At 35.3% G+C, this 57,671-nt stretch carries 57 protein-coding genes and 1 pseudogene; 20 read left to right on the top strand and 38 right to left on the bottom strand.

Going from position 1 to position 57,671, the window contains the following annotated elements; all coding sequences use genetic code 11:
• Nucleotides 1–197 precede the first annotated feature (197 nt).
• Entirely contained in the window at nt 198–848 is a 651-nt protein-coding gene (locus tag AC3WRL_RS10940; protein ID WP_251040441.1) for a DNA-3-methyladenine glycosylase, read from the top strand.
• A gap of 10 nt (nt 849–858) precedes the next feature.
• On the opposite strand, the gene mug is transcribed toward AC3WRL_RS10940, so the two are convergent.
• From mug to AC3WRL_RS10925, 3 genes are all read right to left on the bottom strand, one after another.
• A complete protein-coding gene (gene mug, locus AC3WRL_RS10935) occupies nt 859–1,359 on the bottom strand; it encodes a G/U mismatch-specific DNA glycosylase (protein WP_492330275.1) in 501 nt (166 codons plus the stop codon).
• Nucleotides 1,360–1,499: 140 nt separating this feature from the next.
• Complete coding sequence (locus AC3WRL_RS10930) at nt 1,500–2,336, bottom strand: SDR family NAD(P)-dependent oxidoreductase (RefSeq protein ID WP_492330274.1); 837 nt, start codon at nt 2,334–2,336, stop codon at nt 1,500–1,502.
• A 75-nt stretch (nt 2,337–2,411) separates the two neighbouring features.
• A complete protein-coding gene (locus AC3WRL_RS10925) occupies nt 2,412–3,317 on the bottom strand; it encodes a helix-turn-helix domain-containing protein (RefSeq protein ID WP_492330273.1) in 906 nt (301 codons plus the stop codon).
• 273 nt (nt 3,318–3,590) lie between these two features.
• Between AC3WRL_RS10925 and AC3WRL_RS10920 the strand changes: the two genes are divergently transcribed.
• On the top strand, nt 3,591–6,482 hold the full coding sequence (locus AC3WRL_RS10920) for an AsmA family protein (protein WP_492330272.1): 2,892 nt from the start codon (nt 3,591–3,593) through the stop codon (nt 6,480–6,482).
• A gap of 49 nt (nt 6,483–6,531) precedes the next feature.
• Here the strand turns inward: AC3WRL_RS10920 and xth are convergent, their stop codons facing one another.
• The 15 genes from xth to AC3WRL_RS10845 form a co-directional block, all read right to left on the bottom strand.
• On the bottom strand, nt 6,532–7,311 hold the full coding sequence (gene xth, locus AC3WRL_RS10915; RefSeq protein WP_492330271.1) for an exodeoxyribonuclease III: 780 nt from the start codon (nt 7,309–7,311) through the stop codon (nt 6,532–6,534).
• A gap of 39 nt (nt 7,312–7,350) precedes the next feature.
• Entirely contained in the window at nt 7,351–7,818 is a 468-nt protein-coding gene (locus AC3WRL_RS10910; protein ID WP_492330270.1) for a heme-binding domain-containing protein, read from the bottom strand.
• Between the two features lies 1 nt (nt 7,819).
• On the bottom strand, nt 7,820–8,443 hold the full coding sequence (locus AC3WRL_RS10905) for a DUF3347 domain-containing protein (protein ID WP_492330269.1): 624 nt from the start codon (nt 8,441–8,443) through the stop codon (nt 7,820–7,822).
• A gap of 810 nt (nt 8,444–9,253) precedes the next feature.
• Complete coding sequence (locus tag AC3WRL_RS10900; RefSeq protein WP_214824761.1) at nt 9,254–9,682, bottom strand: hypothetical protein; 429 nt, start codon at nt 9,680–9,682, stop codon at nt 9,254–9,256.
• Nucleotides 9,683–9,900: 218 nt separating this feature from the next.
• Nucleotides 9,901–11,337, bottom strand: a complete 1,437-nt coding sequence (locus AC3WRL_RS10895; RefSeq protein ID WP_214824763.1) for a SusD/RagB family nutrient-binding outer membrane lipoprotein — start codon at nt 11,335–11,337, stop codon at nt 9,901–9,903.
• An 11-nt stretch (nt 11,338–11,348) separates the two neighbouring features.
• Nucleotides 11,349–14,372: a SusC/RagA family TonB-linked outer membrane protein gene (locus AC3WRL_RS10890; RefSeq protein ID WP_214824765.1), complete on the bottom strand. Its 3,024-nt coding sequence runs from the start codon at nt 14,370–14,372 to the stop codon at nt 11,349–11,351.
• A 152-nt stretch (nt 14,373–14,524) separates the two neighbouring features.
• Nucleotides 14,525–15,226, bottom strand: a complete 702-nt coding sequence (locus AC3WRL_RS10885; protein WP_214824767.1) for a LytR/AlgR family response regulator transcription factor — start codon at nt 15,224–15,226, stop codon at nt 14,525–14,527.
• Complete coding sequence (locus AC3WRL_RS10880) at nt 15,207–16,280, bottom strand: sensor histidine kinase (RefSeq protein ID WP_261512270.1); 1,074 nt, start codon at nt 16,278–16,280, stop codon at nt 15,207–15,209. Before AC3WRL_RS10880 ends, AC3WRL_RS10885 begins: the two co-directional genes overlap by 20 nt.
• Nucleotides 16,281–16,367: 87 nt before the next feature.
• Nucleotides 16,368–16,757, bottom strand: coding sequence for a DoxX family protein (locus AC3WRL_RS10875; RefSeq protein ID WP_214824774.1), 390 nt, complete (start codon nt 16,755–16,757; stop codon nt 16,368–16,370).
• A gap of 79 nt (nt 16,758–16,836) precedes the next feature.
• A complete protein-coding gene (arsB, locus tag AC3WRL_RS10870) occupies nt 16,837–17,871 on the bottom strand; it encodes an ACR3 family arsenite efflux transporter (protein WP_214824778.1) in 1,035 nt (344 codons plus the stop codon).
• Between the two features lie 9 nt (nt 17,872–17,880).
• Nucleotides 17,881–18,498: a low molecular weight phosphatase family protein gene (locus tag AC3WRL_RS10865; RefSeq protein WP_214824781.1), complete on the bottom strand. Its 618-nt coding sequence runs from the start codon at nt 18,496–18,498 to the stop codon at nt 17,881–17,883.
• 29 nt (nt 18,499–18,527) lie between these two features.
• Complete coding sequence (locus tag AC3WRL_RS10860; protein ID WP_214824784.1) at nt 18,528–18,998, bottom strand: DUF6428 family protein; 471 nt, start codon at nt 18,996–18,998, stop codon at nt 18,528–18,530.
• 60 nt (nt 18,999–19,058) lie between these two features.
• Nucleotides 19,059–19,385, bottom strand: a complete 327-nt coding sequence (locus AC3WRL_RS10855; RefSeq protein WP_214824787.1) for an ArsR/SmtB family transcription factor — start codon at nt 19,383–19,385, stop codon at nt 19,059–19,061.
• 138 nt (nt 19,386–19,523) lie between these two features.
• On the bottom strand, nt 19,524–20,660 hold the full coding sequence (locus AC3WRL_RS10850; RefSeq protein WP_492330268.1) for an FAD-dependent oxidoreductase: 1,137 nt from the start codon (nt 20,658–20,660) through the stop codon (nt 19,524–19,526).
• 52 nt (nt 20,661–20,712) lie between these two features.
• On the bottom strand, nt 20,713–21,546 hold the full coding sequence (locus AC3WRL_RS10845) for a helix-turn-helix domain-containing protein (RefSeq protein WP_492330267.1): 834 nt from the start codon (nt 21,544–21,546) through the stop codon (nt 20,713–20,715).
• 135 nt (nt 21,547–21,681) lie between these two features.
• On the opposite strand from AC3WRL_RS10845, the gene AC3WRL_RS10840 reads away from it, so the two are divergent.
• Nucleotides 21,682–21,951, top strand: a complete 270-nt coding sequence (locus AC3WRL_RS10840; protein ID WP_214824796.1) for a hypothetical protein — start codon at nt 21,682–21,684, stop codon at nt 21,949–21,951.
• 102 nt (nt 21,952–22,053) lie between these two features.
• Here the strand turns inward: AC3WRL_RS10840 and AC3WRL_RS10835 are convergent, their stop codons facing one another.
• Complete coding sequence (locus tag AC3WRL_RS10835; protein ID WP_492330266.1) at nt 22,054–23,253, bottom strand: MFS transporter; 1,200 nt, start codon at nt 23,251–23,253, stop codon at nt 22,054–22,056.
• 87 nt (nt 23,254–23,340) lie between these two features.
• On the opposite strand from AC3WRL_RS10835, the gene AC3WRL_RS10830 reads away from it, so the two are divergent.
• From AC3WRL_RS10830 to AC3WRL_RS10815, 4 genes are all read left to right on the top strand, one after another.
• Complete coding sequence (locus AC3WRL_RS10830) at nt 23,341–24,189, top strand: helix-turn-helix domain-containing protein (protein WP_214824803.1); 849 nt, start codon at nt 23,341–23,343, stop codon at nt 24,187–24,189.
• 112 nt (nt 24,190–24,301) lie between these two features.
• Complete coding sequence (locus AC3WRL_RS10825) at nt 24,302–24,589, top strand: 7(1) septoil knot domain-containing protein (RefSeq protein WP_214824805.1); 288 nt, start codon at nt 24,302–24,304, stop codon at nt 24,587–24,589.
• Between the two features lie 195 nt (nt 24,590–24,784).
• Nucleotides 24,785–25,207, top strand: coding sequence for a cupin domain-containing protein (locus AC3WRL_RS10820; protein WP_214824807.1), 423 nt, complete (start codon nt 24,785–24,787; stop codon nt 25,205–25,207).
• A gap of 32 nt (nt 25,208–25,239) precedes the next feature.
• On the top strand, nt 25,240–25,914 hold the full coding sequence (locus tag AC3WRL_RS10815; RefSeq protein WP_214824808.1) for a succinate dehydrogenase cytochrome b subunit: 675 nt from the start codon (nt 25,240–25,242) through the stop codon (nt 25,912–25,914).
• Between the two features lie 25 nt (nt 25,915–25,939).
• Here AC3WRL_RS10815 and AC3WRL_RS10810 read toward each other — a convergent pair whose 3' ends face one another.
• From AC3WRL_RS10810 to AC3WRL_RS10800, 3 genes are read right to left on the bottom strand one after another with little or no spacing between them, the layout of a single operon-like run.
• Nucleotides 25,940–26,479 carry a hypothetical protein gene (locus tag AC3WRL_RS10810; protein ID WP_214824809.1) on the bottom strand — a complete coding sequence of 180 codons (540 nt, stop codon included), beginning with the start codon at nt 26,477–26,479 and terminating at the stop codon, nt 25,940–25,942.
• A gap of 1 nt (nt 26,480) precedes the next feature.
• Complete coding sequence (locus AC3WRL_RS10805; RefSeq protein WP_214824810.1) at nt 26,481–27,230, bottom strand: DeoR/GlpR family DNA-binding transcription regulator; 750 nt, start codon at nt 27,228–27,230, stop codon at nt 26,481–26,483.
• Complete coding sequence (locus AC3WRL_RS10800) at nt 27,224–28,408, bottom strand: MFS transporter (RefSeq protein WP_214824811.1); 1,185 nt, start codon at nt 28,406–28,408, stop codon at nt 27,224–27,226. Before AC3WRL_RS10800 ends, AC3WRL_RS10805 begins: the two co-directional genes overlap by 7 nt.
• A gap of 93 nt (nt 28,409–28,501) precedes the next feature.
• Between AC3WRL_RS10800 and AC3WRL_RS10795 the strand changes: the two genes are divergently transcribed.
• Together AC3WRL_RS10795 and AC3WRL_RS10790 are read left to right on the top strand one after the other, a co-directional pair.
• Nucleotides 28,502–28,894: a VOC family protein gene (locus AC3WRL_RS10795; protein ID WP_214824812.1), complete on the top strand. Its 393-nt coding sequence runs from the start codon at nt 28,502–28,504 to the stop codon at nt 28,892–28,894.
• Between the two features lie 271 nt (nt 28,895–29,165).
• The gene (locus AC3WRL_RS10790; RefSeq protein ID WP_214824814.1) at nt 29,166–30,308 is read left to right on the top strand and encodes a serine hydrolase domain-containing protein; all 1,143 of its coding nucleotides are present in this window, start codon (nt 29,166–29,168) and stop codon (nt 30,306–30,308) included.
• A gap of 41 nt (nt 30,309–30,349) precedes the next feature.
• On the opposite strand, the gene AC3WRL_RS10785 is transcribed toward AC3WRL_RS10790, so the two are convergent.
• The gene (locus tag AC3WRL_RS10785) at nt 30,350–31,009 is read right to left on the bottom strand and encodes a phosphatase PAP2 family protein (protein WP_214824816.1); all 660 of its coding nucleotides are present in this window, start codon (nt 31,007–31,009) and stop codon (nt 30,350–30,352) included.
• Between the two features lie 328 nt (nt 31,010–31,337).
• Between AC3WRL_RS10785 and AC3WRL_RS10780 the strand changes: the two genes are divergently transcribed.
• Nucleotides 31,338–32,159: a hypothetical protein gene (locus tag AC3WRL_RS10780; protein ID WP_492330265.1), complete on the top strand. Its 822-nt coding sequence runs from the start codon at nt 31,338–31,340 to the stop codon at nt 32,157–32,159.
• Between the two features lie 10 nt (nt 32,160–32,169).
• Here AC3WRL_RS10780 and AC3WRL_RS10775 read toward each other — a convergent pair whose 3' ends face one another.
• Both AC3WRL_RS10775 and dinB read right to left on the bottom strand, forming a co-directional pair.
• Complete coding sequence (locus tag AC3WRL_RS10775) at nt 32,170–35,223, bottom strand: DNA polymerase III subunit alpha (RefSeq protein WP_492330264.1); 3,054 nt, start codon at nt 35,221–35,223, stop codon at nt 32,170–32,172.
• A gap of 4 nt (nt 35,224–35,227) precedes the next feature.
• Nucleotides 35,228–36,391, bottom strand: coding sequence for a DNA polymerase IV (dinB, locus tag AC3WRL_RS10770; protein ID WP_261512251.1), 1,164 nt, complete (start codon nt 36,389–36,391; stop codon nt 35,228–35,230).
• 61 nt (nt 36,392–36,452) lie between these two features.
• On the opposite strand from dinB, the gene AC3WRL_RS10765 reads away from it, so the two are divergent.
• From AC3WRL_RS10765 to AC3WRL_RS10745, 5 genes are all read left to right on the top strand, one after another.
• Nucleotides 36,453–37,223 carry an XRE family transcriptional regulator gene (locus AC3WRL_RS10765; protein WP_214824829.1) on the top strand — a complete coding sequence of 257 codons (771 nt, stop codon included), beginning with the start codon at nt 36,453–36,455 and terminating at the stop codon, nt 37,221–37,223.
• A 225-nt stretch (nt 37,224–37,448) separates the two neighbouring features.
• A complete protein-coding gene (locus AC3WRL_RS10760) occupies nt 37,449–37,676 on the top strand; it encodes a glutathione synthase (protein ID WP_214824830.1) in 228 nt (75 codons plus the stop codon).
• A 14-nt stretch (nt 37,677–37,690) separates the two neighbouring features.
• Nucleotides 37,691–37,933 (top strand): hypothetical protein, encoded by a 243-nt coding sequence (locus tag AC3WRL_RS10755; RefSeq protein WP_214824831.1) that lies wholly within the window; start codon nt 37,691–37,693, stop codon nt 37,931–37,933.
• A gap of 147 nt (nt 37,934–38,080) precedes the next feature.
• The gene (locus tag AC3WRL_RS10750; protein ID WP_034684968.1) at nt 38,081–38,251 is read left to right on the top strand and encodes a lmo0937 family membrane protein; all 171 of its coding nucleotides are present in this window, start codon (nt 38,081–38,083) and stop codon (nt 38,249–38,251) included.
• 60 nt (nt 38,252–38,311) lie between these two features.
• Nucleotides 38,312–38,923: an alpha-ketoglutarate-dependent dioxygenase AlkB family protein gene (locus tag AC3WRL_RS10745; RefSeq protein WP_214824832.1), complete on the top strand. Its 612-nt coding sequence runs from the start codon at nt 38,312–38,314 to the stop codon at nt 38,921–38,923.
• Nucleotides 38,924–38,928: 5 nt separating this feature from the next.
• Here the strand turns inward: AC3WRL_RS10745 and AC3WRL_RS10740 are convergent, their stop codons facing one another.
• The 7 genes from AC3WRL_RS10740 to AC3WRL_RS10710 form a co-directional block, all read right to left on the bottom strand.
• Entirely contained in the window at nt 38,929–39,393 is a 465-nt protein-coding gene (locus AC3WRL_RS10740) for an NUDIX hydrolase (RefSeq protein ID WP_492330263.1), read from the bottom strand.
• Between the two features lie 24 nt (nt 39,394–39,417).
• Nucleotides 39,418–42,189 carry an aconitate hydratase AcnA gene (gene acnA, locus AC3WRL_RS10735; protein ID WP_492330262.1) on the bottom strand — a complete coding sequence of 924 codons (2,772 nt, stop codon included), beginning with the start codon at nt 42,187–42,189 and terminating at the stop codon, nt 39,418–39,420.
• 209 nt (nt 42,190–42,398) lie between these two features.
• A complete protein-coding gene (locus AC3WRL_RS10730) occupies nt 42,399–43,394 on the bottom strand; it encodes an aldo/keto reductase (RefSeq protein ID WP_492330261.1) in 996 nt (331 codons plus the stop codon).
• Between the two features lie 113 nt (nt 43,395–43,507).
• Nucleotides 43,508–43,912, bottom strand: a complete 405-nt coding sequence (locus AC3WRL_RS10725; protein WP_214824841.1) for a low affinity iron permease family protein — start codon at nt 43,910–43,912, stop codon at nt 43,508–43,510.
• A gap of 96 nt (nt 43,913–44,008) precedes the next feature.
• Nucleotides 44,009–44,392, bottom strand: coding sequence for a CinA family protein (locus AC3WRL_RS10720; protein WP_492330260.1), 384 nt, complete (start codon nt 44,390–44,392; stop codon nt 44,009–44,011).
• The gene (locus tag AC3WRL_RS10715) at nt 44,367–44,516 is read right to left on the bottom strand and encodes a hypothetical protein (RefSeq protein ID WP_492330259.1); all 150 of its coding nucleotides are present in this window, start codon (nt 44,514–44,516) and stop codon (nt 44,367–44,369) included. The genes AC3WRL_RS10720 and AC3WRL_RS10715 overlap by 26 nt, the downstream gene beginning before the upstream one ends.
• A 12-nt stretch (nt 44,517–44,528) precedes the next feature.
• Nucleotides 44,529–46,673, bottom strand: a complete 2,145-nt coding sequence (locus AC3WRL_RS10710; RefSeq protein WP_492330258.1) for a catalase — start codon at nt 46,671–46,673, stop codon at nt 44,529–44,531.
• A 337-nt stretch (nt 46,674–47,010) separates the two neighbouring features.
• Here AC3WRL_RS10710 and AC3WRL_RS10705 point away from each other — a divergent pair, with 337 nt between their 5' ends.
• On the top strand, nt 47,011–47,598 hold the full coding sequence (locus AC3WRL_RS10705) for a YciE/YciF ferroxidase family protein (protein ID WP_214824850.1): 588 nt from the start codon (nt 47,011–47,013) through the stop codon (nt 47,596–47,598).
• A 139-nt stretch (nt 47,599–47,737) separates the two neighbouring features.
• Here the strand turns inward: AC3WRL_RS10705 and AC3WRL_RS10700 are convergent, their stop codons facing one another.
• The 4 genes from AC3WRL_RS10700 to AC3WRL_RS10685 all read right to left on the bottom strand — a co-directional run bounded on the left by AC3WRL_RS10700 (nt 47,738) and on the right by AC3WRL_RS10685 (nt 51,354).
• The gene (locus tag AC3WRL_RS10700; protein ID WP_492330257.1) at nt 47,738–48,643 is read right to left on the bottom strand and encodes a helix-turn-helix domain-containing protein; all 906 of its coding nucleotides are present in this window, start codon (nt 48,641–48,643) and stop codon (nt 47,738–47,740) included.
• Between the two features lie 16 nt (nt 48,644–48,659).
• On the bottom strand, nt 48,660–49,658 hold the full coding sequence (locus tag AC3WRL_RS10695; protein WP_251040443.1) for an aldo/keto reductase: 999 nt from the start codon (nt 49,656–49,658) through the stop codon (nt 48,660–48,662).
• Nucleotides 49,659–49,805: 147 nt separating this feature from the next.
• On the bottom strand, nt 49,806–50,750 hold the full coding sequence (locus tag AC3WRL_RS10690; protein WP_492330256.1) for an aldo/keto reductase: 945 nt from the start codon (nt 50,748–50,750) through the stop codon (nt 49,806–49,808).
• Between the two features lie 232 nt (nt 50,751–50,982).
• Complete coding sequence (locus tag AC3WRL_RS10685; protein ID WP_492330255.1) at nt 50,983–51,354, bottom strand: winged helix-turn-helix transcriptional regulator; 372 nt, start codon at nt 51,352–51,354, stop codon at nt 50,983–50,985.
• A 190-nt stretch (nt 51,355–51,544) separates the two neighbouring features.
• Between AC3WRL_RS10685 and AC3WRL_RS10680 the strand changes: the two genes are divergently transcribed.
• Nucleotides 51,545–52,147, top strand: a complete 603-nt coding sequence (locus AC3WRL_RS10680; RefSeq protein WP_492330254.1) for an FMN-dependent NADH-azoreductase — start codon at nt 51,545–51,547, stop codon at nt 52,145–52,147.
• Between the two features lie 129 nt (nt 52,148–52,276).
• On the opposite strand, the gene AC3WRL_RS10675 is transcribed toward AC3WRL_RS10680, so the two are convergent.
• Complete coding sequence (locus AC3WRL_RS10675; RefSeq protein ID WP_492330253.1) at nt 52,277–54,085, bottom strand: hypothetical protein; 1,809 nt, start codon at nt 54,083–54,085, stop codon at nt 52,277–52,279.
• A 229-nt stretch (nt 54,086–54,314) separates the two neighbouring features.
• Here AC3WRL_RS10675 and AC3WRL_RS10670 point away from each other — a divergent pair, with 229 nt between their 5' ends.
• From AC3WRL_RS10670 to AC3WRL_RS10660, 3 genes are all read left to right on the top strand, one after another.
• Nucleotides 54,315–54,779 (top strand): SRPBCC family protein, encoded by a 465-nt coding sequence (locus AC3WRL_RS10670; protein ID WP_214824861.1) that lies wholly within the window; start codon nt 54,315–54,317, stop codon nt 54,777–54,779.
• Nucleotides 54,780–54,976: 197 nt separating this feature from the next.
• Nucleotides 54,977–55,825, top strand: a complete 849-nt coding sequence (locus AC3WRL_RS10665) for a helix-turn-helix domain-containing protein (RefSeq protein WP_214824864.1) — start codon at nt 54,977–54,979, stop codon at nt 55,823–55,825.
• Nucleotides 55,826–55,903: 78 nt separating this feature from the next.
• Nucleotides 55,904–57,124 carry an MFS transporter gene (locus tag AC3WRL_RS10660; protein WP_492330252.1) on the top strand — a complete coding sequence of 407 codons (1,221 nt, stop codon included), beginning with the start codon at nt 55,904–55,906 and terminating at the stop codon, nt 57,122–57,124.
• 89 nt (nt 57,125–57,213) lie between these two features.
• On the opposite strand, the pseudogene AC3WRL_RS10655 reads toward AC3WRL_RS10660, so the two are convergent.
• Nucleotides 57,214–57,671: pseudogene (locus AC3WRL_RS10655) on the bottom strand (DUF3078 domain-containing protein); the annotation flags it as partial.

The raw sequence follows: 57,671 nt of genomic DNA, 5'->3' as shown, positions 1-57,671 counted from the left end.
TGTTCGGTGGCCGAAGATCTGTCCCAGATTCAAGAAAGGTGCTGACCCACAAGATCCATTTTGTTTACAAGACTTAGTGCTCTATTTAATTGATCTGTCTCAGGATTTATTTAACTATAATGATATAGTCATATTTGATTTAAATAACTTTTAGGGAGTCTAAATTTGTACTTTTGTATGATATCAATACCATTGAGATGAAAGATAAAGGTCCGGGTAAAAATTTTGAATGTGACATAGAAATGAAATTACAATACTCTTATTATCAAAATCAAGATGTTATTTTTCTGGCTAAAGATCTTTTGGGAAAAATACTTTTTACCCAAATCAATGATGAGATAACGGCAGGTATCATTGTAGAAACTGAAGCGTATTTTGGAGTACTGGATAAAGCTTCCCATGCATATGGCGGACGACGCACCAACAGAACCGAAATCCTCTATCACGAAGGAGGTATTTCCTATGTTTATCTATGCTATGGCATTCATCATCTTTTTAATATTGTAACCTCTGTTAAGGATGAACCGCATGCTGTATTGATAAGAGCTGTTGAACCGTTGGTAGGAAAAGACATCATGGAACTGAGACGAAATATGCCTTTTACTAAAGCTGCTATTACATCAGGTCCTGGTTCTGCGGCTAAAGCTCTGGGAATTGATCGTTCCTTTAATAAAAAAGATCTATCCGGAGAGGAGATATGGATTGAAGATCACGGGATCCGATATACATCTGATCAAATTATAGAAGGACCACGTATTGGAGTTGCTTATGCTCAGGAAGATGCACTTCTGCCCTGGCGCTTTTTTGTTAAAGGCAATCCATATGTAAGTAAACCCAATAAGGGATAATCAGGAGAATTTAATGTGAAATTACCTGATAGAATTCACCGTAGGACCTAACAAGGTCATCAAGACTAAACCCTCTGTTCAAGCCGCTGGGATTAGGGAGTATCCAGACTTGTGCACCACAGAGGTATTCAGGTTGTTGTCCCCACATAATTTCCTTTTTTCCTGAGAAAGCTTTATAGGCTGCTTTACCCAGAAAAGCAATATATTTTGGTTGAAACTTGTTTATTTTTGTTTTAAAAGTTTCAAGGGATTGGTCGAATTCTTCTTTTGAAAGTTCATCTGCGCGGGAAGTTGCCCTTGCAACTGCGGTCGTCAGTCCATATCCAAAATCTATAATACTGGTATCATGTATAGCTTCGATCTCATAGGGTGTAAAACCAGATTTATGAAGAACTTTCCAGAAGCGATTGCTTCTTCCGGAAAAATGATGTCCATCGTCTGCGGATTTTAAACCGGGATTGATTCCACAAAAAATAACGGTGAGGTTGTTGGTGATAATATCTGTTAGCATTTTAGAAGTAGATAGTAAACTGTTTTATACAGATGATCTTCATTGTATTATAATGAGCAATTTAGAAATTTTAATTTATTTCCCATTCGTTTTGCATAAAATATCCTCTATAAGCTATATAGAGGATATGGATTATTTTCTTATCCAGAAAAATCTGTAGAAAATGAACTGTCTTTCCAACGATCCATTTCTGAATTGAGCAGTTCTATCTTACTTTTGGCTCTCATAAAAGAATCGCTTCCTAGAAATAAATTCACTGCAGGCATAGTACTGTTGGTTAATTCTAAGAATACATCTGCTATCTTATCAGGATCTCCCAGTTGAGTTCCACTCATATTGTTCATTTTATGATGATACTCACGAAGGTAATTATAATCCTCTATCTGATTTTTATTGTAGGCTATTGAATCTTCATTGGCAAAATTTGTTCGGAACCAACCCGGTAGAACATTGGTAACATGTATTCCAAGAGGTTTAAGATCATTTGCTAATGCTTCAGAAAGACCACTAACTGCAAATTTTGCGGCACAATACATCGACCATCCTAATCCTGGAGCAAAACCGGCAATTGATGAAATATTAATAATATGTCCGGATTTTTGTTTTCTCAAATACGGTAAAGCCCGCTGAATGACCTTAACAACTGCAAAGAAATTAACTTCGAAATTATCTTTTATTTCATCTCCTGTAAGCTCTTCAAGTGCCCCACCGAGTCCATAGCCGGCATTATTTACAACAACATCTAATCGCCCAAACGTATCATAACTTTTTTTTAATGACTCTGCTATAGAGCTTTCATTTTTAAGATCAACCTCTAGTGGAAGAAATCTGTCTCCATATTCTGAAAATTGCTCAAAAGCATTAACAGACCTTGAAGTTACCGCTACCCGATGTCCTTTTATTAATAATTGCTTAGCTAATGAAAATCCCATTCCCTTAGATGCTCCCGTTATATACCAAACCTTTGTATTACTCATTGTTTTATTTTTATACAAAGGTAGATGTAGAAATAGGCTCTTATTTTGTTGTATAAAAACCATTTTTTGTCAGATTCAAACCTGGCGGAAAATTGATGGGCTGATATTGGTTTGTTTTTTAAAGAATTTATTAAAATGAGCCTGATCTTCGAATCCTAGAACGTAACTGATCTCTGCAATATTCCAATTCGTATGTTTTAAAAGAGCTTTTGCTTCTGCAGTAAGTTTTTCAAAAATATGCTCAGTCGTTGTAAGGCCTGTTGCATTTTTAACGGCCCTGTTGAGGGAATTGACATGAATGGAAAGTTGATCTGCTATAACCTTTGGAGATCTCAATTCAAACCTTTGTGTTTTCGATTCTATCGGAAACTGCCTTTCCAGTAATTCATTAAATACAGTGGTGATACGAGAACTTGCATCAGGATGATGGAAAACCTCCTCACTTGGATGCAGCTGCATGGCTAAATAGATCAGTTCACTGACGTAGCTTTTAATTAATTCATATTTATAAATATAATCTGTATCAATTGTTTTAATAATTTTTTCAAAAATTGACTGTATCTCTTTTGCTTCCCCAGGCTTAAGTTTAAATACCGGATGATCTATTATTGAAAATAAAGGGAGATCACTTAGATTGATGCGAAGGCTGGTATGGAAAAATTCCTGCTTAAATACGCAAAACCATCCTTTACTTCCTGGCTCAACAGGATCATAAGTATAAGGTGTTTTAGGATCGAAAAACAACAAGGTATCCCCTTCAATGGGAATACTTTTATCTCCGTAATGGAATATATTTTTACCTTTAAATAGCATGATCTTATAAAAATTCCGGCGTATATAAGCAGGTGATGATATACCGTTAATGCTATTTTCTTCAATACTGAAAATATTAAACTGATCATTGTCTTTTCTTAAACCCTCCGAAACATTCGTGAGTTTATGTCTGTAAAATTCTTCAAGCGATTCTATTGATTTTTCCATGACTTATCGTATTGGCAAATGAAAACTACCTCTACTAATATAGGCTATTCTTATTAAATTTAATGGATAATGTCAATTAGTTTTGAAGGTTTGATTTTATACTTATTATCAATTAAAAGACTGCGTTTTTAGGATTATAATTTAATAGTTTGTATGATCTATTATTTTAAATTGACAAAAAATATTATGATAAATGGCTTAATTTTAGATGACTGTTAACTAATTGCCGCTTTAGTAGGTAATAAATATTGTTCAAATCAAAATTATCTATTTATGGAAAAGTTTAAAAAAATAATTTTGAAGATCTTAAAATGGGCTGGGATTTCAGTGGTGTCCATTCTATTCCTGATGTTCATTATTCCTATATTGTTTCCCGGGACAATATCTCAGCAGGTAAAATTATTTGCAAATAAACATCTCGCAGGGAAACTTGATTATAAAAGAACACATCTGACATTTTTCAGACACTTTCCATCGCTTACCGTTTCTGTAGATCAGTTTTTATTACAAGGTTCCAAACCTTTTCAACAGGATACCCTACTCGCCGCAAAAGAAGTTGCAGTAGGAATCAATTTGAAGAACCTGATCTTTGATCGTGAAATTAAGATCGATGAGATTTATGTAACAGATGCGTACGCAAATGTTTTTGTCAATAGTAAAGGAGAGGCTAATTACAATGTTTATGTTTCTAAACCTTCCGGAAAGCCTAAAGATACTACAGAAGAAGGTGCTTCTATAAAATTGGATCTCATCAAATTCAGAAACTGGAATATAAAATATAATGATCATTCTGCAAGAGTCTTGGTAGATGCTAAAGGATTGAACTATACTGGTAAAGGAGGTTTTAGCAAAGATATTTTTGACCTGAAAACTGACCTTGAAATTAATAAAGTTGACTTTGCCCTTAACAGAATATATTATGCTAAACAAAAGAGCCTGCGTGCTGATCTTATAACGAGGATCAATACGAATGCACTGACTTTTGTATTAAGAAAAAACGAATTAAAGATCAATGATCTCCCTTTAGAATTTACAGGTTCTCTAAGTATTTTAAAAGATGGATATAACCTTGATATTAATGCATCTTCTGAGAAAACAACGATCCGTGATATGATCTCTGTATTGCCACCGCAATATCTGGATTGGGCAAAAGATACCAAGATAGAAGGTAACAGTGATTTGTTTTTTAGTCTGAAAGGAAGATTTAGCGAGCCTAAAAAATTAAAACCCAGACTAAAAGCACGCCTTCTGGTAAAAGATGGTTTTGTTTCTAATGGAAAAGCTCCGGTTCCTATGAATAACCTTAATATGGATCTCAATGTAGACCTGCCATCATTAGATACAGAACAGCTGAATTTAAATCTTAGAAATCTAAGTTTTGATCTCGGCAGGAATAACAATTTCCGGGCTGTTGTACGAACAAAAGGCCTAAATGAGATGCAGGTAAATGCAGATATAAAAGGTGCTGTCGATCTTCAGACACTGGATCAGGCACTGGGATTGAAAAACATCGATATGCGCGGGCTTATGGATACCAATATCAAATCCAACGGAATTTTCAGCCTTGATAAAAAATTATTTCCTAAAACCAATGGATATCTTCATCTGAAAAATGGATGGTTGAAAACAAACTACTACCCCAACCCTATTCAGAATATCAATCTTATTGCTAATATCAACAATACAGATGGTACTTTTAAAAGTCTGGGAGTAAAACTGAATCCTTTTAGTTTTGATTTTGAAGGAAATCCTGTTTTTGTAACTGCTGATCTGCAGGATTTTGAAGATCTACTGTATAAAGTACAAGCAAAAGGAGTCTTAAATGTGGGTAGGATCTATAAAGTATTTGCTAAAAAAGGGTTTGATGTAAGTGGGCTCATTATGGCTGATCTTTCTCTTAATGGAAGACAGAGTTATGCAACAACAGGTCAGTACAGCAAATTAGATAACAGAGGAACTTTAATATTGAAAAATATAAAAGCGACTACAGAATATTTGCCGAAATCATTCTATATCAAAGAAGGGAACTTTCAGTTTGAAAATGAAAAAATGTGGTTCAGAAAATTTAATGCCACCTATGGTAAATCTGATTTTGCATTAAATGGCTACCTGTTGAATACAATTAATTATTTTATTGAAAGAAAAGGAACCCTACATGGAAAATTTGACCTGAATTCCAATTATATTTTAATTGATGAATTTATGGCTTTAAAAAATGGAGATAATACCGATAAATCTATTGAAGTTGAATATGCAAAAGTAGAAAATCCTAAAAGCAGTGGTGTTGTAATTATTCCAAAAAATCTCGATGTCTCTTTAGAAGCTCATGCGAAAAAGGTTGAATTTAAAGGTTTAGTCCTTAATCAGCTTCAGGGGCTGGCTTCTGTAAATACAGGACAGGTTTATCTTAAAAACACCTCATTTAACATCATAGGAAGCCGGATGAATATTGATGCCCGTTATCAGGATGAATCTCCATTAACGGCCAATTACGATGTAGCGCTTAAGATTCAGGATTTTGATGTTCAGAGAGCATACAAAGAAATTGATATGGTTAGGGAGATGGCCACTGCTGCCAAAAATGTAAAAGGAATCGTATCAATTGATTATAAGCTGAAAGGCGATTTTGACAAAAATATGACTCCGATTTATCCTTCATTGGAAGGTGGAGGTATTGTAAATCTTCGCAATGTAGAGGTGAAAAACCTTAAAATGTTTTCAGTAATCGGCGATAAAGTTGGAGCTAATGCTTTTAATAATCCCGATATGAAAGGGGTGAATATTCAAACTGCTATTAAAAATAACCTGATCCATGTTGATAAGTTCACTTTTAAAGTCTCTGTTCTAAGACCTTCCGTTAGTGGGACTACCAGTTTCAATGGATTGCTGGATCTACGGGTAAGGGTTGGTCTTCCGCCTGGTGGATGGATCGGTTTTCCGGTTGTTGTAACAGGAACCCATGATCACCCAAAAATAAAAATATTCAGTAAAACAGGACAGGGAATTGTAGATGCTTTGTACAATACAAAATCCAACAAAGTGATTCGTCAGGAAAGGCGTGCCGAGAAAAAATCCCGCGTACAACAGCGTAAAGAAAAAAAAGCTCAGGAAAAGAAAGCTGAAAATGCAGAAAAACAAATTAAAAAAGATCTTAAAGAAAAATAAAAGAAGCGTCTGCATTAAATTTGCAGACGCTTCCTATAAATAAATTACTCTATTGATCTTTCTCCAATTCTATCCAGACTGGAGCGTGATCACTAGTCTTTTCCCAGCCCCGGACATGCTTATCAACGCCCCCGGATTTTAATCCTGACGCTAAGTAAGGACTCAGTAGAATATGATCTAATCTAATTCCAGCATCTCGATCATAAGCTTTATAGAGATAATCCCAAAATGTATAGATCTTTTCTTCAGGAAATAAAGTTCTTATAGAATCAAGCCAGCCTTTCTTTTGCAGCTCCTCATATGCTTTCCTTACTTCAATCCTGAACAGGGCATCATTTTCCCAACGTTCAGGTTTATGGACATCAAATGGAGTTGGAATGATATTAAAATCACCAATAATAATCGCAGGAAGTTCCATTTTTATTAATTCATCTGTTCGTTTTTTCAAACGTTTGATCCATGATAGCTTATAATCAAATTTGGGTCCCGGATATGGATTGCCATTAGGAAGATACAAACAGCAGATAACCATCTGATCAATAATTGCCTCAAGATAACGGCTCTGTATATCCTCAGGATCTCCGGGTAGGGATCTTTGAACTTCTGTAATCTCATAGCCTTTTGAAAGTATCGCTACTCCATTCCAGCTTTTCTGCCCATTCCAGATCGCTTCATATCCCGCGGCATTGATCTCATTGATTGGGAAACGTTCCTGGGGAGCTTTCAGCTCCTGGAGGCAGACAATATCCGGTTGGGCTTCCTTTAACCATTGAAGTAAAACAGGTAATCGTCCATTAACTCCATTGACGTTGTAAGTTGCTATTTTCATGGTATTGTATATGTTATTGAGGTTTATTGAAGACAAAAATTATTCCATCAGCTTATTTTCCTGCTTTGCCAGCCAATCTGTTAATAATTTTATTTGTTGATCACTTAGCTTAGAATCATTATGAATAAATGTGTAGGAAGACATAGGCATTTTTTTAGTTTCAATCTGTTTTTTAATTGAAGTAATTAATCTTTTCTGCTTCCGACCGGAATAGGTAGTCCATTCATTAAAATTCAAATCCTCTTTTGCATCTTTGATGTGATTATCTACAAAACTTCTGGTTGGCTGTATATAATCATACCATTCATAGTTTGTATGATTACTGTGACAGTCGTAGCATGATGTCTTCAGTATGGCCTTTACATCAGTTGGTATAGAAGTATGTGCTTCCATAAAATCGGTTTTATAAACCTGCCCCTTATCCATATTTGGGACAGGCTGATAAAGCTGTAGAGCAATAAAAATAAGCAGAACAATTGCTGCCAGTATCTTTACTCCTTTTTTCATTTTAATATTCCTTTTTTACGGAACCACAAGTAAGCATCTTATCACCGTAATAAGGATTTTTAATTGCTTTTGTCTCACTGATCCAGATCGCACCTTTACCATCATTATACATCGGACAATGATCCTGATATAATTTTTGTGTGGTTCCAAATGCCGCTATAAGATCAGCTATATCATTGCTTAATGATGCCATATGTTCTCTCTGGTGATCAATCTTTCCGGCATTGTTTCCGATGTGTTCGGCATTTTCTTTGGCGTCCTCGGCGATATCCATATATTCTTTGTGTTTATCTGCGGGAATAGCCTTCATATTTACATTCCTCAAAGTTGTAAACAGTTGCTTTCCGGCTTTAGCTACAGCCTGATCATTATCAGCTACTAGTGCATTTTTTAGAATTAAATAGTCCCTAATGATCGGATCAATAGAAAAGTTTTTTATATCTTTTTCTACGACGGTTTTTCCCGCTTCTGTTTTGGTTAATTCAGTGGGTTTATTATTTTCCTTTAACTGTAATTCTACAGTTTCGGAAGTTTGATCAGGAGTTTTATTTGTTGATTTTTTACAAGATGATAACGCTAAAGCTATTATTGTCATTGCAATGATTGATAAGAATATATTTTTCATTATGTTGATATTTCTATGATTAAAATTGTTGAATGTCATTACTTCTATAGCATGACTTTTAAATTATTTTTTATCGAATTTTTTCAGTTTACCTTCATGAATTCGATTTCCTTTGTCTGGATTCCAATATGTTTTTTGAAATTGTATCAGCTCTTATTTGATATTTATTTCATTGTTTTAATAACAATAGAAATATCTCTATTGTTTCAATTATAAATTAAAACTGAAATGACTTCCAAAAGAACATAATTTGGGCTGTAAATATGGGGATTAAACTATTTTAGGGATTAGCCAAATAGATTGGAAACCTTTAGAAACTGTAGTTTCATGAGATGAGAATAAAATAGAATTAAAATCTTTTAACCTTAAAAAACTGAACTCCTGTTGATTTAATAAAGTTGGATTTGGATTTGAGGTGGGACATTTGCATAAAGGATTTTTACATTTCCCGGAACATTTTTTTGAACCACAAGAATTACAGTGATCTTTATGCGTAGATTTTGAAATGCTGATCTCACAACGTGATTTTTCTACTGAATGAGATTTCAGGCCACAGGCAAATATTTGCGTTGGCATAAAAAATAATCCCAATAGTATAAAAATTGATATAAACTTGTGCTGAAACATTCCAGGCAAAATTAATATTTTTTTTCATTTTGACTTCACTTAATGAAATATTTTCTTTGGATAATCAACGGCTATTATGACTTCCATTACAAGCTGATCATATATAAATAAAAAATGGCTTAAGAGTTTGTACTCATTAAGCCATTACGATCCCGTAATGGGAAAACTAAATTATATATTGTTTTACTGTTTTGTTCCCTGGAAAAGATATATTTTATCCGTTTCAGAAGTTTTTTGAGTGCTTACCATGAGAGCCTTCGTTGAAATAAGGTAGTCGATACTTCCCTCATTATTATTACCCACAACCCCTACTCCTTGAGTATTTACTGCAGTTAGTGTCTTGGTGGTTACAAATGAATAAGATTCATTGGTTTTGGCCTGAACCTTAACATGGGAATCGTCGACTTTTGAAACCATGACAATGGCATTAAAATAATCCTGGCCGCCTGAATTCAGTGTTCCTTTAAATGTACCAAGCACTACATCTATACTATGATCTGTCATAGGGTTAGAATCTTCTCCATCGTCATTTTTACAGCTGATAAAAAATACTCCTACAAAAAGGATTAGAAAAAATCTGTACACCCAATTTTGGATTCTCATTGCTCTCATAAGTCTGCTTTTTATTATTAATTATTATATACTCTTTAATTATTGATTCAAATTTGGGTAAATCTTAAAACGTTAGGAAAAAACATCTACAAACAAAGAAATCACGTCTACAAAAGAATTTTATGTATAATTAAAAAGCCTGCACCAGAATGCAGGCAAAAAATCACAGTTGAAAATAATATATATGAAGAAAGACTATGATATTTTAAAGGCTTACTTTAATTTCGGTCCCAGAATACTTTTGTTGTCAGTTTATCACCACCGATCGCAGCAGCGGCTTTAGAATAGTTGGTTCCATTGGTTGTTGCTTCCAGCCCTGGATACTGTAATCTTACAGGTACTTTTCCACCAGCATTATTAATGGCTGTTGGTGGTGCCTGTAAAGCTGGATAGTCCAATCGGCGGTAAAAATTCCAGGATACTACCGGATGATTATACATGGCAACCCAAGCCTGTTCACCAATCGATTTTTTCCAGTTTGCTGCATTGTAAGGATTGTCAGTAAGGTAGTCCAGGGCATTCTGCGTTGTAAAGCCCCACTCCAGAAAGGAAGCCTGAACAGCATTTTTATAAAGTACTTCGGGGTTTCCACCAATTCCAAATCTGGCAGCGGCTTCAGCAAGGTAGAAAGAAACTTCAGTATAAGTAAGGAGATTTCCAGGGGTTTCTTGTTTATATGCGAAAATTCCGGGAGCAGAAAAGCTGGAGAACTCTCCGGGTAGACCAATGACCTGACCTATATAAATACCGTCTACGTCCTGAAAATATTTGGATACCCTTGCGTCTGAAGTCGCATTAAGAAAATCGACGAATGGTTTTCCACCAAAAAAATCATCCCGGTTATTATTAAGAACATTCTCAAATATAGGACTAAAGTTAGGAGATTCAGCCAGATACCTGAATATGCAGCTCTGAGATTCACTGATCATGACTCCTCCAGAAATAGCTTTATTAATGGTAGATTGAGCAAGGGAGGGATTTACATCGGAAATAGAAATCCCCAGCTTCAGCAGAAGAGAATTTCCAAATCTTTTCCATTTTCCAATATCTCCGCCATATAAGATATCTCCCTGTCCGAATGTTCCCTGTCCTTCCTCGAGATTGTTTATATCGACCTTCAAACGATTGATAAGGCTTTCATAGATCTCCGTATCATTATCATAAACAGGAAGTGGATATTGATTGTTATTAAGTGCCTGGCTGTAGGGAATATCTCCGAAAGTATCTGCTAAGGTTTGAAATGTATAAACTGAGAGCATATCAATAATTGCTAATTGGTTTCTTTTTTTAGCTGGCCAGGTATTCAGTTCTGAAGGGACCGGTTGATACTGCTCGATCAGTTCTTTTGCTTTATTAAGGTTATTGAGAACATTTACATAATTATCTCCCCAAACATTATTGGAGACATTTCTTGCTGTAAAATTGTAATTACTTTCATTCACATAGGTTGTTTCCTGCCAATATTGCATGGTTAACCTAAAATTATTTTCATTAACATTCGGTGTAGTCATATAATCACTTAATTCCTTTTCCGCATAAGTAATCAGCGTTTCGGGTATCGTATTATAGGTAGCATGAGGATCCATATTTACATCATCCGATGTACAGCTTACCAATAGTAATACTAAAGAACTTATTATAATTGTATTTTTCATTGTCATAGTTTTTAAAAATTAACTTTCAGATTGAATGCAAAATTCTTTGTAGATGGCATCACTCCGGATTGATATCCCTGAATATTACCTGACGAAAGCCCTGCTTCAGGATCTGCATAAGGAAGATTTTTATGAATGATCCAAAGATTGCTCCCTACTAAGCCCAGACTAAGGCTCTGAATTCCGGTATTGCCTAAAAATTTCTTGTCAAAAGTGTAAGAAATTGATACCTGGCGAAGTTTTATAAAACTGGCATCATAAACAAATGCCGCCGCCGGTGGATCTGTTTCCAGAAACTGACTGGAAATAGAACGATCAAGACGAATTGTATTAGGAATATAATGTCCGGGATTATTGGGATCTTCCATTACTCCGGGTAAAACTACACCTCCACCATTAGCAAGGGTATTTCTGATAGGATTTCCCAAATCATTCAGCCCTACAGAGTCAGGATGTAGTCCTGTTCCATAAGCATAATACTGATCCAGGGAAAATATATTGCCTCCCTTCTTCCAATCGATCTGAAAACTTAAATTGAAGTTTTTATAGGTGAAAGAATTGTTTAATCCTGCAAAAAAATCAGGTTGGAAACTTCCAAAATTGTGATTGGTATCGTCGGTATGTAGATATGCTCCATTTCTTCCGATGATCCTGTTTCCATTGGGATCATAAACGTAATCAGATCCCCAGATGCTTCCATAATCTTCATTAAGAGGTGCATTAATGGATATACCGCCCTGTAAAGCTCCGATGGTAATATTTTCAATACCTTCCCGAAGTGCAGTAACTTTAGTTATGGGATTAGACCAGTTCAACGACATATCCCAGGCAAAATCACTGAATTTTAAAGGAGTTATATTTAAAGATACCTCGAGTCCTTTTGTAGTGAGCTCTCCTGTATTCTGAATTTTACTTCCCGATCCGTTGGATAAAGAAATCGGAAGTGGTAGAATCTGATCAAATGCAATATTTCTGAACCATGCAACATCAAAGCCTATCCTGTTTTTGAAAAACTGCATATTGGTTCCAACCTCCAGGTTTTTTAATTTTTGAGGAAGAAGGTCAGCATTTCTTAAAGTAGTATTATAAGAATAAACGGGGCTGTTTCCAAAAGAAGATTGTACGATAAACCTGTTTCTCAACTGATCAGCATTCGTATCCGAACCTACTTCTGCATAGGCTGCTCTTACCTTTCCAAAGGTCAGCCATTTTTGTTTCAGCCAATTAGAAAATACCACACTTGCCGAAAGGGATGGATAATAATAAGCTTCTTTTCCTTTTGGTAATGAACTGGACTGATCCCTCCTGAAAGTTCCCTCAAGATAATAGGTGTTTTTATATCCCAAAGAAGCCTGAACAAAAGCTCCATAAATATATTTTGAAGTATCGGTGATCACTGGTTTTGCTGCCGTAGCCGCCGAATTGGAAATCGTATAAAGATCACGAATGTAAAGTCCACCTGTGGTGGTCTGGGCATTGGAATAATTGGACTGAACATTGATGTTTCCACCTATTAGTGCCTGAATATTGAAATCCTCACTAATGTTCTTTTTGTAGGTAGCGATAAGGTCATAATTGGTTTCTGTAAAACGAAGATTGGTAACTGCATATCCTGATGGCTGCTCGATGGTATTAAAGCTAAAAAATGCAGGAACAGAACCTACAGCCCTTCTTTCTTCAATCATCATATTATATCCATCTATACCTACCCTGCCCAGTATATTGATGTTTTTAGAAAGATCATAATTAAGACTGAAATTCCCTGCAAAACGGTCTCTTTTATCGTTCTGATAGTTTTTATATCGCGTGAAATATGGATTGTCCCAGTAAGCAGGAGACAAATTAGTTGGAGATTTTATATTCCAGGTGTAATTTTTATCAAATGTTTCATACAAATATTTCAGGTATTGAATGTCAATATTTGTAGGCCACCATTGACGAAAGTTGCCCATAAGATTATCCGTGTAGCCCGTTGCATTCCTTCCTTTTGTACTTTGTGTAATATAATTGGCGAAGATAGTAGCCGTAAGATTATCCATCAGTTTGTAGGATGCATTACCACTAAAATTATTTTTCATTAAAGAGGAATTGGGAAGAATATCTGTAGCATTGGTATTGGAATAACTTAATCTGAATGTTGTCCGGTCATCTCCACCACTGAAAGCAATATTATTCGTTTGATTGATTGCTTTATCAAAGAATGTTATCGGTCCATTTTTAGCCATTACCCAAGGTGTCGTTTTACCAAAATTACGGGAATCAGGTATGAATGCATCATATTGCCAGACCATAAGATTGGGATCATAGGGTGCTCCATAAGAAGCATCATAATAAAAAGGTGCAATTGGTTTATTTTGATACATTCCAAAAACGTTTCCTAAATATCCTTGTCCATATTGTGTCTGATATTCAGGGAAAGTAGATTTATCAACCGTAGAAACAGAAAAACTTCCACTGTATTCAAGACCTATACCTTTCGAGTTTTTTTTCCCTTTTTTTGTGGTAATAATAATAGCTCCATTCTGAGCTCTTGATCCATATAAAGCTGTTGCTGCAGCACCTTTCAGTACATTTACAGTTTCTATATCATTGGGATTGATATCGGATACAGGACTTCCGTAATCATATCCCCCACCACCATTCTGCTGAAATGTAGAATTGATATTCCTGTTGATAATGGGAACTCCATCAACTACAAAAAGTGCCTGATTATCACCCAGAATAGATTTATATCCTCGTGATACTGCATTTACGGAGCCTCCAAAATTGGTGGATTGTTTGATCTCAAGACCTGCTACTTTTCCAGAAAGGTTATTGAGGAAATTGGTGGTTGGATTCTTACTGATATCATCGCCTTTTACCTCTTGTGTCGAATATCCAAGGGACCTTTTTTCTCTTTTTATTCCTAAGGCAGTAACCACTACACCTTCTATATCCTGGGTTTTAATGGTGTCCTGCTTTTCCTGACTTAAAAGCAAATCGTGACCCATAAAAAAGGCAACACCCGCACTTAGAAGCTTTAATCGATATTTCATAATTATTGATTTTTTAACTATTGTTAATCAAAATTCAATAATTGTTAAGACGATGTCAAAAAAACAATATCAACAACGGTATGAGGTCTACTAAAAATAAAAACACCCGATATTCAGGTGTTTTATAGGTGTTTTATAAGTGTTTAATGGGTTTAAAATTCTATGGAAGGTTTGTACGTTCTGCCAATAGGAAGTTTCTTGCCGTTAATCTGCATCATGTTCGCCGACTTTACTTCTACTTTAGATTTAGAAACAATGTAAGACTTGTGAATACGGACGAACATTTTCGGATTTAAACTTTCTTCTATTTTGCTGATCGGCATTTTGAAGGTAAAAGTCTCTGCCTTTGTATGAATATTAATATATTCTCTTAAGCTTTCAATATAAAAGATATCTAATAAAGTTATTTTTATCTGCCTTTTCCCACTGTTGATGAAAATGAAATCACGATCTGCAATTTCTAGTAATGCCTCTTCGGCTTCCATTAAATGTTTAAATTTTCCAATCGCTGTAAGAAACCGGCTATAAGGAATAGGTTTCATCAGGTAATCTGTAACATCGAGTTCATATCCTTCTACAGCATACTGATGATAAGCTGTGGTAACAATAACAAACGGTGGATTTTTTAATTTTTTCAGAAAATCAAATCCTTTTATCACCGGAAGATTAAGATCCAAAAACATAAGATCTACATCGTGGATGCTTAAAAGGCTGCTGGCATAAACGGCATCAGAGCATTTTCCTACAAGATTCAGTTCTTTATCCTGGGAAACAAAGTTTTCAAGAATTTCTGCTGCAATCGGTTCGTCTTCTACAATAATGCAGTTGTATTTTTTAGATGCTGAGTGTGTCATTGAAATCAATCATTAGTTTTACAATATAACGGTCACTTTTGTCCTCAACTTGAAGGGTGTGTTTTGGATAGAGTAATTCAAGCTGCCTGTGAATATTTTTCAATCCTATTTTGGTTGAATTTTCACCTGATCTTTCTTCTTTGGAATTTTCAATAGAATAATAAAGAATTCTGTTTTTCAGCTGAATGTCAATATGGATGAATGAATTTCCGAGACTTTCCGAAACACCATGTTTAAAGGCATTTTCAACAAACTGGATCAATATCAGTGGTGAGATTTCCTGAGAAGGATTATCAATAGCTTCACTAAAATCCACAGAAAGGTGACGGTGTCGGATTTTCTGGATTTGTATAAAGTCTTTTATATTTTCAATATCCTTTTCAATAGAGATGTTCTTTTCAGCGGCCTCATAAATATTGTAACGCATTACTTTTGAAAGCTGTAGAATTACATCCGGCGTTTCATCAGCTTTTTTAAGTGCCATTCCATAGATATTATTGAGTGTATTAAAAAGAAAATGTGGATTGATCTGTGCTTTAAGCATGGTTAGTTCCTGATCAAGCTTCTCTGCTTTAAGCATAGATATCTGATCTTTAAGAAGATTTTTCTGCCGTGTAATTTCAATACCAAATACCAGACCTACCATAAAAATAAGATCCATAAATGAATTAAAGGCGACGAGACCATTGATGAAGCCAGAAGGCTGTTTACCATCCAGAGTTTCTGTGACCCCATAGATATAAGGATAAATAACATAGTGTGTAAAAAAGCGGTGGGCTAATACCGCAATGATTACGATAATGATTGACAGGAAGTATTTGGAAAATTTATTGATATCAACCTTTTCATAAACATAAAGTAAAGAATAGGCAAGAGGAATTTTAACCAGAAAATAGATCAGTTCAAGGATCATTGTATTTTGAAGCCTTATCTGCCATTTGAAATCAGGGAATTGATATCTGGACCAATAAAAATCAAGATACGCTTCCAGAATATAATAGAATATCCAAAAGAGTAAATGAATATATAGTTTTGATTTTGTGGTAGACTTCAATTTTATACGATTTAAAACTACAAAGTAATATCTTTCAATCAAATATAAAAATAGAAAGGCTACGAAATTAACCCATTTGTATACCAACTACCTGTTTTTTTTGTTTTGGAAAGAAACTTCAGGAAATATAAGGTTTAAAAAACAGAAAATAAGCAGGAAATTAAATTCCACCCCATTCCTTCCACCACCTACTACAAACCACCCATTCTGCCAGTGGACATAAATAATCCCAAGAATAAAAATTGAAATATTGGCGACTGCCACAGTTTTTAAATATTTATCTATCCAAAGCAACGGAACCGATAAAAGATGAGTAAGCTTAACTGACCAGGCGAGGTAAAGCCCCAATGGACTGAATCCTATCGTATTAAGAAAGTGGAGACCGAAATTATTGACGTCTCCACTAACAATAGAAAACACACTATGCATCAGTAAAATAACGGATAATGCAAAACGGAGGTAGAAGTTCTTTTTCATGACCCCAAAAATATTGAATCGGAAAAATAATTGTTTTACATTATATAGCAACAACATTGAAATGTATACCAATGATGTTTTATACTTTATAGCTATATTTCTTTAGCCATAAACTTATCTTAACTAATAATATTAAAATAGGAACTTCAATTAATGGTCCAATCACCCCAACAAATGCCTGTGGAGAATGAATCCCAAATACAGCTATTGAAACCGCTATTGCCAGTTCAAAATTATTTCCTGTAGCGGTAAATGCGACGGATACATTTTTGTCATAAGGAATATTCAATAGTTTATTGATAAAAAAGCTCATCATGAACATCAGTACAAAATAGATGATCAGGGGAACAGCTATTTTTATCACATCCATAGGGAGTTCTACTATTTTATCTCCTTTAAGGGTGAACATAAGTACGATGGTAAATAATAAGGCATATAATGTAAATGGAGATATTTTAGCTATGAATTTTCTCTGATACCATTCTTTTCCTTTTAATCTTGTAAGGAAATAACGGCTTAGAAGACCGACAATAAAAGGAATCCCTAAATAAATTAGAACACTTTCTGTTACTTCCCGGATAGACACACTGACATTAAAATTGGCAAGACCTAATTTTTCAGGAAGTATGTTGATGAACAGCCAGATCATAAAACTGTAGCTAAATACCTGAAATATACTGTTTAATGCGACTAATAATGCTGCATATTCACGATTTCCTTTTGCCAGATCATTCCAGACCAGGACCATTGCGATACATCTCGCCAGACCAATAAGGATCAAGCCTATCATGTAATCAGGTTCATTTCTCAAAAATAAAACAGCCAGTATAAACATTAAAACAGGACCAATGATCCAATTCAGTAATAACGAAATGCTTATTACTTTTTTATCCCGAAATACCATTGGCAGCAATGAGTAATCAACTTTTGCCAATGGTGGATACATCATTATAATCAAACCGATCGCCAAAGGAATGTTCGTTGTTCTGATGGATAATGAACTGATCATATTTGAAGTGGCAGGAAATAAATAGCCTAAAACGATTCCTAAAAACATCGCAAGAAATATCCACAAAGTAAGAAACCTGTCAAGAAATTTTAGTTTTGGTTGCATGGTATAGTTTTAATCCATTTGTATTACCTGTGAAAAGACATGAAACATCTCAACTCCTATTTCTAAACTTCTTTCATGATAAATTCTCGTCTGTTCAGGTGTATTATCGGAGACTTTAGGATCTTCAAATGTAATGGGAATACGTTGGTCGGCACCAGCAATAAAAGGGCATCCACCGTCAGCCTGTGAGCATGTCATAATCGCTGCAAAGCCATAAACAGGATTGAAAAGGCTGTCGTGTCTTTTGGAAAAGCCAATAATAGGATGTGATTCTTCATTATATTTAATTGAATAAACAGAATTTGCACTATTTGATAGCTTCAATATTTGAAGTCCCTGTTCTTCCAGAGTTTCTACAACTTTAGGAAATATCGACGTTTCTTCAGTCCCTCCGGAATAACAGGCTACTTTTGGAATATGGAAATAATCACTGGCTATCTGTGCCCAAACTTGGGATAGATGGCTTCTTCTGGAATTATGAGTGCATATAAAATTAAGATTTATTGCTTTTTTATCTCCTAGTTTTCTTTGGATAAATGCTGTTAGTGGTTTTAATATTTCTTTTCTTTCCGCTGGGATTTCAATATTTTGTACTAATTCTATAGTTTGTAAAAGCCGTGGATACATCGTTTATTTATTTTTAATTAGAGATTATTTTAGCAGCATCCTGATTCCGGTTTACAAGTACTGGAGTTAGAAGAGAGACCGGATAAATTAAGCTTTTGCTTTTCGGTGGGAATACCACAGGCCTCCTGAGCCAGACACGCTGTTGTTTTATTTTTAAGGATAAAATTTTTTCCATTAAAATCTAAATCATATTTTCCAATGGTAACATCTTGATACTCTACCTCTATTTCATGATCTTCAATATCTAATTTTTCCTCAGATAATTTGATAATGTTTATAAGTTTAGTAGGCTTTAAGCGATGTTTAAAGTCGTTGGCATTCCATAGTTGGAAGCTGATGGTTTTTTCGCTTCGAATGATTCCACCACAATCAATAAAATGTTTTGTTATTGTTCCTATCTCTGTAACATGAAAGTGTTCAGGAACAAAATTTCCATTTTCCAGTTGAAACTCAACGTTATTTAATGTTGGTAAGATTTTTTTGATTTCAGATAATTTCATTGTTCTTTTTGTTTTATTTGTTTATTGCAATATTGCGATATATTATTTCAAAAAAATGCATTAGCAGCATTTTTGGGTCGTAACCCTGGAGATTATTTTTGAAAAGTATTCATTCAGGATTTCAAAAGTCTTTTCATCAATGCAGTAGCAAATTGCTGTTCCCTCGATATTCCCTTTAATTAAACCAGCATTTTTTAACTCCTTTAGATGCTGCGAAACCGTAGCCTGAGCCAATGGAAGTTCATTTACAATATCTCCGCAAATACAGGTATCTACTTTTAGCAGATATTCAATAATCGCTACTCTGGCAGGATGCCCTAATGCCTTAGCGATAATTGCTATTTTATTTTGCTCATCTGTAAAATGGTCTGTTTTCGTTGCTCCCATGATTTTAACTTTATATTGCAATATTACGATAAATAGAAATACAAAAAAATATTTTTTTAAAATTTTGTCAGAAATGCTTTGTTTTACAATTTATCTATAAAATCAGTGAGCTTCAAAAATTGAAGCCCACTGTATATTTTACTCGAAAAACTGTAAAAAAGAAAAGCCGGGATCGCGCATTTCTATTTCATTCGTAGCTGATTCAAGTTGAGCATCTGCAGCATAAATCATCATTCTTTCTTCATAATCTTTAATGGCTTCTTCAACAGTTTCAAATTTTCCTTCGGTAAGGTTTTCAGATAAAGTTAAGGCATCTACCAATCCAATATTTACACCTTGACCAGCAAACGGCGGCATCAGGTGTGCTGCATCTCCGATAAGCGTTATTGGAAGAGGGCGATCATTTTTCCAGGGTTTATCCAATGGCAATTTTCTTGTTGGTAATCCCACAAAAAATGAAGTTGCATGAAATACCTGTTGGAAGGGCCCACTCCAATCTGACAGTCTGTTTGAAAGGAACTCGATAACGGAGTCTTTATTCTCGAAGTCTAATGGGTGACCATAGTTCCATTCTTCAGGTTTCTGAATAATTAAACCATAGGTCAATGCACCATTATTATAAGGATTAGCAACGAATAAACTTCCATTATCTGCCGTCATTAATCTGCTGCCATCACAAAGCTGATAAGCTTCAGGACAATTGAGTTCAGGTGTAGGTACATCCCCCTGGATAATAAAGCTTCCGGTTTCTTCGATTTTAGCATCAGTTACATAGCTTCTTACTTTCGACATTCCTCCATTAGCTACGATAACAAAATCTGCAGTAGCATCGGGTTGATTTTCGAATTGTAATAGCCATTTTCCGTTTTGCACATCAAGATTTGTCAATTTTCTGTTCCAAACTACGGTATTAGCTGTTAGGCTGTTAAGTAATATTTTTCTTAAATGGTTTCTGTTTATTTCCGGATTATCATGCTGATTTTCAGGTGTAGATTTTCGGGTGTGTAACACATTACCTTGCTTATCAGCAAAGATGATTCCCATAGGAATTGCTTCAGAATAATAATTTTCCAAGAGTCCGGCTTTTTTCAAAGCTTCCTGTCCGGAAGTTTTATGAAGATCGAGAGTACCACCCCAAATTCTTGTTTGTGCATCATAATCTCTTTCGTAAACGGTTACATCTACACCTTTTTGTTGTAGTAACTTAGCCATTGTTAAACCAACTGGTCCACCACCGATGATCGCTACTTTTTTGTCTTTTAATAAATATTGCATGTCTTTTAATTTGTATGTTAATTTCAATACAAATTTCAGAAATGCTCTTGGCTCAGGCTTGTATAAATGCGACAAAATCATCACTTACCATCTGTCTTCTTTTTTTTGCTTTTCTGGCAAATGCAGCAGGTGTGATACCACTGTAGCGTTTGAATTCTCTACTTAAATGAGACTGATCAGTATATCCAAGATCAATGGCTAAACCTGCAATATTAGTTTCGGGATGAAGCCATAAATGATTTCGTGCCTGTTCAAACCGCATTAAACCGGATACATCTTTAACGGTATGGCCTGAAGATTCTTTGAATTTTCTTTCCAATGTCCGAACGGTAGCATGAGCAGCCTGAGCAACCTGGCTTACTGGTAAAGTGCCTTTAGCTTCAGTCATAGCTATTCCAGCTTTAAACAGCATACTATCTTTAGCAATTGCCTTATGCGCATTAAGGAAATATTCTTTGACGTGTTCTATTGCTTCATCTACTCTGCCATTTTGAATTAATGTATTTAATGTGGAATTAAGCTGTGCGATAGGATGTTCAAATGTATGGACTTCAACCTTACCTGATGGCAGTCCCAATAAATCAAAAACAGTCCATGGAAAACATCTGATGGCAATGATTTCTAGACGGTTTTTCATTTGAAATATAACAGGCTGATTCAGAAGTCCTATCATAAATGGGGATGGTAATGGTTGTAATGTTCCATTATAAGAAATACTGCATTCACCTCCAAAATGGAAAATAATCTCTGCATAACCGTCTGGGACTACCTCAAAATCTGATTGTGCTTCTTCAGAGTCTCTCCTGTTATACCAAAAGCATTTTATGGTATCCTGTAATTCCTCAGGAGCCTTAAATTCTTGATGATACATTTCGGGAGGTAGCATAATAGATGGGTGTTATTAATAAAAATCTGTTTAATAAAACGAATACCAATTTATAAATAAAACGACTACTATCAAAACACAATAAGAGAAATGAAGGAAGATTTTACTAATTTAACCGATTAAAATTATTGAAGAATGAATGAAAATAATCAGTACACAGCCTATGCCGTATCAAAGGATGGAACGCGTACGAAAATTGATGCAGAATCCATTATTATACAGCTTGACGAGGAGGAAATTGAAATATCACTGGTTATTCCACATCCGATTTTTCAGGGGAAGCTTACTTTGACGACTGGTTCTGCCGTTCAGGGGAGAAATCAGGAAAGAGGAGCTGGTGTACGTTTTGTTATTGAGCCCGGAGCTTCAAATGTAGTTCATATTACACCAAAGAAAAATAGTTGAAAACTTTAATAAAAAAATCTCCATACAGTTTCATTTTAAATAATTTAATTGAATGAAACTGTATGGAAATTAAAGAAAAAATTTATTTGTTATTGATCCAATCTAGGCTTGTTCGCAGATTACTTGGGAAATTTTTATTTTTTCCTCTTCTTCTCTTTCCTCTTCTTCGATCTCCGATTTTTTTGGGAAAGTGATAAAACTAAGTGCTAATGTAGTACCAAGCAATGCAATACTGATCCACACAATTTGATGAATCCCATATTTAGCAATGATAAATCCACCTACAAAAGCTCCCAGAGAGATGCCGATATTGTAACAAGATGTTAAAAGGCTATTGACAAATTCGAGCGCGCTATGAGGTACTGCCTGAGTAGTTCTGATATTTGGAACTAAAAAGCCTCCGGTATGAATCATTCCCCAGAGAGAAATAATAAGAACCATCGGTGTGAAAATTCCGCCAAAGTAATAGGCCAATATCTGAACTGAAATTAAAGAGATGAAAAATAATCTGACCGTTAATAACAGATTTCTGTTTAGAGCAAGACCCATCAACCAATTGCCGACAATTCCCATTCCGCCAAACAAAAGCAGCATGATACTGATCTCTGCCCCATCCATATGTGAAATTTTTTCAAGGTAAGCAGCCAGATAAGTATAACTTGAAAACATGGCTGCAAGAGTGAGAACGGTAGAGGTAAGATTAAGCCAAAGTTGAGGGTTTTTCAGTACATATAACTGATTATGTGATGTTTTATCCTTATTGGCAGGCATTGATGGGACAAAGAATAATAATCCCAAAAAGGCAATCAGGCTTATAAAACTTCCCACATAAAAAGAAGCTTGCCAATTGTTGAACAAATCTGCAGCATAAGTTGTGAGCGGAACACCTAAAACGGTAGCGAGACTAAGACCTGCCATAACTATAGAAACGGCTTTAGCACCACCCTGTTTAAAAGCTATTGCCATTGAGATATTCCAGAATAATGGATGTAGGAAAGCTGGTAGAACACGGGCCACCATCAACATCGTAAAATTGGTGGAAATAGAGGAAAGAAGATTGGATAATACAAATACTCCAAGTACCATACACAGTAAAAGTTTCCGATTTATCTTAGTCGTAAACGCGGTTATGAAAGGTGAGGAAACGGCTACTGTAAGAGCAAAAGCACTCAATAACCAACCTGCAGTATCGATAGATACATCAAATTCCCTACTGATATTGGGAAGAATACCAATCACCCCAAATTCTGTGGTGATAATACCAAAGGCTCCCAGGGCCAAAATATAAATCGATCGTTTCATGATGAGTCTTAAAATTATTTAGCAAAATTGAACAGATTTTTTTTAATATATCAGTATATTTTAATGATAAATGAGTAATTTTACGGGATGAATAAAGAAAATATAGACCGACTGGTTGATGTAGAATATTGTAAAACGGAAAAATGCCCCGTAAGGAACCTGCAGTTTTCTTTTTTTCAGATGGTGTATGTTATTTCAGGATCAGGATTTTTAGAAATAAATGATAATAAGGTTACTTATAATAAGGGAAGCCTGATCATGCTTACCCCTAACGATCAGCACTACTTTGATATTTCTGAAATATCAGAATTTTTATTTGTCAAATTTAGTGAAAACTATGTAAGAGAGTATAATTGGAAAAGTATCAATTGTATCGAATGTTTATTATACCATGCCTCTCATTTGTCGGGTTGTGTTTTAAAAAATAAGCCGGATGAATTTCTGGTAAAATCAATTGTTGATTCTCTTTTGCATAATATGAAACACCACGATCTTTATCAGGAAGATCTCACTCTGCATTATGTGAATGCATTAATTGTGATTGCAGCGAGAAATATATCAAAGATGAGACCCGTGAATGCTACAGTAAATTCGGATAAGAGAATGTTATCGATCATCGGTCATATTCAGACTCATATCTACGAACCACAGCAGTTAAAGGCTTCTGTTATCAGTAAGAAATTTGGTTTATCAGAAACTTATTTAGGGAGTTATTTTAAAAATCAATGTGGAGAAACCATTCAGAATTATATCTATAACTACAAAATGAGACTAATTGAGCACAGACTTATGTTCAGTGATATGCGGATCAATGAGATCGTTAATGAGTTTGGTTTTGCCGATGAAAGTCATTTAAATAAATTCTTTAAAAAGCGTCATAAAATAAGCTTAACTGAATTTAGAAAATCCAAACAGACAGTTAAAGAAATGGTTTAATTACAGAGGTTATAAAAGATTGTAATTCATTAAATTATAATTCAGTATCTTTAGACCAGTAATATTTAATTAAATCAAATATTGCTTATAATAACACCAAAACACTGAACACATGCCAAGTATTAATATTAAAAATTTTCAATCTAAAAGTGATCTGATAGTATATGAAACTGATGTTGAAAGCTCAGCAGATCTACTGGTTTATAAAACGAATTCTAAGTTGAAAGCTTTGGAAAATGAAGCTTTCTGGTACTTTGAAAATTTTGAGAACAGTTCTGATCGCTCGATTTGTTTTTCAAACTCTAAAGCAGCTTCTGATTTATCAATCCATTACGTGAGCAATGATGCAAGTGCCCGCTGGCAAAGTGAGCACCCACTGAAAGGTAAATTAAAAAACTGATCAATTTACAGATTAATAGAAATTACATTTTATAAAAGAAAACCACTGCATTGCAGTGGTTTTCTTTATTAACAAAAAGATCTTTTTATAATGCTGTTATCCTGAGACCTGCATTTCTTAAACCAGTTTAAGAAAATATAGTTTTTTTATTTCCAGTTTTGCTTTAATAATAATCAAGGAAAATTAAAGTACAAAATGAAAAAATCAGCAATTATCTCTGTTGCCTTTTGCCTTACTTTTGTCATGACTGCAAAGGCACAACATTCCGGGAATTCAACTGAAGCAGCAATACCCCCACGCGTTATCTTTAAACAATTTATCGAAACCTCAGGCCTTAAAGAACAGGAAGTAAAAATGGTTATTGTTAATTTTGCTCCGGGTGAAGTTTCTGCACCACACCGGCATCCTATACCTACTTTTGGCTATGTTCTGGAGGGTGAGTTGGAATCAACCTTCGATGGTAAGGTTTATCATTATAAAACGGGTGATGCTTTCTATGAAAAGCCGGAAGGATTGCATTCGGGAACAAGGAATATGAGCAAAAATAAGCCAGCTAAACTCCTTGCTTTTTTTGTTGGTGACAAAGGGAAACCATTTTTAATCCCTGAAAAAAAATAATATCCTTACATCCACATTTATCTAATAAAGTTATGAGTTATCGAAAAAATACATTGATTAAAACTTCTATAGGAAGGAAGATTGTAATGGCATTAAGTGGTTTATTTTTAATCAGCTTTCTTATTGTACATGCCTCGATTAATGCACTGATTTTTTATAATGATAATGGAGAAATATTTGGCATAGGAGCCCATTTTATGGCTACCAATCCAATAATCAGAACCATAGAGGTTTTTCTAATTATTGGATTTATTATTCATATTGTTCAGGGATATATGCTTTGGTATAAAAATAAAAAAGCCCGACCTGTGGGCTATGCCGTTAATAAAAATATCTCCGGGGTTACATGGTACAGTAAAAGTATGACTTTATTAGGGACATTACTCTTGCTGTTCCTGGTTATTCATACCCGAAATTTCTGGATTCCCAATCGAATTCATCAGTTTCAATTCGGAGAAGAATTGCCCTTGTATAAAATGATGATTGAAAAATTCACGAATCCTGTTGAAGTGGTTATATACCTTATCGGATGTTCCTCTCTTGCCTGGCATTTGGCACATGGTTTCCAAAGTGCATTCCGTTCCCTTGGAGGCAACCCCAACAAATTCAATTCCCTGATTCTGAATTTTGGATATGCTTTTGCTATAATAATACCATTAACACTAGCCATGATGCCCATATCAATTTATGTTGGATGGATAAAATAAGTGGAAAATACAATAATCCATAAAATCACAAACACTCATAGTGGCTTTTCCATTTCTTCACGTCTATTATACTTTTATTTTTATCAAAAATTAATAAATACTTATTTACGCTTCCACAGTACTTTATACCTTTTTTAGAGTTAGATATTATGTCAATTCTTAACGAATCATTTCTTAATGTTGTGAAAATAGCTATATGCGATGGTCCTTTAAATTTTTCTTTACTAAAAACTTTAGAATTTTTATAATACTTTGAGGTTTTCCAATCTTTTTTCCAATAAAGTTTATTCAATTTAATTAGACACTTATCTTTCTTATTATCAGCAATTGTCTTATCAATATTTAACCAGTTTCTGTAATTATCAGTTTTGTAAATGGGATAAGTCTTTTCATATATTGATATTCCATATGCATCTGAAGAAAGAATATCATTATAATACTTTTGAATACCATTATCAATAAAATCTTTGTTTATATAAATAATTCCTTTTTCATACAATGTATAATCACATTGTCCTTTTGTGATATTGAATATTAATAATAATATGATGACTAAAGTTTTCATATTATATAATCTGAACATTCAAACTTCTAAAGGATTCCAGCTCATCATGATCAGCAGGCAAATCCGTAATTAAAACATCAAGATCTGTAATATCACAAATCTTAAGAGGTTCCGTACGTCGTAGTTTACTTTGGTTGGCCAGTGCAATTGTTTTTTTTGAAGACCTGATCATGGTTCTTTTCGTTTCTACATCGCTAATGGAGGTGGCTGAAGCCCCAAAATTTGCGTCCACAGCACAGGTTCCCATGATAAAGAGGTCTGCAATAAACTTAGAGGCTTCATTACAGGTGGTGTTTCCTGTGGTCACTGCCAAATCATCATCATATACTCCACCCAAAAAGATCAGCTCTACTTTTTTAAACTTACTCAATATGGGAATAAGTGAGGTATTGTTAGTAATGATCCGGATATTGATATCAGCAGGCATATAATTGGCAACCGCACAGGTGGTAGTTCCGCCGTCCAAAAATATGGTCATACCATCTTTGATAAATTGCTGTGCTTTTAAAGCAATAACATTTTTCTCATCAGCTAGAAAAGATTGTCTGTCATGAAATGAAAGCGGATCTTTTTCTCTTGATATGGCACCACCACGAACTTTGGATAAAAGTCCATTCCGGTGAAGCTGCTCTATATCTCTTCTTATGGTATCTTCAGAGACGTTAAGGTCTTCAGCTAAATCTTCAAACTTAACTTTATTTTTTTTCTTTAATTGAGTCAATATGACCTGAAAACGCTCTTCTTTTAACATGATGATGGATTATTTCTGAATTTATAGATGATAGCGACCAGAACAAACAGCAAAGCTATGATTTCGAATGCAACCGTCAAAGAAAAATGATGCGCAATAAAACCCAATAAAGCAGGACCAGCCAGCGATCCGGCATATCCTATTGTAGTAATAGCAGGAATAGCAACCGTTGAAGAGATCCCGGAAATTCTTCCGCCTTCACTGAAAAATACAGGAACGATGTTCGCGGCTCCCATTCCAAGCAATATAAATCCAACAAGTGATAATGGTATCCAGGGACTGAAAGTTAAAAGTGTAACTCCTAATGAAGCTACTATACTTCCTCCTATCACCACCACTCTGCTGTTTAGTTTACTGACAAGAGAATCTCCGGATAACCTCATGACAGCCATGGCTACAGAAAAGGCAGCATAACCAATTCCTGAAAATTCATGCTCAACGCCTTTATCATCTCTTAAAAATACAGCACTCCAATCCAGCATAGCTCCTTCTGATAGGAAAACGATAAAACACATCAGTCCTAATACCAAAACTTTTGAATCGAGCCACTGAAAACGGCTTGTAGTTTGACTTTCCACATCAACGTGAGAAAATTTAAGAATAATTTCCCTTTCTGTTTCATAATCAAAAAGATATCGGAATTGAATTACCAGAAGAAAGATAAGTAATATGGATATACTTATTGCCGCATAAATAGGATTCAACCCTAATTTCATTAAGAAACCTAAGCCTAGAGATCCGAAAAGTCCACCAACACTGAAAAGCCCATGCAAAGAAGACATAATAGGTTTTCCATATTCATTCTGTACCTGCACACCATGAGCATTCATAGCAACATCAATCGTTCCTATACTGCATCCGAATGCGAATAAAACGGTTCCCATTACATAAACATCAGATATGACCAATAGCCATGGTAATATTATAGCACTGAATAAAACACTTACAGCAATAACTTTTCGACTGCCTATCTTATTAATCATCATTCCTGATAAAGGCATCATTAGCAATGCTCCACCACCCAATAAAAGAAGTAACAATCCCAAATCTGCTTCATTTAATCCAAGTCTGTCTTTTGCCAGGGGAACCATAGGAGCCCAACTCGAAATTCCCAATCCACAGACTAGAAATATCAATTGAGTGGCGGTTTTTGCTTTCGCTATTGTTTTAAGTTTCATTAATCTGATTATTTTATTTTGCAAACTTATGCAAATTTGCATAAGTTTGCAAAATATTTAGAGATAATATTTGAAAACTTAAATATAGAAAAAATGAAATTTGATCACTTTGCCTTATGGTGTAACCATATAGAACTGATGCGAAAGTTCTATTTGAATTATTTTGAAATGGAAAGCAATGAGAAATATGAAAATCAAACTAAAAGATTTGCTTCCTATTTCTTATCATTTAAAAACAATCCTTCTGCAAGACTGGAGCTCATGGAACGTCCGGATATTACCGAGAATGATGGGACAAGAGGAATGCTAATGGGATATGCTCATCTGGCTATATCTGTAGGAAATAAAGAAAAAGTGGATAGTCTGACAAAGAAATTACAGGATGACGGATATACTGTTATTGGAGAACCAAGAACCACGGGTGATGGTTATTATGAAAGTATTGTAAAAGATCCCGAAGGTAATTGGATTGAGATCACTGAATGATCGTAACGAAAATGGATAATTGACTGTGATATTATGTGGAAAGATTCTTTTTTAGTTAAAATTTTAGAACAGAAAATTATGAAATATTTAATAAAAATTTGTTTAGTTCTGTTTAGATAATGCTCTATTTTTGAAAAAACATCACAAATTAGAGATATAATAAGTGCAGTATTCTTTCCTTCCATTCAATAATTAATTTTAAAAAAATACCATAGAGCGAAAATTTTACTCTGTTTCAGTTTAATTAATACTAACTAAAAAAAAGTTTTCTATGAAAAAACTATGGTTTCTAACAGCATTGACTGCTGTTTTTATTGCAGTGAACTCTTGTGAAGAAGACAGGTCCACTGATCTGCCTCCTGGGAGTAATCCAAATGTTCAAAAGTATCAGCGTATTGTTGATCAGTTTATGGCAGCCGGAGCTGTGGGAGTGAATGTAGCGGTAATTTCTCCTGAAGGTACCTGGACTGGTTCCGGTGGATTGGCCGACAGAGAAAAGAATATCAAAATGTCCACGGATAACAGGCTTCGTATCGGGAGTATGACCAAAATGTTTGCAGCTACAACTATTTTAAAATTACAGGAAGAGGGTTTGTTGAATATTAAAGATAAAATTAACCAATACCTTCCCCACAGTATTACAGATCGTATCGCCAATGCCAATGAGGTAACGATCGAGCAATGTCTTAATCACAGAGCGGGAATCCATAACTATTTACCGGATATTGCTCCAGGTGTTTTTGATGGAAGTATCGTTAATTATTCTGCAGAGCAGACACTGCAACTTATTTATGACAAACCGGCTGATGATCCTGTTGGAAAAGGATATTACAGCAATTCCAATTATCTCTTACTTTCTCTTATCATTAAAAAAGTAACTGGGAAACCATCTTATCAGGTAATCAATGAGAAAGTGATCACACCACTTGGGCTGAAAAATACAACTGCGAGTACCCTACTGCCGGATAAACTTACCCGATCCTATTATGCTGAAACGATCAGTGATCCTCTGACTGACGTAACTCACATAGATAATAATGGTATCGGTGGTGAAGGGGCGATAGATGGTGGAATGATATCAACGGCTTCAGATATTACCCTATTTGTAGAAAGTTTATTAACAGGGAAGATCCTCTCACCTACCTCTATGCAGCAACTGCAAACCTTTGTAGATAATGATCCAGCACGACTGGAACCGGATCTGAAATATAATAAACAGTATGGATTGGGGCTGATGAAACTGGATACAAATCAGGGAGTGGCTTTAGGACATGACGGGCATGTATTTGGATTTGGTGGTAAATCCTATTATTTCCCAAAACAAAAAGTAACGGTCTGCATCCTTCTTAATACCTGGTCACCAAAGGTGGTCGCCTTATTGAATGCAAAAGATACCTTCAATTTGTTGTTTTAATAAAGAAGTTTAGAATATCAATTCAAAATAAAACAGTCCTGTTATGGGACTGTTTTCATATTTTTAACATAAACAGATCCCAGAGCAAATAAGCATAGAATTCCGACAATAAATCCCCCTACAACATCGGTAAACCAATGTGCTCCCAGATAAATACGGGAAAAAGCTCCAAAGAATATCATCAGGAGACAAAGGGTTATAAGAAGTATTCTTATTGTATATCTTATTTTCTTCATATGAAGGAAAATAAGAATTAGTGCTCCGAAAAAAGTGGTATAGAATAAGACATGTCCACTTGGAAAACTCTGATACTGGGTCTTTTCTAAGAGAACAATCAGATCCTGAGAAGGACGGGGTCTGTTGATGAGTATTTTCAGGATTAATCCAACGATCCCTGATAGTAATGTCGATAGAACGAGAATCGCTTCTTTTTTATACTGTAATAAGACCAATAGTAAAGAAGTGAGAAAAACCATCACGACGGATACTGGTGTTCTTCCCAACCAACTGACACCTATCATTAATGTATTAAGATTCTGGGTTTGATTTTCCTGGATCTCTTGAGAAATATGAAGATCTAAATATTCAGGGGAAATGAAGGTAACAAAGAGGCTCAACATAATAAATATAACCACTAAACTTATCAGTGTTGAATAGAATAAGAGCCTTTTATTAGCCTCCAGGTAGGTTATGAATTTCATATTTTAAAAATTAATCATGACAAGATAGCATTCGAATTTCAAATTAATCTTGAATTTTCTAGAAGTCAAATCAATCTCATTGCAACGCTAAGCATCTTTGATAACAAAATGTGTGCTAATGCAAGGTTTTGGGGATAGAATTATCCATAAAATAAATAAACATAAAAAAGCCGGAGTTCAGATACTCCGGCCACAAATTGCTAAAATTTGTTATATAGTAAATGGATAGACCCTTTTCCAGAATTCTTCCAGAATTTGTCCCGATTTTCGACACTTTAAAAGATATTTAAATAATAAGTAGGATTAAAAAGCCTTTAAATTTGTGACGATGGAGAATGTTTTATGTGTTGTACGACCGTTTAGATTAAAAAAAATTACCGGAGCCTTATTTTTGTTTGCCGGTCTTCTTTTACAGGCCCAGATCAGTCCACCCGGTTTAGGTGAGGCCAATACTGCATTTTGGGGTGCATTTGGTGTTAGACGCCAGCTGGATTCTTTAGGAACGAAACAGGCTTTAAGCTATATTGCCATAGGACGTAAGAGTCAGCCCGATCAGGATAATTTATTCTCAAAGCAAGCCATTTTTGTGTTGAATCACGAAGTGTATCATTCTTTTGCTCCCCATCAACAGTATAGCTATGCGATAAGCTATCGTCGACAACCTCAATATGATGAGGTTTCACCTTATGAAAAAGAAGGCACAGAACAGGAATTCAGGATTTACGGAAGATATGCCTATACCTTTAAATTTGGAGAAAGATGGAAACTGAAAAATACGATCCGACAGGAATTCAGAAAGTTTTTTGATCCCGATTTTCACAATGTGGAAGAAAACTTCCAATTAAGAACCCGTATCAAAAGCCAGATCACCTATAGTCTGCCATCAGAGAATCATCAGAAACTCATGCTCAGTGTAGAAGGGCTGTTTTCTGTGAGTCATCTTAATGAACCGGAGTCGGAATGGACTCCTTTTGGATACCGGGAAATGCGTATTGCTGCCTATTATATGTTTAATATTCCAAATTCTCCTTTTACAGTAGATATCGGTTATATGGATGATCTGATCAGAGGGAGTCACAGCATTCATAAAGGCGGAGTTCATTATCTGGCTGCTGATCTGATCTGGAACCTGCCTTATAAAAAGAAATAAGTTTTACATATTATTTAAACTTGTTTCTGGGTAATCCGATTTCATGAGCCTGTGGGTAAGGAGGTCGGTTGGTCATACTTACATCTTCTTTAATTTGCTTATGAATATCATATTGCATTTCTTTATCATAGGCATATCTTGGATCGGGAATAAATGGCATCTTAGCCATTTTAGTGACTGTAATGGTAGGAAAATGAAAATCGACTTCTACAATTCCTAAAAGCAAATAACATCCGCCACCCTGAAATGAATAGTTTTCAAGGCTGTCCGGAAAATGAGCGGTATCAAAATAATCCCCGTTTACATCGATCCAGGTTCCAAAATACATAGTTCCTTTCTTGGTCGGAACATGTTTTCTGGAGATCAGATAAGCCATCATCTTCACTTGTTTCTTATGGTACTGTAGCAGGTCTTTTACAAAAACGGAACCCCTGTATTGGGTCTTCAATAAATCAAAAGGGCCGCATGATACGGTAAATCCCAGAATTTCAATTTCATCAAAAGCATCTTCAAAAGTTTCCCTTTTCAACTGGGGAAGCTTGTATTCCTTAACGGGTTCTTCAATTAACATCAAACCCCTGTTTTCTGGTTTGAAATTCACGAGAAGCATTCTGATTTCTACCAGTAATTCATTTTTTTGTTTTCCTGTAAATCTGAAAGCTCCGATGAAAATGAGGATCTGCGCGGTTTCGAGTCCGATGGGGACTCTGCGGATAAAATCTTCTAAGGATTTGTAATCCCCATTTCTGATTCTTTCTTCAATGATAAAATGGGCAATTCTCGTTTCAAGTCCCTGCAAATGCATAAAACCCAGATAGATCTCTTTTCCGTGCAAGGTGGTTTGAAATTCACTGGTATTTACACAAGGATTGCAGACAATCCCACCGGACATTTTGGTTTCATGAATATAAACCTCAGTACGGTAGAACCCACCCATATTATTGATCACAGAAACCATGAACTCTAACGGGTAGTATACTTTTAGATATAAACTCTGATAACTTTCTACGGCATAGGAAGCCGAATGTGCCTTACAGAAAGAATATCCGGCAAAGGACTCGATCTGGCGGTATGCTTCAGCAGTCAGCTGTAACGAATGCCCTTTGTCTTTACAGGATTTGAAAAAATTAGCTTTTACTTCCTGAAGCTTTTCAATGGAACGGCCTTTTCCACTCATCGCTCTTCGGAGAATATCTCCGTCTGCTAATGTTAATCCTCCAAAATACTGGGAAATTTTGATTACATCTTCCTGATAGACCATAATTCCATAGGTTTCTTTCAGATGTTCCTCAAATACAGAGTGAAAATATTCGAACTGATCGGGATGATTATGCCGAAAGATATATTCGCGCATCATTCCGCTTTGGGCGACACCAGGTCTGATAATCGAGGAGGCAGCCACTAAAATTTTATAATTGTCGCATTTTAGTCGTCGCAAAAGTCCGCGCATGGCAGGACTTTCAATATAAAAACAACCTATTGTTTTGCCTTGTGCCAAATATTCATTGCATACTTCTTCATCTTTAGAAATGGAAGTGTCCCTAATATCTATTTCGATATTCCGGGTTTTTTTGATCAGTTTAACGGTATCATTAATCGTTCCTAAGCCTCTTTGGGAAAGAATGTCGAACTTTTCAAAACTGATATCTTCAGCCACATTCATATCGAACTGAACAATGGGAAATCCTTTTGGGGGCATTTCAAGGGCTGTAAAATGGGTAATAGGTTCTTCTGAAATCAGAATTCCACAGGCATGCATGCTTCTTTGATTCGGAAACTTTTCCAATAGCTTACCATATTTATGAACAAGCTTCACCACTGGGTTTATATCATGAAATTCTATCCGTTGACTGGTCAGCTCATCCAGCTCTTCTTTCGGTAGGCCAAAGACCTTTCCAACTTCCCGTAATATCGATTTGTATTTAAATTCAACATTGGTTCCGCAGAAGGCGACATGTTCTTTTCCGTACCGGTCAAAGATATATTGCAAAATGGTATCTCTTTCCTGCCAGCTCCAGTCGATATCAAAATCAGGTGGGGTCTTTCGGTTTAGATTGAGAAATCGTTCAAAATAAAGATCAAGTTCCAAAGGGCAGATATCCGTAATTTCCAAACAAAAGCTGACGATACTATTGGCACCACTTCCCCGTCCTACATGCATAAAACCCATTCTGTTGCTGTATCTTATAATATCCCAGACGATCAGAAAATAAGAACTAAAATTGAGCTCATCAATGACTTTAAGTTCTTTTTCAACCCTTGCTGTGGCTATTTCATGATCCAAGCCATAGCGTTTTTTTAACCCTAAATACGCCAGTCGGGTCAGCATTTTAAGATCTCCTTCTTTAGACCGGGTGTAATGCAGTTTGTTTTTAACTTTTTTATAGTCAAACTCAAAATGACAGGCATTCAGGATATGCTGTGTATTTTTAATAATGTCAGGATATTGCTGGAAAGAATCTCTGAGACTTTGTTCCTGCTTAAAATATTCCGTTTTATGGCAAGTTTCGTTTTCAGTTAGTTTAGTGAGAAGTGTATTGTTATCTATAGCTCTGAGAATTCGGTGTAAATTATAATCTTTCTTGGTGGCAAATGTTATCGGATGGAGAATCACCATTTTATGGGTGAGACTTTGATATTCAGGGCGTATAAGAAGCGTTAATTCTTCTTCCCGGAGACCTATGAATTCATTTTCTTTTAATACTTCGGGAATATTTTCTTTCGGATAAATAACAAATACATTGGCAAATTCGGGAGCAGTTGCCGTTAAATTTTTCTCCTCACAGTTATAGTCTGTAATGATCCGGTTGATTTCCCCAATACCACTGAATTCCTTTGCAATCGCAACATAAAGAAGTCTGCCTTCTTTCCTTATTTCAACTCCGGTAATGGGTTTTATACCACAATCATCACATAGGGTTTTAAACTCGTAAATCCCGGTGATGGTATTGATATCCGTTAAAACCAGTTCCTTAACTCCCAGCTCATAAGCCTGTTTTACTAATTCCTTTACGGATAATGTGCCATAACGAAGGCTGTGAAAAGAATGACAATTGAGAAACATAGCGTTAGAGTAATCTGTTTTTATTTTCTAAATCAAACCCTGAAGCCCTGCCGACAGCTTGTGCTCCAAAACGGTTTTTGATGTAATCCATCGACTGATACAGGTTCATCAGTTCTTCAGTGTCTTCGAAAAGATCCATCTGGTGATTTCCATGAACCAGTCCTGTGAAGCGTAAACCTACCAAACGAAGACGCATTCTTCTGGTATAGGCTTTTTGAAATAATTCCAGGGCAACCCGTGAAAGCGTGTGATCCGCAGACGTATAGGATACCTTGCATTGTTTGGTTTCTGTATCAAAATTGGAATACCGGATCTTAATAGTTACCGTTGAAGTCAGCCATTTTTCCTTCCGCAGCTGATAAGCCAACTGCTCTGCCATTCCTGATATTAATCCTTTTAAAGAGATAATATCCATGGTATCATTTGAAAAAGTCCTTTCTGTGGAGATCGATTTTCTTTCCGAATAAGGAATGACCGGATTTTCATCAATGCCATTTGCTTTTTTCCATAGTTCAATTCCGTTTTTACCAATCATCTGCTGCAGCACCAGGACAGGCATGTCGGATAGAGTATGGATGGTACGGATGCCTATTCTCGAAAGAAGCTGAAAGGTAGCATTGCCCACCATCGGAATTTTTCTTATGGATAAAGGATTGAGAAATCCTTGCATATTCTGAGGTTCTATTTGCAGTTTTCCTTCAGGTTTAGATTCCCCGCTTCCTATTTTTGAAACGGTTTTGTTGTTGGATAGGGCAAAGCTGATCGGAAGACCTGTTTCTTTGGTTACCGCAGCAGCAATTTCTTTCGTCCATTGATAGCATCCAAAAAACTGATCCATTCCGGACAGGTCAAGGTAAAATTCATCAACACTCGCCTTCTCCATGACCGGAACTTTACTTTGGATCACCTCTGTTACCAAATGAGATAAATTAGAATACAATTCATGGTCTCCACGGATTACTTTAGCATCGGGACAGAGTTTAAGTGCCATTCTTATAGGCATTGCAGAACGAACGCCGAATTTTCTTGCTTCATAGGAACATGATGCTACTACTCCACGGTCCCCACCTCCGATGATCAGGGGGATTCCGTTAAGTTCTGAATTATTAAGACGCTCACAGGACACAAAAAAGGTATCCAGGTCCATATGTACAATCGATCGTTCCACGGAACAAAATTAGTTACAATTTATATCAAAATGATTATATTTGTTGCTATAATTTATAGCAATGTCAGTTTTAGCAGAAAACATCAGGTATCTGAGAGATCAATTAAAATTATCTCAACAAGCGGTAGCGGATCACTTATCAATCACCCGTGGTCGATATGCCAAATATGAAGATGGTGCTTCACAGCCTCCAATAGAATTATTGATTAAAATATCCAGATACTACAGGATAAGTATTGATCTGATGGTCACCATAGATCTCAAAAAATACCCCTTGAATGATATTGTTAATTTACCTGATAACAGAATTGTACTTCCTGTTGTAGTAGATCAATCCGGGAATAACAGTATTGAAATCATTCCTCAAAAAGCATCGATGGGATATCTGTCCGGATATACAGATCCCGGTTATATCGAAAGCCTGCAGAATATTTCGTTACCCTTTCTTACGAATGGAAAATATAGGGCTTTTCCTGTAGAAGGAGATTCTATGCCCCCTTTTAAAGATGGCGCTTATATTGTCGGAAAATATATTGAAAAAACAGAAGATCTAAAAGCTGATAAAACATACATTTTCGTAACGCTGAATGATGGTATTACCTATAAAAGATTTAAATCCAGAAAAGAAAATACAATTCATGTCGGTGCTGATAATCCGTTTTATGAGCCATATGACATTCTTCTGAGTGATGTATTGGAAATCTGGGAATATGCCTGTAGTATTTCTACCCAGGAATTTGAAACTGAAAATAATACCCAAAATGTGAAAGATATGTTTCTGGAATTACGGAAAGATATTAAAGATTTGAATAAAAAATTTTCGGAATTGTAATAAATTTTCGGATAAAAATCCACAGTTGATAAATCCACTAAAAGGATTAAAAGGAATTGTTGTAAATATTTGAATATCAAATTTATCAGGAGATATACCTGGTTCGTCAAAATTTTATTTAATATAATAATACCATAAATATTTGATGTTAAATATGAAAATAAATAATGTTTTTGAGTAAAATGGCACAATTTATTCTTTATATCAATCAAATTCTAACTTATTATGGCACATCAAGATTTACATAAAGAAGATTTTGTACCGACTGATAACAACCTGTATCAGGTTGAATATAAAAAAGGAGAAATTGGAGAAGGTTCTGATTTAACGGTAGAGAAAAAAAATGAAGATGGAAGCTATGAAGTTATACAGGTTATCATCAGAAGATTCGAGGATAGTATTTTTATAAGTTGGAGTGAGCCATTTGATGGCAGAATTATTTTTGAAAAATAATAAATATAGGTGATATGAAATATAATGAAGCGGTTCAACATAAAAAAGAGGCTTTAAAAAAAGCTGATGAAACAGTGTTAAAGGATTATCACATCATCATTACGCCAGCTAATACTGACGAAAGTCAAAAGCATATTAAAGCTTTTATGGACAGCCCAAAAACCTTTAGTGACGAAAGTTGCAAAAAGTTTTGCTCAGATGATGAATATGAGGTGGTCAGTTTTAGAAAAGACGGTGTTGAGGATAAAAACAGGTAGCAGGGTTTCTTGCTTACACTGATTATTTTACAGGTATTCTCAATCGACAAAGAATATTTGAAGTAATACGTAAACAGCATTTGTTTATCATACGAAGCATAAAGTATGCTTTATCTTAATTAATAATAATTAAAAAAAATTACAATTATGAGAAGTTTATTATGGTTAGTAGCAGTTATTTGTATTGTTGTTTGGCTTTTAGGAATGTTAAACATCATACCGGGAATCAGTACAGGTTATTTAGTTCATGTTTTATTGGTTATTGCCATTATTGTAGTTCTTTACAATATTATTTCAGGCAGAAAACCTCTTGATTAAAAAATATTAATATCCTTTATTGCAGACAGAATCACCCTGCAATAAAGGATAATTTTTACCATGGATCAGCTAAGTTTATTTGATGCAGACGAATATTATCAGTTTCCACAGGAGTTACTGGAATATACAGATGATTTTTTACCGGAAAACGAAGCGACAGCGCTTAAAGCGTTTTTAATGGAAACCACTCCATGGATACAGACTACTCAGAAGATGTACGACAAAGAGGTTCTGACTCCCCGTCTGACGGCATGGTATGGAGATGAGGGCAAAGCCTATCAATTGAGTGGAACCCGTGTTGTGGTCAATCCATGGACTTCTGAATTACTGGCACTAAAAAACCGTTTAGAGCATTTTTCAGGATATACATTCAATTCTGTATTGTTAAACTTATACCGTAACGGGAACGATTCTGTAGCGTGGCACCGGGATAGAGATAGTAGATTTGGTAACAGACCTGTGATTGCTTCCCTTAGTCTGGGGCAGGTCAGGAATTTTGATTTCCGTAAATTTGATGATCATCAGGTAAAATACAGCTTAGCCCTTTCACACGGCTCATTACTGATTATGAAAGGTGACCTACAGCTTCATTGGGAACATCGGATCGCTAAATCAGTAAAACCGATGCAACCCCGGATCAATCTCACTTTTCGATTAATTAAAGAGCTGTAAGAATCTTACTTTTCTTTTGTTATTAGTTCTTCCAATTCTGATAATAATCCTGCTTGTGCTATATTAATACGGATCTTCGCTTCTTCCGAACCAAACCATTTCCACTGATCTACTTCCGGTATTTCAATAAGTTTTCCTGATCTTGGCGGCCATTCTATCTCTACAGAATTACTGAAAAGCCGGGCTGTTTCTACATTGCCTTCTACAGCCCAGGCATATACTGTTTTCCCTCCTTTCTGCCGGATCGGAGACAATTCGATGAATTCTCCTTTTACAGACTGTCCGGTTTCTTCTTTAAACTCTACAAGAGCCCGTTCCAAAGGATCTTCATTCTGTTTTATTTCGCCTTTGGGAATGGACCAGGCACCATTATCTTTATTCTTCCAGAAGGGACCTCCCGGATGAACCAGAAAATAAAACAGATCGTTATTTTCCTTTTTAAATAGTAAGATGCCAGCACTTGTTTTCATATCGTGTAGTCCTGATTCCGGAGATTAGTTATTTTTTAAATAATCCCTCAAAACATATTGTAAAATCCCTTGGTTTTTATAATATTCAATTTCTATTGCCGAATCCAGTCTGGCCTTAACCGTGAATACGGTTTCTTTTCCAGATGGATGAACAGCTTTTACATTAAGCATTTTATGAGGGGTTAAATTTTCCTCTAAGCCAGTAATGGTATACGTTTCTGTTCCATCTAATCCTAATAATAATGCACTTTCTCCATCATTGAAAACCAATGGAGCAACGCCCATTCCAACAAGGTTACTCCTGTGAATACGTTCAAAACTTTCAGCAATTACGGCTTTTACTCCGAGTAGAAAAGTACCTTTTGCTGCCCAGTCACGGGAAGAACCGGAGCCATATTCTTTACCTGCTAAAATAATCAACGGGGTGTGATCATTTTGATATTGCATCGCTGTATCAAAGACGGTTTTAACCTCTCCTGTTGGTAAATAACGGCTATATCCACCTTCTTTATCAGCTATTTTGTTTTTTATCCTTACATTGGCAAAAGTTCCACGCATCATTACTTCATGATTTCCTCTTCTGGATCCATAGGAATTAAAATCCTCTTTGTTCACGTTATTACTCTTCAAATAGCTTCCTGCAGCAGAATCTTCTTTAAATGATCCGGCAGGTGAAATATGATCGGTGGTTACGGAATCTCCAAGGTATAAGAGAACTCTTGCATTTTTTATATCGGTTACAACATCAGGATCAGCTTTTATGTTTTCAAAAAAAGGAGCCTCTTTGATGTACGTTGAGTTTTTGTTCCATTCAAAATTCTGATCCAGATTAACTTCCAGGTCTTGCCAATCCTCCGAACCATCGAATATCACATTATATACTTCTTCAAAGTCGTCCTGTTTCATGCATTCATTAATTGTTTTTTGAATCTCTTCCCTTGAAGGCCAGATGTCTTTTAAATAAACAGGTTGTCCGTTTGGATCATAGTCCAGAGGGTCTGTAATTAAGTTAATGTCCACGTGCCCTACCAAAGCATAAGCAACCACCAACATCGGGGACATTAGGAAGTTCATTTTCACTTGTGGGTGTACCCTTGCTTCAAAATTTCTGTTTCCGGATAATACGGAGGCTACCACTAGTTCTCCATTATCAACCGCTGTTGCAATAGCAGGTGGAAGTGGTCCTGAATTTCCGATACATGAAGTACATCCATAACCGACGGTATGAAAACGAAGTGCCTCAAGATCTGTATTTAAACCCGATCTTTCCAAATATTTGGTCACTACTTTAGAGCCTGGTGCCAGAGAGGTTTTTACCCATGACTTTGTCCTAAGTCCTTTTTCTATGGCATTTCTAGCTAAAAGTCCGGCACCTACCATAACAGCAGGGTTTGATGTATTGGTGCAACTGGTAATAGCGGCAATCACAATACTTCCGTCACTCAATACAAATTCTGAATTATTTTGTTTAATCCTTACGGTTCGCAAAGAATCCTGAATGACTTCTGAATGGATCTCGCCTTCAATAGGGACTTTACCAAAAGTAAATTCTGTTCCTGACCCGCCATCAGCTAGCCAGGCATATTCTGTTCGTTTGGAGATAGGTTCGTAATTACGGTGATGTTCATCCTTTAAAACTTCTGAAAATCTCTGACTGAGATCTTTAACTAAAATCTTATCCTGTGGACGCTTAGGACCGGATACTGTAGGTTCTAAAGTCGATAGATCAAGTTCTGCTACAGAAGAGTATTTGATTTCTTCTTTTCCTGTTCTCCACAAAAGATTTTCTTTGCAATATTCTTCAACAATTTTGATCTGTTCCGGAGAACGGTTGGTGGCGTGCATATATTCCAAAGTCTGCGTATCAATAGGGAAATACGTAACAGTACATCCAAATTCAGGTGACATATTGGAAATCGTTGCACGGTCAGTTACTGTTAAATGATCCAGCCCATCACCAAAAACTTCAACAAACTTGCCTACAACACCTTTATCTCTTAAAATTTTAGTAATAGAAAGTACCATATCTGTTGCGGTACAATGATCCGGAATTTTTCCTGTCAGTTTTAAACCTACAACCTCTGGGCAAGTAAAGAAAATAGGCTGTCCCAGCATGGCTGCTTCTGCTTCTATACCACCAACACCCCATGCAATCACTCCAATTCCGTTCACCATTGGGGTATGAGAATCGGTTCCTACTAAAGTATCAGGGAAAAGCCACTCATCCTTGCTGATGACTCCTTTTGCTAAATATTCCAGATTAACCTGATGGCATATCCCCATTCCGGGAGGGACTACGGTGAAATTATTCAGTCCGTGTTGAGCCCATTTTAGAACCTCATACCGCTCCTTATTTCTTTCAAACTCAAGTTCTACATTTTTATCATAAGAGTAATCGGTTCCAAAATAATCTACCTGAACGGAATGGTCTATAACCAGATCCACAGGAATAGCAGGGTTTATCTTTTGTCCGTCTTTTCCCTGTCTCACAAATTCTGAACGCAAAGAGGCCATGTCTACCACTGCCGGTACTCCTGTAAAGTCCTGCATTAAAATCCTGGCGGGTTTAAATGGAATATCTTTATCATTAGGAGCAGGTGTCCATTGGAGTAAGGTATCTATATGTTCATTTGTAATACCAAAACCATCATAATTCCTTAGTACATTTTCTAAAAGAATACGAATGCTGAATGGCAGATGATCCACAGTTTCCGGAAGGTTTTTTAAAGAACTGTAGTGATAAGATTTTCCATCAATAGTGAGCTCTTGTACAGATTTTGCGTTTGGGGTGTTCATTTCTGTTGTTTTAATAATACCTCTAAGTTACCCCAAAAAAAGAAATGATGAATGAACATTAGGATATATTAACACTATAAAAAAGATTGTTTTTTTTTATTCTATTTATGAACAAGTAATTACTTAATGACTGATGCAATGATATCTTCTTTGCTTCAATATAAAACCTCCTATTATAGGAAGCTTGGTATTATTTTAAAATTAAAATTCTATTGATAATCAGTAGTTTGGACTTTTTCATAAATGAGGCCTTCAGATTTTAATTCATTCCAGAAGTCAGGTGGAATAACTGCATTTAATCCATTCATATTATCCTTTACCTGATCCGGTTTACTGGCTCCGGGAATAATAGCAGCAAACTCATCAGCAGCTAAAACAAACTGCAGAGCAGCATGAATAATATCTGTATCGTATTTTTTTGCTATTTCGGCTATCCTATCACGTTTTTCAGTCATTCCTTTAGGAATAACATCTTTATAATTGTAACGATCTCTACCCGCTATAAAACCTGAGTTATATCCAGCTCCGGAAACTAATTGTACTCCAGCTTTTTTTACGGCCGGAAATAATCGGTCTACAGCATCTTCATGTTCTAAAATAGAATATTGTGTGGCAGAAAGACAGATGTCCGGATCTGCTGCTTCTATGCAGTCTAAAATAGGCTCAATCTTATTGACTCCCATTCCCCATGCTTTGATAATTCCCTGATCACGAAGATCTGAAAGTACTTTAAAGGCTCCTTTTTTAGCCTGTTCCAGATAGTATGGATATCGGTCTCCTACCTGATCTTCTGATAGATCATGGATATACACAATATCGATTCGATCCAATCCTGTTCTCTCAAGACTGTCGTCTATCGATCTTTTGATAGCATCGGCTGTGTAATCATGTTTGAAATCATAATTCAGTGGTTTTTTCCACATGGTAGGTGGAACTTCAGATTCAGGAACTTCTTTAAATAACCGACCTACTTTTGTAGAAAAGACAAAGTCATTTCTGTCTTTGTCCTGTAGGAATTTGCCAAACCTTCTTTCACTTTTAGTCAATCCATACCAGGGTGATGTATCATAATAACGTATCCCCAGATCCCATGCTTTCTGCAGAATATTGTGCGCTTCATGGTCCGTAATAGCCGCAAAAGCAGTTCCTATAGCTACTCCTCCCAATCCTAATTTGTACTTTTCTGTTAGAATATCCGTTTTCATATTTTACTTTTTTTTGAATTTTGGCTACTTTATAATAAGCAAACATCATGCATTTATAAACAATTATAATTGCGGTATCAGTAATTATTTTGATTCCTTAAAAAGGATAAAACTTATTTGTAACGATGATTAGAAGCATGTTGTTCGTTTTTCAAACGAGTTTGGTTTGAATCAATTTTTCTTCTTTTCTCATATAGTTTTTGAAATTTTTCCTCTGTATGATCTTCTATGTCAACGATCCGGTTATTTGACTGTTCATGGGCTTTAACCAATTCATTTAATTTTATCTGCATTGCTTTTGAATCATTATTTTGCGATTTTAGAGTAAAGAAAATCATTGAAAAGGTAATTAAGGTTATCCCTGTACTGATGGCTATTCTCCAGGTGGGTGAGAAAGAAAAGACAGATCCCAGGATACCCCATACAAGAACCAATACTCCGACTACAATAAATGCGATGACAGTTCCTGTAAAACGTATGGGTTGATCTGTGATTTTGTTTAATATAATATTTTTCATAATAATAAGTTTGAAAGATGAATTAATATTTCATCATGATTAATGAAAAGGGAATTTATTCATCTTGTTAGAGAGTTAGGTCTGCTGTTATACATTTTACTTTAATATCAATTGTTGGTTCAATTTGCTTTTAAAGCATCCTAATATAAATTCAGCATAATACAGCTGAGCCTTCATTGCTGAAGTTTTATAAGGCAATTCTATTCTTTTGGAAAGAACAATTTCATTTTTATAATTAATTGAGAAAAAAGAAAAAAGATTATAATCCGAATATCGACTTGGTGTGGCAAATCCTGTAATGGCTATTGACCATTGTGTTGAGAATAATTTGGCTACGCTAAGAGCCATTGTATTGGCAATTTTTTGTGATACACCATCACATTCTTCAGCCTCTTTTCTGTCAACATTTAAGATTTTTACTTTTTCTTCTAACGTATAAGCAGTAAGTCCACCCTTATAAAATAACGAGGCATTCTGCATTTGTGAAAAGTGAAAACGAAAATTGTAAAAAACCAGATGTAACCGTTTCAGCAACTGAAACGGTTTCGTTGATCGTAAGTAAAGATTGGCTGATATAATCAAGTAAAGTCTGTTGAAGTTGCATGTTAATCAAGTTTTAAGCTGGGTTATTTCTTTCTTTTTCTAATTCCCAAACCCGATGATTGGCAATTGCTTTGATGAATCGGGTATCGGCATCTTTGTTCTCAGCAGTAATAACAGCAGGATCGTCATGTTTTTTACTTTTAATATGACTTGCCTGATAAACTGAATCTGTTTCATTTCCAAAGTAAATGGCTTTACAGTGTTTATAAGCTTCATTAACAAATAGCAGCGTTCCCGGTCGATTATCTTCGTTCATTAAATTTTCAGCCGATTTTTTACCACTGCATACATAAAGGGCATCAAAACATACACTGGACGTACTTGTAAGAGAATGTTTAGGCTCAAAAATTGTCCCATCATCCGCCTTAACAGGAGCTAAGTTTCCGGAAATGATCTGAACTACCGCTCCTTTACTTTGAAGCTTAGATTGTAATGTTTTTACGTCATCTGCTTTCACCCCATTCTCCATCATAAAACCGATGACACGGCTCTTTATCGTATCTTTCACGGTATTGGCCATACTTAGTGCCTCAGAACTTTTTGTCAGCGGTTCTTTTTCAGGACTTTGTAATGTTTTAGGATTGGCATCTGCGGGTATACTTCCATTAGGCTGTTTCAGTTTGGTAACCTCTACTCCTACTTTTTTTGCTACCGTAGAAGCTAAATCTTTATTAATAAAAGCCAATTGTCCAACCACTCTTTCACGGATGGCAGGAATAGTGACCTTAGATAATTCAAAAATAATGGCATTTTGAAGATGTCGTTTTTCATCAACAGATTGGCTGTTATAGAATAATTTAGCCTGGGAATAGTGATCTACGAAGCTTTGACTTCTGGCGCGTATTTTACTGCCATCTACCCTTTCACTTTGTGTAGAGAATCCACCGTCTTTCATCATGGCCTGAAATGGACAGCCTCCACCCATAGTATTGGGTTCATAACTTACCTTGCCTTTTACAATTTGCTGGCGCATATGTCCGTCCCGTTGATTATTGTGAACCGTATTGATGGATCTGTTGATAGGTATTTCATGGAAATTAGGAGATCCTAACCTCGATAATTGTGTATCTGTATAGGAAAATAATCTTCCTTGTAATAATGGATCATTGGTAAAATCAATTCCAGGAACCAGGTGTCCCGGGTGGAAAGCAACCTGTTCTGTTTCAGCAAAGAAATTGTCTGGGTTTCTGTTGAGTGTTAAAGTACCTACAAGTTCCACCGGTATTTCTTCTTCCGGAATTAATTTTGTAGGATCCAACAAATCAAAATCAAATCGGTGTTCATCTTCTTCAGGGATGATCTGTACACCAAAATCCCATTCCGGAAATGCTCCATTTTCAATAGCTTCCCATAAATCTCTTCTATGGAAATCTGAATCTTTTCCAGATATTTTTGTGGCTTCATCCCAAGCTACAGAATGAACTCCCAGTTTAGGCTTAAAATGAAATTTCACAAAATGCATTTTTCCTTTTTCATTAATAAATTTGAAGGTGTGAACCCCAAAGCCTTCCATCATCCTGTAACTTCTCGGGATTGCCCTGTCACTCATTGCCCACATAATCATATGCATGCTTTCCGGCATTAACGAAATGAAATCCCAAAAAGTGTCATGTGCTGAAGCAGCTTGTGGAATTGCATTGTCGGGTTCAGGCTTTACGGCATGAATAAGATCAGGGAATTTCATAGCATCCTGGATAAAAAATACAGGAATATTATTACCTACTAAATCATAATTACCTTCTTCTGTATAAAATTTAATAGCAAAACCTCTTACATCACGCGCTAAATCGGTACTCCCTGCGCTTCCGGCAACAGTGGAAAAACGGACAAAAACAGGAGTTTCCTTACCTTCTTCTCCTAAGAATTTTGCCTTAGTATATTTTTTTAAGCTTTTATTTAATTTAAATATGCCATGAGCTCCTGAACCTCGGGCATGGACAATCCTTTCAGGAATTCTTTCATGATCAAAATGAGTGATCTTTTCTCTAAGGATAAAGTCTTCAAGCAGACTTGGTCCCCGATCATCAGATTTTAATGAATCCTGATTATTATTGATTTTTAATCCCTGATTAGTGGTAAGATTCTGATCAGTATTATCAGTGGTATGGTTCTGAAGTTGATCTAATTTGGGGTCTTTTTGATTTTTAGGGTCTTTCATTGTATATATATTTTGATGGTTTGATTTGTATTTTCCTATAGATTACCAAAATGAAATCTATATATTATGATTCTGCAAAATGTTTTTTACATGTATAAGCCAAAAAGTAAGATGTGCTAGCGAAACGAGAACAATTGTCTTTGAGGAAAATTTTTCCCCAAGAATTATTCTTCAGTTAAAATGATGTGGCTATTTTAATTAATGTAGAAAATATATTATATGCTATCCAAAAAACACGCCAATGTATTAATAAGTAAATGATGTTTTATTTAAAAATCTTTGGCTTTATTATTGTTATGGTTAATAAATTATTAACAAATCATTAAAAATATTATTTATGGCAACTAAAACCAAAACACCAAGTACCAGAAAGACAACACCTGCAAAAAGTAAGGTAACATCTGTTTCTGCAAAAAAGATTCCGGCGAAAAAAGATGCAGCAAAAGAATTAAAAGATTTGTTTGAAGATGGGTTAAAAGATATTTATTGGGCTGAAAAGGCATTGACTAAAGCATTACCAAAAATGCAAAAGAATGCTACCGATCAAAAGTTGAAAGATGCAATAGGTGCTCATTTGGCTGAAACTAAAGAGCAGGTAAAGAGATTAGAGGATTGTTTTGCTGCGCTGGGTAAAAAACCACAGGCTAAAAAATGCGATGCCATGCAGGGATTGCTTGATGAGGGTAAAAGTATCATGGAGGAAACAAAACCAGGTGCTGTTCGTGATGCCGGTATTATTGCCGCTTCCCAAAAAGTAGAACATTATGAAATTGCAACCTACGGAACTTTAGCAGCTTATGCCAAAGTTTTGAAACAGAATAAATGCCTTAGAGCACTCCTTAAAACATTGGGAGAAGAGAAAAAATGTGATGTACTTCTTACCAGCATTGCAGACACAGCTTTGAATAAGAAAGCGATGAATTAATAAGAATAAAAAGTTTTCGTAAGTAAAATTCCTCAATCTTGTATTGAGGAATTTTTTTTGAATTTAAGTGTGATCACATCAATAAAAAAGTCTCGTAACGAAGTTGATCCTTTATCCTAAAAAACGGATGAAGAATAGACTATTGATCTATACCAAAAGAAGCCCTGAATTCCATCGGAGCCATTTTTGTTTTCTTTTTAAAAAGAGTACTAAATGACTGAGCATGTTCAAACCCTAAAGCGTAAGCAATTTCGCTAACAGATAAACTGGTAGTTGATAGTTTTTCCTTGGCCTTAGTTATTAGTTTTTCATGGATATGCTGTTGGGTGTTTTGTCCCGTATGAATCCTGAGAAGATCACTGAGGTAATTGGGAGACAGATTCATTGCTTCAGCGATAAGGTGAACTGTTAATAGACCCCGATCTGAGGGTTGATCATTATCAAAATAATCATTCAGGAAACGCTCGAATTTAACAAGCAGCTGATGATTGTTATTTTTACGGGTAATGAACTGTCGTTCATAAAAACGGTTGGAATAATTAAGTAGAAGATCTATTTGTGATAAAATGATCTCTTGGGTATGGCGATCGATATGCTTGCATTCTTTGTCAATTTTCTGGAGTATTTCAATCAGATCATTTTCTTCATCTGTTGATAGATGCAGAGCTTCATTTACAGCATAAGAAAAAAAGCCATACCCTGTAATCGCAGAAGCCAAAGGATGTTTCAATAGAAAATCGGGATGAAAGATCAGGAGATAGCCTGAACCACATTCCATATTATGTAAGTCTAAGTACTGCACCTGATTAGGTGCAGTAAAGCTTAGTACTCCTTTATCATAATCATAATGCTGCTGGCCATATCTGATCTTTCCTTTTGCATCTCTTTTTAATGCAACACAATAGAACCTGTTTACAAAGCCTTTCCATATCTCATCTTCCAGAAAAATACTGTCAGATAAATTGATAACGCTTACCAATGGATGTTTTGGTTCCGGTAAAGATAGTAAGCGATGAAAAGCAGAAATTGATTGAATGGCATTCATAGAACAAATGTAAGAATTAATCTAAAAGTCCCATACTGAACTCATCATATGGAGCCCCGGTGTCAGTGCCTAACGGTATTATACTTTCCAGTTTTAAAAGATCAGCTTCAGTTAATCGGATGCTGGCTGCATCAATATTCTGTTCCAAATACTTTCTACGTTTTGTTCCTGGAATAGGAACAAAGCCTTTACTGATGATCCAGGCTAATGCTAATTGGGTAGATGTAATATTTTTTTCTTTTGCCATCATTTCAATTGCATTTACCAATTCAATATTTTTATGAAAATATGCTTCCTGAAAACGTGGGATTCCTCTTCGGAAATCATTCTCAGGTAAATCATTTATAGAACGGATTTGCCCAGATAAAAAGCCACGTCCTAAAGGTGAATAAGGAACAAAGCCTACGCCTAGTTCATGCAATGTTTTAATCACCCCTCTTTCTTCGACCGTACGTTCAAACAAAGAATACTCACTTTGTACTGCAGTAATTGGATGGACCATATGGGCTCTTTTTACTGTTTCAGAAGAAACTTCTGATAAGCCAATATATTTTACTTTTCCTTCCTGTACCAATTCACTCATGGCACCAACAGTTTCTTCAATAGGAGTGTTTTTGTCAAGCCTGTGCATATAGTAGAGATCAATATAATCTGTTTTTAAATTCTTTAATGAACGTTCTACTGATTTTTTTATGTAATCTTTATTTCCTTTAATTGCCCAAGTCACTTTGCCACTATCATCGATTTCCCAGCCAAATTTAGTAGCAATAATATATTGACTGCGGCTATTTCCGATTGCTTTTGCAATAAGTTGCTCATTTTTAAACGGACCATAAAGATCTGCGGTATCAAGAAAATTACCTCCTAGTTCCAAAGATCTGTGAATAGTGGCGATAGCTTCTTTTTCATCTGCTTCACCATACATGTTATTATCCTCAAAGCCTGTCATTCCCATGCATCCCAGACCGATAGTGGGAACCATTAATCCCTGATTTCCTAATTGTATTGTATTCATTTTCATACTGTTGATTTTAATGATTCAAAATTCGTTAGAAATCAGAAATTCGATGTATGCAAAACGCTGAACAATGTATGTAAACCAAGGATACTGAATAGAATCTTAATAAAATGAATAAAAAAAGCCTCATTAAGAGGCTTCTTTTTATTTACTTGCTTCATTCAGAAGATTGATATCATCACTATTTAATTGAAGTTCTGTGGCTTTAAATAATGTTTGTAATTGAGATTGGCTTGTGGCGCTGACGATCGGAGCTGTAATGAGTGGATTAGCCAGTAACCATGCCAATGCAACAGAAGCTTGATTAGCTTGATGCTTTGCACTAATCTCATCCAATGCCTTTAATACTTTTTCCCCTTTTTCATTAAGATATTTTCGGACTCCCTCACCTCTTGCACTTTTTGAAAGATCTTCTTCACTACGGTATTTTCCTGTTAAAAAACCGGCTGCTAAGGACCAATATGGGAAAACACTCAGGTCATATTTTTTAACCAATTCTGCATATTTAGTTTCGAAATTCTCTCTTTCCAATAAGTTATAATGAGGCTGTAAGGCAACATATTTTGGGAGATTATATTTTTCCGAAGCCTCAAAAGATGCTGTTAACCGTTCTGGAGATAAATTTGAAGCTGCGATATAACGCACTTTTCCAGCTTTAATGATCTCATCATACGCTGCAAGAGTCTCTTCCACAGGTGTTGTATGATCATCAAAATGGGTATAGTAAAGGTCAATATGATCGGTCTGAAGTCTGCTTAGTGATTCATCTACTGACTTCAGAATGTGTTTTTTACTGATATCAAAACCATGTTCTTTAGTTTCCGATCCTACTTTTGTAGCGATCACCAAATCGTTTCTATTTCCCCGGCTTTTCATCCACTTTCCGATGATCTCTTCAGATTGGCCACCTTTTCCATTTACCCACCATGAATAGGTATCAGCAGTATCAATAAAATTAAATCCAGCTTGTGTAAACTGGTCCAGGATATCAAAAGATTGCTGTTCGTCTAATGTCCATCCAAAAACATTTCCTCCAAAATTAATCGGAGCGATTGATAGATCTGTATTTTTTATGATTCTTTTTTCCATTAATTAAGAAATTTAATTTTTTAGCAATGATAATTGATGTAAAGTCACAGAACTTCACAATTGAAAACCTTTAAGACGGTTGATCTAATTTGTTTTCTGAATAGTTTGAAGATTTAGAATCATCTTCAGTAGTATAAATTTAGGGAAAAATTTTCTGAAGAATGTAGGAGAATGGACTATTTAAGATAATATTAATATAATCCTATTTAATTTTATAGTATAACAGATAAGATTACTTTCTCATACTTTCTTTAATTTTTTCCCTGTGCCGTTTACCCCAGACACTTAATTCCGCCATTACACCCTTTAAAGTCATGCTATACTCGGTTGCTTCATAAATGATCGTTATGGGTTTGGTAAGATATACATTCCGGGTAATGAAGCCATTCAGTTCCAGAGTTTTTAGTTCTTTGTCCAGTACTTTTGAAGATATCCCGGTAACTTCATGCTGAATCTCATTGAAGCGTTTTGATGATTGAATCAAAGACAAGATCAAAGCCAACTTCCATTTTCCATTCAATACATATAATGCATCGAGGACATTTCTGAGTGAGCCAGCACATTCTTCACTATTGAGAAGAAGCTCTTTATTGGTGTCTTTCATAAGACAAAGATAATGACTTACCCCAACGTAAGCGCTTTCCTTTAGGTAAGTCTATTCTTTTCGCCATACGGTAGCTATACATTTGTTTTAATTATTTGAGCGAAAGAATCATTTTATTAAAACGGAAAAAATGAAATCGGAATAAGCTCATCATGTAACAATAAAAGGATTATTAAATAAGTAAATTTTTATGAAAAGCATTCTTCACTTAAAGTCAAGCCTTCAGGGTAAAGGTTCTTATAGTATTAAACTAGGAAATACCATCGTTGAGAAAATTCTGGAAAAATATCAAGGAAGTACATTGGAAGAACTGAACCTTGTAGATATTGAAATTCCACATCTCAGTCCTGAAGTTCTTCGTGCATTCTTTACACCCGGCAATGAGATGTCAGCAGAGCAAAAAGAGTTTATCCGTCTTTCTGATGAACTTGTTAAACAGTTATTGGCTGCGGATATCATTGTTATTGGTGCTCCTTTGATCAATTTTACCATTCATTCCTCTCTAAAGGCGTGGATCGATCACATTACAAGAGCTGGAGTAACTTTTGGGTACGGGGAAAATGGTCCTATTGGAATGGTAACAGGAAAAAAAGTATATGTGGCCATGTCTTCAGGAGGTATTTATTCTGAAGGACCTGGAAAAGAAAACGATTTTGTGGCTCCTTATTTGAAAGCTTTCCTTGGCTTTTTGGGAATGACAGATCTTACTGTATTCCGTGCTGAGGGTTTAAAAGTACCTGGAGTCCAGGAACACGCTATGCAGAAGGCCGTTGAGAGTATCGTGATAGATTAATTTGAAGTATTAAGCTTTGATTTTAGTTAAACGCAAAGGCGCAAAGGAATTTCGATTATTATCCTTGCGCCTTAACATCATATTTGTAAAATAAATGGCGTCTTTGTGTTTAATAAATTCAGTAAATTTTTATTTTCCGACCTGAGGAATTTCAATTTCTAAAACCATCATTTTGTATTTCTGTAATTGAAGAGGTATGGCTTCTTTTTTATCCCTGAAAAAGATTGAAGTACTGAAAAGATCTTCATAATAAGTAATACCATCCAAAATGTTCTTTTTAAAAGAGTTCCATTTTTTTGTCTGAGAATGAGTAGTAACTACAGATGAATCCGCGATCTCTTTTTTCAGATGATCAACATACATTTTAAGTTCATTGATAAACATATTCGGACGTCGGTTGTCCGGTAGAATATTTGAATTACCGTAAATGTGCTGGACCATTTCTAATAATGAAACTTCTTTATTGAAATAGGCAAGATTTGGACCTGGACAAATTACAACCCCTTGCTTCTCTCCTTTTATTTCTATGTTCTGTTCCAGATATGCGGAATTAACCAATCCAACACATAAACATGCTTTATCGGTAATTTCGGTTTTCCTTTTATTGAACTCATCATTCGTTAAGGTTTTTTTTTCCATTTGAAGTTCATCAAGTTTAATATCCTGATATTTCTTTGAGGCTGTGCATATACCTTTCGGAGAGTATTCTTTACTTAGAGCTAATAACTTTTTCGGACATGAGCTTCCATATTTTTTATTCCCTTCTTTCTTATCTTTCAAAAGCTGATTGGAAGTACCACGAACAGTATTGAAAGGAACGCCCAACGGAGAAATCTTACTGAGATAAAAATCTTCTTCCTTTGATTTCAGGAGAAGCTCTCTGGTTGCTTTATCTACGGAAGTAGCTTCCGGAACGAGTAAAAATGGCGATCCCCACCCTACGCTGTCAACATTGTAATTTTCAAGTAAAAATTCGTGCTCTTCCGATGTGCCTACCCCGCCCTGAACTGTAATTTTCATTTCCAGTGGCTGTACAACAATATATTTGCCTTTCTGTTCTAAAGCATTATTCATTATTGTATGTGCAGACTGTATAAGTTCATTCTTTTTTTGTTTAAACTCTTCCATGATCGGTCCCAATAACAAACCTTCGGTTGCAAAGGCATGTCCGCCGCAATTTAATCCTGATTCTATTCTATATTCAGAAATCCATAATCCTTTCTTTGCTAAAAAATTCCCCTGTATCATTGCTGAACGGAAATCGCTGACCTTAAGAATGATCTTCTTCTTTAAAATACCATTCTGATCGGGGAAAAAATCATCAAACTCTTCGATATAACTGTATAATCGTGGATTCATTCCAGCGGAAAGCACCATTGATGATGATAATTTGCTCTTGGCAAATCCTCGCAGCGAAGCATGGGCATCATTATAAATAACCGGGAGCTGTTCGTTTTTTCTGAAATTGTCTTTGTCTACTTTGGTCATGATATTAACATCGATACCTCCGGGTTTCAGATTGGTTTCAATAAAATGTTTGATGCTCGAACTGAGATAATCCTTTTGATTTAAAAAACTTTGTAGTCCGTTTTTAAGGTCAGAAGTGTTAGGAAGCATTGCAATGAAGTTCTTTAGTACTTCCTTATTTTTACTAAGTTCCTGTTTAAAAGCTTCAAATTTTTCATTTACGATATCATCCATCATATCTAGGTAATCCGTAATTCTTTTGGCGCGGTAATCGTCTGTTTTATTAGAAATACTGCGATAATCCAAACTGAATTTTTTGTTATAAAAGTCTTTCATTTTTTCGATGATCTCATCATCTATGATAGAAATAACAGAAGAAATTCCATAGTGTGCCACCCGTATCGGACTGTCTATGGTATAGGCGAGTCCCATCACAGGAATATGAAAATTGTGTAAGGGTTTATTTTTCATTTTTATTAATAAAATTAGTTTGAAAAGATAGTTTGAAACCCTTAATTATCTTATACTATTATCTACTAAAGTATACCTTTACAGTATATGAGAATAATGATATTAAAAGGGAGTTAAAAAGATATTTTTTATGAAAAAAATCAGGTAAAAAAAATGAAAAAGAAACACAGTTTTAGAAAGTAATACCTTACTTTGTTTTAAAGGATCAATAAATAAAAATTTGAAAAGTATGGTACATCAGCTTCAGCGTGAGCAACAATTATATTGTAATCTGGAAACGGCCTGGAATTTTTTTTCTTCGGCTAATAATCTGTCTGAAATTACACCCAAAGACATGAATTTTATTGTTCTTACCAAGCTGGAAAATGATGAGATTTATGAAGGAATGATCATCGATTATTATGTTTCTCCTCTATTGGGAGTTAAAATGGCCTGGCAAACAGAAATTACCCAGGTTTCTTTTCAAAAGAATTTTACAGATTTTCAGAAAAAAGGACCTTATAAATTGTGGAATCATTTTCATGAATTTATTCCTAATGAAAGAGGAGTACTGATAAGAGATACTATCGATTATGAACTTCCTATGGGATTTTTAGGAGAAATTGCACATGGTTTATTTGTTAAAAAGAAACTTGAGCATATTTTTGATTATCGTTTTCAGGTTTTAGAAAGATTATTTAATCAGAATAAATAGTTAATCCTATTTTTTAATCTGGATTAAAATAAAAAAATAGATGAAGCTTTTTTTATCCTATTTTATACCAATAGTAGATTTAAGATTGAAATTTTTTATAATTTACAATAAAAGCAGTATGGGAGAATTTTGTTTTAGTATATTATTTTCTGCATTATTATTACATTTACGTTGATAAACGTTCTAATAAATATACCATGGTAAAATCTACAATACCACTCCATAAAAACGAGCTTCCCATTATTGGTATTGAAATTTGCCCTATTGTTAAGCCTGATAAAATATTACAAATTCCACATAGGGATGAGCATTTTATGTTTGTTGTTCAACAGGAAGGTAACTCTTTATGGGAACTTGATTTTCGTGAAATTGAATTATTTGGGACATCAATCTTGTACGTAGCACCAGGTCAGGTTCATCGGTATTTAAAACATGAAAATTGTAAAGGTTGGTTTGTATTTATAGAAACCGCATTAATCCCTAAAACGTATCTTGAGATCTATAATACCTATCTTAATTCCAATCAGGTAGCTTCAATAACAAGAGATAGTGATTTATTTTCATTTATTCCTGTCTTTGATTCTATTTTAAAGAATCCTGAAGCTCCTTTTCAGAATAACCTTATAAGTTCACTCTCTGATAGTTTGACAGGGCTTATTATTAGAGTATTCATAGAGAACCGACATTCTGAAAAGATTATTGCCGGACAGAAATATAAAACTGTACTTCAGTTTAAACAATTGATTCAGACGCATTATAAACAATTGAAGCAGGTAAAAGAATATGCATCGGAACTTCATATAACTCCTCTTTATCTGAATGAAGTAGTAAAAGAAATTACAGGTTTTGCGGCCAGCCATTGGATACAGCAGGAAATTATTATTGAATCTCAACGGCTATTATATTATACCAATCTGGATATAAAACAGATTGCCTTTGAACTGGGTTATGAAGATTACGCCTATTTTTCCAGGTTTTTTAAAAATAAAACAGGATTTACAGCATCTCAGTTCCGAAAACGAAAACCATCATTTGTCCAATTATAGCCATGGAATAGCTATCGTCAGATCTGCTCTTCAAATTTACTTTTGTACTCGTAAAATAATTAAAAAAAACGATGCAATATGGCAAGTAAAAGTACAAATCCAGTAGCTCAGGGTCCAGATGCTACTGTTGTTAAGGAACAAAAAATCCCACTAACAAAAGTTTTGGCTCCAATAGTGGTCTCCGTATTTTCGGCCTACCTTACAATAGGTATCGCTTTGGGTGCATTACCACCATTAATCAAAAATGAATTAAAATTTGATACTTTCATTGTAGGAATTGTGGTGGGGCTTCAGTTTTTGGCAACGTTATTAACCCGCGCCTATGCTGGAAAAATTACAGATACACTTGGTGCTAAAATAAGTAATCACCGGGGGATATTTCTGGTTTTAATTGCAGGAGTCTTTTATATTATAGGTAGTTCCGCAGTCCATTTTCCATTAATAGCACTTGGGATACTCATCATTTCAAGGATAATACACGGTATATCTGAAAGTATGATGGTAACGGGAGCCTTGACTTGGGGAATTGGTTTGGTAGGACCTCATAAATCAGGTAAAGTAATGACCTGGAACGGAATCTCAATGTATGCAGGAATTGCTATAGGTGCGCCTTTAAGTATGTGGTTAGGAAATAGATTTGGAACAGGTGTTCCTTTTTTATTGATTCTTGCATTATCAGGTATAAGCTGGCTGTCTACCGCTAAACTACCGACTCTTGAAGTTGATCCGACCCACATAAGAACTCCATTTTATAAAGTAATAGGAAAGGTTTCGGATCAGGGATTGGCATTGGCTTTTTCTTCTTTAGGATTTGCCTGTATAGCTTCTTTTATCGCTTTACTATTCGCTGAAAAAAACTGGGGTAATGCTTCTTTGGGATTTATCTGTTTTGGGGGCTTTTATATTCTTACCCGCATATTATTTTCTTCCTTCCCTGATAAATATGGTGGTTATAAGGTTGCATTGGTTTCATTTGTTATTGAAATTATTGGTCAGCTATTGATTGGTTTTTCTCATTCAGGATGGATGGCTATTGTAGGTTGTGCTCTTACAGGAATAGGTTTTTCCCTGGTATTTCCTTCTCTGGGAGTTTTGGCAATCAAGAAAGTTACTCCACATATGAGAGGAACAGCTTTAGGAGCTTACTCAGCCTTTTTTGATCTTTCCTTAGGATTGGCAGGTCCAATAGCCGGGATCATTGCCGGATGGTTCAGCTACCAGTCTATTTATATATTCGGTGCTGTAGGTGGTATGCTTGCCATTTTGGTTTTGGTAATGCGAAAGAACAGTCATGAGTAAGGTGATTTTAAACTACTTCTCATCATCTGATTTATAAAAAAAGACTAACCCGGAAAGGTTAGTCTTTTTGTTTGTATTGATGGACTCATTTATTTTTTCATCCAAGACTGATTGTCTTTTTTATCAGAGCGTTTTTTACCATTGTCGATATTATAAGCAAAACCAACTCCTAAAGTTTGTTTTAGCTGTGTCCTTCTGATCTGATTGTGATCATATAGTAAGTCTAGAGTTATATTAGTAGAAATGAATTTATTGATCTTCATATTTAAAATTCCACTGTAAGAAAGAACCAATCGATCTGGATGATCTAAATAATTAGAAAATACGGAACCTGTATTGGTAAGGTTGATGTTTTCCATGATTTTCAGTTTATAAATAGCTGTTCCTAAGAAACCGAACTGGAATAATGAAGAATCTCCATCATTTTTTAATCCATAAGTTCCGGCATATTGCAGATCTTTATCTAATACAAATGTCACTCTTGCATTAGCTGGACGTAGGGTCATGGTAAAGTTATCATTAGGTCTGTAAGTAAAACCGGCACCTA

It is taken from the genome of Chryseobacterium sp. FW101-FHT12H09, from assembly GCF_058790395.1.
The sequence above is the reverse complement of the archived record's forward strand: the minus strand, read 5'-3'. Positions and strand labels throughout refer to the sequence as shown.

Bases quoted from the DNA above. Each gene is read 5' to 3' on its own strand.
- AC3WRL_RS10845 (WP_492330267.1), bottom strand. From the start codon at position 21,546: ATGCTACCTCCCGAAATGTATCATCAAGAATTTAAGGCTCCTGAGGAA.
- AC3WRL_RS10830 (WP_214824803.1), top strand. From the start codon at position 23,341: ATGAATAAAGAAAATATAGACCGACTGGTTGATGTAGAATATTGTAAA.
- AC3WRL_RS10890 (WP_214824765.1), bottom strand. From the start codon at position 14,372: ATGAAATATCGATTAAAGCTTCTAAGTGCGGGTGTTGCCTTTTTTATG.
- AC3WRL_RS10855 (WP_214824787.1), bottom strand. From the start codon at position 19,385: ATGGGAGCAACGAAAACAGACCATTTTACAGATGAGCAAAATAAAATA.
- AC3WRL_RS10825 (WP_214824805.1), top strand. From the start codon at position 24,302: ATGCCAAGTATTAATATTAAAAATTTTCAATCTAAAAGTGATCTGATA.
- AC3WRL_RS10795 (WP_214824812.1), top strand. From the start codon at position 28,502: ATGAAATTTGATCACTTTGCCTTATGGTGTAACCATATAGAACTGATG.
- AC3WRL_RS10930 (WP_492330274.1), bottom strand. From the start codon at position 2,336: ATGAGTAATACAAAGGTTTGGTATATAACGGGAGCATCTAAGGGAATG.
- AC3WRL_RS10690 (WP_492330256.1), bottom strand. From the start codon at position 50,750: ATGGAAAAAAGAATCATAAAAAATACAGATCTATCAATCGCTCCGATT.
- AC3WRL_RS10790 (WP_214824814.1), top strand. From the start codon at position 29,166: ATGAAAAAACTATGGTTTCTAACAGCATTGACTGCTGTTTTTATTGCA.
- AC3WRL_RS10765 (WP_214824829.1), top strand. From the start codon at position 36,453: ATGTCAGTTTTAGCAGAAAACATCAGGTATCTGAGAGATCAATTAAAA.
- AC3WRL_RS10850 (WP_492330268.1), bottom strand. From the start codon at position 20,660: ATGCAATATTTATTAAAAGACAAAAAAGTAGCGATCATCGGTGGTGGA.
- AC3WRL_RS10755 (WP_214824831.1), top strand. From the start codon at position 37,691: ATGAAATATAATGAAGCGGTTCAACATAAAAAAGAGGCTTTAAAAAAA.
- AC3WRL_RS10800 (WP_214824811.1), bottom strand. From the start codon at position 28,408: ATGAAACTTAAAACAATAGCGAAAGCAAAAACCGCCACTCAATTGATA.
- AC3WRL_RS10815 (WP_214824808.1), top strand. From the start codon at position 25,240: ATGAGTTATCGAAAAAATACATTGATTAAAACTTCTATAGGAAGGAAG.
- mug (WP_492330275.1), bottom strand. From the start codon at position 1,359: ATGCTAACAGATATTATCACCAACAACCTCACCGTTATTTTTTGTGGA.
- AC3WRL_RS10895 (WP_214824763.1), bottom strand. From the start codon at position 11,337: ATGAAAAATACAATTATAATAAGTTCTTTAGTATTACTATTGGTAAGC.
- AC3WRL_RS10670 (WP_214824861.1), top strand. From the start codon at position 54,315: ATGGTACATCAGCTTCAGCGTGAGCAACAATTATATTGTAATCTGGAA.
- AC3WRL_RS10910 (WP_492330270.1), bottom strand. From the start codon at position 7,818: ATGAAAAAAGGAGTAAAGATACTGGCAGCAATTGTTCTGCTTATTTTT.
- AC3WRL_RS10820 (WP_214824807.1), top strand. From the start codon at position 24,785: ATGAAAAAATCAGCAATTATCTCTGTTGCCTTTTGCCTTACTTTTGTC.
- AC3WRL_RS10760 (WP_214824830.1), top strand. From the start codon at position 37,449: ATGGCACATCAAGATTTACATAAAGAAGATTTTGTACCGACTGATAAC.
- AC3WRL_RS10780 (WP_492330265.1), top strand. From the start codon at position 31,338: ATGGAGAATGTTTTATGTGTTGTACGACCGTTTAGATTAAAAAAAATT.
- AC3WRL_RS10875 (WP_214824774.1), bottom strand. From the start codon at position 16,757: ATGAAAAAGAACTTCTACCTCCGTTTTGCATTATCCGTTATTTTACTG.
- AC3WRL_RS10865 (WP_214824781.1), bottom strand. From the start codon at position 18,498: ATGTATCCACGGCTTTTACAAACTATAGAATTAGTACAAAATATTGAA.
- AC3WRL_RS10810 (WP_214824809.1), bottom strand. From the start codon at position 26,479: ATGAAAACTTTAGTCATCATATTATTATTAATATTCAATATCACAAAA.
- AC3WRL_RS10720 (WP_492330260.1), bottom strand. From the start codon at position 44,392: ATGCAGAATGCCTCGTTATTTTATAAGGGTGGACTTACTGCTTATACG.
- AC3WRL_RS10920 (WP_492330272.1), top strand. From the start codon at position 3,591: ATGGAAAAGTTTAAAAAAATAATTTTGAAGATCTTAAAATGGGCTGGG.
- AC3WRL_RS10785 (WP_214824816.1), bottom strand. From the start codon at position 31,009: ATGAAATTCATAACCTACCTGGAGGCTAATAAAAGGCTCTTATTCTAT.
- AC3WRL_RS10705 (WP_214824850.1), top strand. From the start codon at position 47,011: ATGGCAACTAAAACCAAAACACCAAGTACCAGAAAGACAACACCTGCA.
- AC3WRL_RS10900 (WP_214824761.1), bottom strand. From the start codon at position 9,682: ATGAGAGCAATGAGAATCCAAAATTGGGTGTACAGATTTTTTCTAATC.
- AC3WRL_RS10745 (WP_214824832.1), top strand. From the start codon at position 38,312: ATGGATCAGCTAAGTTTATTTGATGCAGACGAATATTATCAGTTTCCA.
- AC3WRL_RS10805 (WP_214824810.1), bottom strand. From the start codon at position 27,230: ATGTTAAAAGAAGAGCGTTTTCAGGTCATATTGACTCAATTAAAGAAA.
- AC3WRL_RS10675 (WP_492330253.1), bottom strand. From the start codon at position 54,085: ATGAAAAATAAACCCTTACACAATTTTCATATTCCTGTGATGGGACTC.
- AC3WRL_RS10840 (WP_214824796.1), top strand. From the start codon at position 21,682: ATGAATGAAAATAATCAGTACACAGCCTATGCCGTATCAAAGGATGGA.
- xth (WP_492330271.1), bottom strand. From the start codon at position 7,311: ATGAAAATAGCAACTTACAACGTCAATGGAGTTAATGGACGATTACCT.
- AC3WRL_RS10725 (WP_214824841.1), bottom strand. From the start codon at position 43,912: ATGAAAAATATTATATTAAACAAAATCACAGATCAACCCATACGTTTT.
- AC3WRL_RS10660 (WP_492330252.1), top strand. From the start codon at position 55,904: ATGGCAAGTAAAAGTACAAATCCAGTAGCTCAGGGTCCAGATGCTACT.
- AC3WRL_RS10925 (WP_492330273.1), bottom strand. From the start codon at position 3,317: ATGGAAAAATCAATAGAATCGCTTGAAGAATTTTACAGACATAAACTC.
- AC3WRL_RS10775 (WP_492330264.1), bottom strand. From the start codon at position 35,223: ATGTTTCTCAATTGTCATTCTTTTCACAGCCTTCGTTATGGCACATTA.
- AC3WRL_RS10860 (WP_214824784.1), bottom strand. From the start codon at position 18,998: ATGAAATTATCTGAAATCAAAAAAATCTTACCAACATTAAATAACGTT.
- AC3WRL_RS10835 (WP_492330266.1), bottom strand. From the start codon at position 23,253: ATGAAACGATCGATTTATATTTTGGCCCTGGGAGCCTTTGGTATTATC.
- AC3WRL_RS10730 (WP_492330261.1), bottom strand. From the start codon at position 43,394: ATGAAAACGGATATTCTAACAGAAAAGTACAAATTAGGATTGGGAGGA.
- acnA (WP_492330262.1), bottom strand. From the start codon at position 42,189: ATGAACACCCCAAACGCAAAATCTGTACAAGAGCTCACTATTGATGGA.
- AC3WRL_RS10700 (WP_492330257.1), bottom strand. From the start codon at position 48,643: ATGAATGCCATTCAATCAATTTCTGCTTTTCATCGCTTACTATCTTTA.
- AC3WRL_RS10885 (WP_214824767.1), bottom strand. From the start codon at position 15,226: ATGACACACTCAGCATCTAAAAAATACAACTGCATTATTGTAGAAGAC.
- AC3WRL_RS10685 (WP_492330255.1), bottom strand. From the start codon at position 51,354: ATGAAAGACACCAATAAAGAGCTTCTTCTCAATAGTGAAGAATGTGCT.
- AC3WRL_RS10750 (WP_034684968.1), top strand. From the start codon at position 38,081: ATGAGAAGTTTATTATGGTTAGTAGCAGTTATTTGTATTGTTGTTTGG.
- AC3WRL_RS10695 (WP_251040443.1), bottom strand. From the start codon at position 49,658: ATGAATACAATACAATTAGGAAATCAGGGATTAATGGTTCCCACTATC.
- AC3WRL_RS10905 (WP_492330269.1), bottom strand. From the start codon at position 8,443: ATGAAAAATATATTCTTATCAATCATTGCAATGACAATAATAGCTTTA.
- AC3WRL_RS10715 (WP_492330259.1), bottom strand. From the start codon at position 44,516: ATGCAACTTCAACAGACTTTACTTGATTATATCAGCCAATCTTTACTT.
- AC3WRL_RS10710 (WP_492330258.1), bottom strand. From the start codon at position 46,673: ATGAAAGACCCTAAAAATCAAAAAGACCCCAAATTAGATCAACTTCAG.
- AC3WRL_RS10740 (WP_492330263.1), bottom strand. From the start codon at position 39,393: ATGAAAACAAGTGCTGGCATCTTACTATTTAAAAAGGAAAATAACGAT.
- AC3WRL_RS10665 (WP_214824864.1), top strand. From the start codon at position 54,977: ATGGTAAAATCTACAATACCACTCCATAAAAACGAGCTTCCCATTATT.
- AC3WRL_RS10680 (WP_492330254.1), top strand. From the start codon at position 51,545: ATGAAAAGCATTCTTCACTTAAAGTCAAGCCTTCAGGGTAAAGGTTCT.
- arsB (WP_214824778.1), bottom strand. From the start codon at position 17,871: ATGCAACCAAAACTAAAATTTCTTGACAGGTTTCTTACTTTGTGGATA.
- AC3WRL_RS10940 (WP_251040441.1), top strand. From the start codon at position 198: ATGAAAGATAAAGGTCCGGGTAAAAATTTTGAATGTGACATAGAAATG.